Annotated in this window: 30 protein-coding genes; 14 read left to right on the top strand and 16 right to left on the bottom strand. The window is 67.6% G+C overall.

All coding sequences use genetic code 11. The annotated features are described in order from the left end of the window. Positions 1-156: 156 nt before the first annotated feature. Entirely contained in the window at positions 157-1,134 is a 978-nt protein-coding gene (locus tag DBV10_RS21220) for a tripartite tricarboxylate transporter substrate binding protein (protein ID WP_124515548.1), read from the bottom strand. Between the two features lie 442 nt (positions 1,135-1,576). Between DBV10_RS21220 and DBV10_RS21215 the strand changes: the two genes are divergently transcribed. Next, a complete protein-coding gene (locus tag DBV10_RS21215; RefSeq protein ID WP_233590009.1) occupies positions 1,577-2,614 on the top strand; it encodes a beta-propeller fold lactonase family protein in 1,038 nt (345 codons plus the stop codon). A 118-nt stretch (positions 2,615-2,732) separates the two neighbouring features. Then, positions 2,733-3,725: a tripartite tricarboxylate transporter substrate binding protein gene (locus tag DBV10_RS21210; protein ID WP_124515546.1), complete on the top strand. Its 993-nt coding sequence runs from the start codon at positions 2,733-2,735 to the stop codon at positions 3,723-3,725. A gap of 73 nt (positions 3,726-3,798) precedes the next feature. On the opposite strand, the gene DBV10_RS21205 is transcribed toward DBV10_RS21210, so the two are convergent. The 13 genes from DBV10_RS21205 to DBV10_RS21145 all read right to left on the bottom strand — a co-directional run bounded on the left by DBV10_RS21205 (position 3,799) and on the right by DBV10_RS21145 (position 17,623). Further along, a complete protein-coding gene (locus DBV10_RS21205; RefSeq protein ID WP_124515545.1) occupies positions 3,799-4,083 on the bottom strand; it encodes a helix-turn-helix transcriptional regulator in 285 nt (94 codons plus the stop codon). Positions 4,084-4,290: 207 nt separating this feature from the next. After that, positions 4,291-5,562: a hypothetical protein gene (locus tag DBV10_RS21200; RefSeq protein ID WP_124515544.1), complete on the bottom strand. Its 1,272-nt coding sequence runs from the start codon at positions 5,560-5,562 to the stop codon at positions 4,291-4,293. An 88-nt stretch (positions 5,563-5,650) separates the two neighbouring features. After that, a complete protein-coding gene (locus tag DBV10_RS21195; RefSeq protein ID WP_124515543.1) occupies positions 5,651-6,070 on the bottom strand; it encodes a hypothetical protein in 420 nt (139 codons plus the stop codon). After that, positions 6,067-6,465 carry a Fur family transcriptional regulator gene (locus DBV10_RS21190; protein WP_124515542.1) on the bottom strand — a complete coding sequence of 133 codons (399 nt, stop codon included), beginning with the start codon at positions 6,463-6,465 and terminating at the stop codon, positions 6,067-6,069. The genes DBV10_RS21195 and DBV10_RS21190 overlap by 4 nt, the downstream gene beginning before the upstream one ends. 90 nt (positions 6,466-6,555) lie before the next feature. Beyond that, positions 6,556-6,885, bottom strand: coding sequence for an EthD family reductase (locus DBV10_RS21185; protein ID WP_124515541.1), 330 nt, complete (start codon positions 6,883-6,885; stop codon positions 6,556-6,558). A 123-nt stretch (positions 6,886-7,008) separates the two neighbouring features. Then, positions 7,009-8,865, bottom strand: a complete 1,857-nt coding sequence (locus DBV10_RS21180) for an ABC transporter ATP-binding protein (RefSeq protein WP_124515540.1) — start codon at positions 8,863-8,865, stop codon at positions 7,009-7,011. 138 nt (positions 8,866-9,003) lie between these two features. After that, positions 9,004-9,471: a CopD family protein gene (locus DBV10_RS21175; protein ID WP_124515539.1), complete on the bottom strand. Its 468-nt coding sequence runs from the start codon at positions 9,469-9,471 to the stop codon at positions 9,004-9,006. A gap of 96 nt (positions 9,472-9,567) precedes the next feature. After that, a complete protein-coding gene (locus DBV10_RS21170) occupies positions 9,568-10,929 on the bottom strand; it encodes a bifunctional diguanylate cyclase/phosphodiesterase (RefSeq protein WP_124515538.1) in 1,362 nt (453 codons plus the stop codon). A gap of 144 nt (positions 10,930-11,073) precedes the next feature. Further along, positions 11,074-11,934: an oxaloacetate decarboxylase gene (locus DBV10_RS21165; RefSeq protein WP_124515537.1), complete on the bottom strand. Its 861-nt coding sequence runs from the start codon at positions 11,932-11,934 to the stop codon at positions 11,074-11,076. 244 nt (positions 11,935-12,178) lie between these two features. Further along, positions 12,179-13,363, bottom strand: coding sequence for a 2-methylaconitate cis-trans isomerase PrpF (gene prpF, locus DBV10_RS21160; protein WP_124515536.1), 1,185 nt, complete (start codon positions 13,361-13,363; stop codon positions 12,179-12,181). A gap of 36 nt (positions 13,364-13,399) precedes the next feature. Further along, positions 13,400-16,036 (bottom strand): Fe/S-dependent 2-methylisocitrate dehydratase AcnD, encoded by a 2,637-nt coding sequence (gene acnD / locus DBV10_RS21155; RefSeq protein ID WP_124515535.1) that lies wholly within the window; start codon positions 16,034-16,036, stop codon positions 13,400-13,402. Between the two features lie 34 nt (positions 16,037-16,070). Further along, the gene (gene prpC, locus DBV10_RS21150; RefSeq protein WP_124515534.1) at positions 16,071-17,231 is read right to left on the bottom strand and encodes a 2-methylcitrate synthase; all 1,161 of its coding nucleotides are present in this window, start codon (positions 17,229-17,231) and stop codon (positions 16,071-16,073) included. Continuing rightward, positions 17,228-17,623 (bottom strand): acyl-CoA thioesterase, encoded by a 396-nt coding sequence (locus tag DBV10_RS21145; RefSeq protein ID WP_124515533.1) that lies wholly within the window; start codon positions 17,621-17,623, stop codon positions 17,228-17,230. The genes prpC and DBV10_RS21145 overlap by 4 nt, the downstream gene beginning before the upstream one ends. A gap of 133 nt (positions 17,624-17,756) precedes the next feature. On the opposite strand from DBV10_RS21145, the gene DBV10_RS21140 reads away from it, so the two are divergent. The 9 genes from DBV10_RS21140 (at position 17,757) to DBV10_RS21100 (ending at position 37,337) form a co-directional block, all read left to right on the top strand. Continuing rightward, complete coding sequence (locus DBV10_RS21140; protein ID WP_124515532.1) at positions 17,757-19,244, top strand: short-chain fatty acyl-CoA regulator family protein; 1,488 nt, start codon at positions 17,757-17,759, stop codon at positions 19,242-19,244. Between the two features lie 146 nt (positions 19,245-19,390). After that, on the top strand, positions 19,391-22,591 hold the full coding sequence (locus DBV10_RS21135; protein ID WP_124515531.1) for an EAL domain-containing protein: 3,201 nt from the start codon (positions 19,391-19,393) through the stop codon (positions 22,589-22,591). A gap of 260 nt (positions 22,592-22,851) precedes the next feature. Next, entirely contained in the window at positions 22,852-26,376 is a 3,525-nt protein-coding gene (smc, locus tag DBV10_RS21130) for a chromosome segregation protein SMC (protein ID WP_124515530.1), read from the top strand. Positions 26,377-26,392: 16 nt separating this feature from the next. Then, entirely contained in the window at positions 26,393-27,508 is a 1,116-nt protein-coding gene (locus tag DBV10_RS21125) for a cell division protein FtsZ (protein ID WP_124515529.1), read from the top strand. A 14-nt stretch (positions 27,509-27,522) separates the two neighbouring features. Further along, positions 27,523-29,610, top strand: a complete 2,088-nt coding sequence (gene ligA / locus DBV10_RS21120) for an NAD-dependent DNA ligase LigA (RefSeq protein WP_124515528.1) — start codon at positions 27,523-27,525, stop codon at positions 29,608-29,610. 136 nt (positions 29,611-29,746) lie between these two features. Continuing rightward, positions 29,747-32,023 (top strand): penicillin-binding protein 1A, encoded by a 2,277-nt coding sequence (locus DBV10_RS21115; protein WP_124515527.1) that lies wholly within the window; start codon positions 29,747-29,749, stop codon positions 32,021-32,023. A 209-nt stretch (positions 32,024-32,232) separates the two neighbouring features. Continuing rightward, positions 32,233-32,997, top strand: a complete 765-nt coding sequence (locus DBV10_RS21110) for an ABC transporter substrate-binding protein (RefSeq protein WP_124515526.1) — start codon at positions 32,233-32,235, stop codon at positions 32,995-32,997. A 60-nt stretch (positions 32,998-33,057) separates the two neighbouring features. Further along, positions 33,058-36,213 (top strand): response regulator, encoded by a 3,156-nt coding sequence (locus DBV10_RS21105; protein ID WP_124515525.1) that lies wholly within the window; start codon positions 33,058-33,060, stop codon positions 36,211-36,213. Next, the gene (locus DBV10_RS21100) at positions 36,210-37,337 is read left to right on the top strand and encodes a two-component system response regulator (protein WP_124515524.1); all 1,128 of its coding nucleotides are present in this window, start codon (positions 36,210-36,212) and stop codon (positions 37,335-37,337) included. The genes DBV10_RS21105 and DBV10_RS21100 overlap by 4 nt, the downstream gene beginning before the upstream one ends. A gap of 53 nt (positions 37,338-37,390) precedes the next feature. On the opposite strand, the gene DBV10_RS21095 is transcribed toward DBV10_RS21100, so the two are convergent. Both DBV10_RS21095 and DBV10_RS21090 read right to left on the bottom strand, forming a co-directional pair. After that, positions 37,391-37,942 carry an NUDIX hydrolase gene (locus DBV10_RS21095; protein ID WP_124515523.1) on the bottom strand — a complete coding sequence of 184 codons (552 nt, stop codon included), beginning with the start codon at positions 37,940-37,942 and terminating at the stop codon, positions 37,391-37,393. Between the two features lie 114 nt (positions 37,943-38,056). Beyond that, positions 38,057-38,752, bottom strand: a complete 696-nt coding sequence (locus DBV10_RS21090) for a fumarylacetoacetate hydrolase family protein (RefSeq protein WP_124515522.1) — start codon at positions 38,750-38,752, stop codon at positions 38,057-38,059. A gap of 168 nt (positions 38,753-38,920) precedes the next feature. Between DBV10_RS21090 and DBV10_RS21085 the strand changes: the two genes are divergently transcribed. From DBV10_RS21085 to DBV10_RS21075, 3 genes are all read left to right on the top strand, one after another. Beyond that, on the top strand, positions 38,921-39,376 hold the full coding sequence (locus DBV10_RS21085) for a MarR family winged helix-turn-helix transcriptional regulator (protein WP_124515521.1): 456 nt from the start codon (positions 38,921-38,923) through the stop codon (positions 39,374-39,376). Positions 39,377-39,608: 232 nt separating this feature from the next. Continuing rightward, positions 39,609-40,277 (top strand): maleylacetoacetate isomerase, encoded by a 669-nt coding sequence (gene maiA, locus DBV10_RS21080; RefSeq protein ID WP_124515520.1) that lies wholly within the window; start codon positions 39,609-39,611, stop codon positions 40,275-40,277. Further along, the coding region (locus tag DBV10_RS21075) for a laccase domain-containing protein (protein ID WP_199740217.1) at positions 40,277-40,542 on the top strand (266 nt) is incomplete at its 3' end. The genes maiA and DBV10_RS21075, both read left to right, overlap by 1 nt.

The following is a 40,542-nucleotide window of genomic DNA, read 5'->3' as shown; positions in this document are numbered from 1 at the left end:
CGGAATTCACCCTGCTCGTCGAAGTCCGTGATGGGGAAGGACAGCAGGCCGGAGCCCATGATGGTTTTGAGGTCTTGGGGGGTCATGTCAGTGCGGGGCGGTGATAAGAAATGGGATGGCGGAAGGAGCGGGCACGGCGGGTTCGTTCACGCCGTCTTAGTCCAGCTTGATGTTGGCGGCGGATACCACGCTGGCCCAGCGTGCGCGCTCCTTGCCAAAGAACTGGTCCTGCTCGGCGGGCGTCATGGTCACCACTTCGGCGCCCTGGCCGGCCAGGCGCGAGCGGATCTCGGGTGCGCGGATGGCGGTGATGAGCGCCTTGTTGAGCTTTTGCACCACGGCCTCGGGGGTGCCGCGTGGCAGCAGCACACCTTGCCAGGTGCCGGATTCGTAGCCGGGCACGCCCTGTTCGGCGATGGTGGGCACGTTGCCCAGCAGCGGCATGCGGGTGGCCTTGGACACGCCCAGCACCTTGAGCTTGCCGTTCTGCACCTGGGGCAGGGTGGCGAGCATGCCGTTCATCAACACCTGGGTCTGGCCTGCCACGGTGTCCTGGATGGCGCTCACGCCGCCCTTGTAGGGGATGTACTGCCAGCGTGCGCCGCTGGCGCGCTCCAGCGCCACACCGGCCAGGTGGGGGGCGCTGCCAGTGGCGGTGACCGCAAAGTTGAGGTCGTTCTTCTTGGAGTAGGCGACCAGTTCTTTCAGGTTGCTCACGGGCACCGAGGGGTGGACCACCAGCAGGTGCGGCGAATAGGCCAGCATGGTCACGCCACGCAGGTCCTTGGAAGGGTCGAACGAGAGCTTGGTATAGACCGAGGGGCTGATGGCCAGCGCGCCCACGTCGCACAGCAGCAGGGTGTAGCCATCTGGCTCGGCCTTGGCCACGAAGTCTGCGCCCAGGTTGCCATTGGCGCCGGGCTTGTTCTCGACGATGACGGGCTGCTTGAGCGCCTCGGACAGCGACTGGCTGATGGAGCGCGCAATGATGTCCGAGCTGCCGCCGGGCGGGTAGGGCACCACGATGCGCAGGGTCTTGGCAGGCCAGTCCGCTGTCTGGGCGGTGGCAGATACGGATACGGCCGCCAGGGCGGCGGAGCAGGCCAACAGGATGGCGCGGCGGTTGAAGGACATGGATGTTGTCTCCGGCAAGATGTGTTGTTAGTCATCGTACAACTAGGGTGGAAAAAATACAACCCAAGAAATCGAAAACAGGGTGCGATATGCGGAAATTCAGGGTTTTTACCGAGTCGATGATTGGATAGGGCCGCGGGTTTACCAATGATTGAGGGGTGAATTGCTGCCTGGAGACCCCGGGTAATCCCTTTGTCTGTCGGTGCTGCATTGGGATCACAATGCGCATCTTGTTGTATGACGACATATAACAATAAGGACAAAACCCGAACGAATGAAGCATGGCAAGGCGCCGCGCTTCGGGGCGGGAAAGCACAGAAACCACCATGGCACGCACTTCCCATCCATACCTTGGCGGTGCAGCCACCAGCAGGGGACACCCATGACCACTGAACCTCGCAACCGCCACAGGCTCGCGCATTGGGCGCTTGCTGCGGCCACCATGCTGGCGGCACCAGGCCTGTCGGCCGCCACTTGGGTGTATGTCTCCAACGCCGACAGCCAGGACGTGTCGGTGCTGGAACTGGACCGCAGTGCCGGTGTGCTCAAGCCCGTAGACACCCTGCCCGTGGCCGGCACGGCGATGCCCATGGCCGTGAGCCCGGACAAGAAGGTGCTGTATGTGGCGCTGCGCTCACAACCCTTCCGCGTGGTGAGCCTGGCCATCGACCCGGCCAGCGGCAAGCTGCGCAAGCTGGGCGAGGCCCCGCTGGCCGACAGCATGGCCAACATCGCCACCGATGCCACGGGCCGCTGGCTGTTTGCAGCGTCTTACCCGGGCCACAAGATCACGGTCAACAGCATTGGCAAGGATGGCCTGGTGGGGGCGGTGCAGCAGCTCATCCCCACGGCGCCCAACGCGCACGCCATCCATGCCGATGCCGCCAACCGCTACGTGCTGGCCACCAGCTTGGGCGGCGACAACCTCTCGGCCTGGCGCTTTGATGCCGACACCGGGCGCCTGACCGCCCACGAGCCGGCACTGACCCCGGTCACGCCCGAAAAATCGGGCCCGCGCCACTTTGTGTGGGACCAGGCCCAGCGCATGCTGTACCTGCTCAACGAGCTGGATGCCTCGGTGCACGTGATGGCCTACGACAAGGAGCGCGGCACGCTGCGCCCGGTGCAGCGCACCACGGCGCTGCCGGCGGGTTTTGCCGGCAAGCCCTGGGCGGCCGACCTGCACCTGTCGCCCGATGGGCGCACGCTGTATGCGTCCGAGCGCACCTCCAGCACGCTGAGCAGCTTTCGGGTGGACGCGGCCACCGGCCAGCTCCAGCCCCTGGGCCAGGTGCCCACCGAGAAATCCCCGCGCGGGTTTGCGGTGGATGCGTCGGGCCGCTTCCTGATCGCGGCGGGGCAGGAGTCGCACCATGTTGCGCTGCACCCCATCGACCCGGCCACTGGCCTGCCCGGCGCGCCCACCCGCGTGCCCGTGGGCAAGAACCCCAACTGGATCGAGATCGTGGACCTGCCCTGAGCCAGCAGGGAGCAGGCATTTTTTGCGCCCGCGCCGCTCCCACCGCACAGCTCTCTGGCATCCCTCTTTGCGCCCTTTTCCATCCATTCCGATTCCCATCCTTCTGGAGACAAGCACCATGCAACGCAGAACACTCATCCACACTGCGGCCCTGGCGGCCGCAGGCAGCCTCGTGGGCCTGCCCGCCCTGGCCCAGGGCACCTGGCCCACGGGCAAAACCATCAGCTACGTCGTGCCTTTTGCGGCGGGCGGCACCACCGACACGCTGGCCCGCCTGATCGGGCAGCAACTGGGCACGGCCCTGGGCACCACCGTGGTGGTCGAGAACAAGGGCGGGGCGGCGGGCAGCATCGGGTCGGAGGCGGCGGCACGCTCGGCCCCCGATGGCTACACGCTGCTGGGCGGCACCGTCAGCTCGCATGCCATCAACATCAGCCTGTACCCCAAGCTGGGCTACGACCCCATCAAGTCGTTCAGCCCCGTCACGCTCATCGGCACCAACCCGGTGGTGCTGGTGGTGTCCGCCGCCAGCCCCTACAAGACGCTCAAGGACGTGCTGACGGCCGCCAAGGGCAAGCAGGGCGGCCTGTCGTCGGCATCGGCCGGCACGGGCAGCTCGCAGCACCTGGCCGTGGAGCTGCTGGCCTACAAGTCGGGTGTGAAGTTCACGCACATCCCCTACAAGGGCAGCGGCCCGGCCATCCAGGACGTGATCAGCGGCCAGGTGGACATGATGTTCGACACCACGGTGGTGGCAGCCCCCCACATCCAGAGCGGCAAGCTGCGCGCCATTGCCGTCACCTCGCCCAAGCGCCTGGGCTCGATGCCTGACGTGCCCACGGTGGCCGAGTCGGGCGTGGCGGAGCTCAAGGACTTTGAAGTGCAATCGTGGCAGGCCATCTTCGTGCCGGCCAACACGCCCGTGCCCATGGTCACGCGCCTGCACGACGAGATCCGCAAGATCCTGGCCCAGCCCGACATGCAAAAGCGCCTCACGGGCTTTGGCATGGAGCCCGCCGACATGACCACGGCCCAGATCGCCACCTTCCAGAAGGCCGAGGTGGACAAGTGGGCGCAGGTGATCAAGGCGGCCAACATCAAGGTGGACTGAGCCGCCGCCTTGCTTTCGCAGCAATCTCCCTTGTCAATGACTTGCGGAATGGCCTTCGGGCCATTCCGTTTTTTTAGCCTGCGTCCGGCGTGCGGGGCGTGAGGACGTAGCCGGGATGCTGCCCCGTGAGCAGCAGGAACATGGCGTACACGGGGCCTTGCATGTTGCGCTCGTCGCTCATGCTCTCCAGCGCCTGCCAGGTGCGCGACTGCACGCCGCCCCGGCTGCCGGTCTGCAGCGGGTAGCCCATCAGCTCGGCGGCCTGGGCCTGGCTGAGCCCCGCAGCCACCCGGCTGGCCTTGAGCTGGTCGCCGTTGGGGATGGGCATGTCGAGGGGGAGCGCTGGGTTGGATGTCATGGGCGGAGTGTTGATGGGGTTGCCATCAAAATAATAGCTGCTTGCGCAAGTGGTGAAAGCGTTGCGGCTCGCTTTTGTCCGAACCCCGGGTGTCCGATGCATCCACTTCATCACGGTGGCACTCCCAACGCGATCTCCCAAAAGACCTTGAACAGGTTCTGAGCGCCCGGGGGGCGGGCCCGCCCGGGCGCTGCGGGTGGCATCCGCCTACCGCGCGATCCCCAGCCAGGCCAGGGCGGTCGGGCGGAAGTCGAGGTTGGTGCGGCGTGCCACTTCGAGCGTCGCGGTGTTGATGGCCACCAGCTGGCGCGCGCCCGGGTCGGAGAGGTAGACCTCGTCCCGCGCTTCGTTGGCCACCAGGGAGGGGAACGGCGCCGCCGCAGGGGCGGCCGGAATGGCGCCCGCAATGGATTTGCGGGAGGTCCAGCCCGAGGCGCCGCGCTCCAGGGCATGCAGGGTCCCGGCATCGTCCAGCACGAAGAAGTAGCGCCCTGCACGATCAAACCCATGCGCACGGCGCAGGCGCCCTTCGGTCCAGCCGGCGATGCTGATCGCGGTGGCCGTGCCGGCTGCCGTGTCGATGTCATAGAAGCGGGTGGTGGACGGCGTGCCGGCGTTGCCCATGCCGATGAAGCGGGCCCACTGCGCATGGCCGGCGACCGTGCTCACGCCTGTTGCGGTGGCAATCTTCGTGGCCGCTGGTGCACCAGTACCCGTGGCCTGGGGGGAGATGGCGAGCACACCGTCTGCACAGCCCGCCACCGTGGTGTTGCCGCGCGTGAAGCTGCCATGCATCGCGGGGCAGGGCAGATCCAGGCGCCGAACGAAGGTGTATTGCGCCCCCTGGCGGCTGTAGACCTCGGCCTGCGTCGCACCCGTGGCGTCGGGTGCCCGGTAGGTGGCCACCAGAAAGCTGCCATTGGGTTCGGCAAAGCCATGCATGGGCTGCGCAAAGCCGATGCCCGCGCCCACCCGGCCGGCCCCCAGGTCCGCGTCATTGAAAACCACGGCAGAAGCCACCGTGGACGGTGCCCGGCCGTCCATGAAGATGCTGGCCTGGCCCGCCCGGTTGTCGTAGTGGGTGGGCTGGGGCCCGTTGATGCGGAAGTCCAGCATCTTGGGCGCTGCCTTGTAGTCGTGCAGATGGTCTCCGTGGTCTTCCTGCCAGACGCCGGCATCGGCGATCTGCACAGTGTCCTGCGGGCGCTGGAAGGCCAGCGCGTAGCGCCCGCCAGGGCTGGCGTACAGCGCGGAAGGCGGATTGGCGAGCGGAAAGTTCGACACCACGCTGGCGCTGTCCAGGTCATAGATGCGCAGCGTGGCCCCGGCGTCTTCCGCAATCGCCAGGCGGCCTGCGGTGTCGATCTTGACCGACCCATGGCGATCGTTGCTGCTGCCGCCACTGTTGCCGCCGCCGCAACCTGCCAATGCCAAGACGAGGGACAGCGCCAAGCCGCCCTGGAGGGATGAATTCTTCATGGTTGTTCTCACTGAAATGCCGATACGACCCCGCATGCGGATGCGCACTCGTGCGTGCGTGCATGCATGCGGGTTTGCCAACAAGGGGTCAGTGAAGAACGGGCGGGCCGCGTGCGTCAAACAGCGTGGCCCAGCGCGCCACGCAGGCGCCGGCCAGGCGCCGATGGAGGTGAATGCAGGGCGTTTGGGCGTAGGAGAGTGCCGGCGCGCACAGCGCAGGCCCGTGCTGGTGGCCCAGTGCGTCGAACAGGCGGCATTCGCTGCTGTCGTCGTGGCTGGCGAACAGGGCGCCCAGCCCGCCCGGCGCGGGCGCAACGCCCACGCCACGGGCATCCTCCAGGGCCACCTGGCCTGGCGGCGCGGACCGGACCGTGCCGGCATGGGAAGCATGCACGATGCCATGCACCAGGCCCAGCGCCTGCGTGCACAGCACGCACAGCAGCACGAAGGCTGTGAGCCAGCGGCGCGCCGACCCGTCGTGGCGCCGTGGCGCGAAGGGCCCTTTCACGGTCTTTTGTCCCCTGTACGGGCCTTCGGCGCGCAGTCCGCGCAGCGGCCATACAGCGTCAGCTCATGCCCTTCGACGGCAAAGCCCTGGGGCGCCAGCCCCTGCAGGTCACCCGGGCAGGCGTGCACGTCAAACACGCGCTGGCAGCGCGTGCACTGGAAGTGGTGGTGGTGCGACTGCCCGGCGGCTTCGTAGCGCGGGCTTTCGCCGGGCAACTGGACGGCCTGGACCGAGCCAGCTTCCAGCAGGGCCTTGATGTTGCGGTAGACCGTGGCCATGCCCAGGCCCTCGACCGCAGCGCGTGCGGTGTCGAGCACCTCTTGCGGCGACAGCGGGCGCTGCGCGCTGGCGATGGCCGCAAGAATTGCAGAGCGTTGCCGGGTGAGTCGTTCCATCCAGGTGCAGGGTTTTTATTGAGAATGGATTATCAAACAAATCCGCCCCCGGATCGGCAAAAGGAACACGCTTTGTTGTTGCCCGTGACGCTACGCGCTGGCCACCTCGTGCGCCAGCATCTGCGCAAAGTACGACTCGGGCTGGATGTTGGTGTAGTTGGAGATGTCCGCCATCAGCGCTGCAGCCGTCTGCTTGGCGGCGGCCTGGGCCTGCTTCAGGTCGCTGAAGAACGCATTGGTCAGCGCCACCACCTGCCCGGGGCGGGGCTCGCCGGGGTGGAGCACGCGGTCGCTCTCCAGCCGCACCAGGCCCAGGGGCTGCAGGGCTGCGCGGGCAATGCGCATGTGCTCGCGGTGGTAGTAGTCGTGGTCGAACGTGGCGCCCTCGCGCCAGCGGTATACCGCCGTGATTTTGATCATCGGGTCGTCTCCTGAAAGGCGCCGGGCCACCACGGCCCGTGCGTGGCCGCAACGGTAGGCTGTGCACGGGCCGCGCACAACCGCCTGGGCGACAGGGTGTCGCCCAGGCGGCCGCGTTCGTTCTCAATCCTCGTCCGACCCGCCCAGGAACCCGCCGCTCTGGTGCCCCCACAGCCGCGCATACACGCCGCCCTGGGCCAGCAGCTGCGCGTGGGTGCCTTCTTCCACGATGCGGCCTGCGTCCAGCACGATGAGCCGGTCCATGGCGGCGATGGTGGACAGCCGGTGCGCGATGGCGATCACGGTCTTGCCTTGCATCAGGCTGTCCAGGCTTTGCTGAATGGCGGCTTCCACCTCGGAGTCGAGCGCGCTGGTGGCTTCGTCCAGCAGCAGGATGGGCGCGTCTTTCAGCATCACGCGCGCAATGGCCACGCGCTGGCGCTGGCCGCCCGAGAGCTTCACGCCGCGCTCGCCCACCTGGGCGTCGTAGCCGGTGCGGCCGTGCAGGTCGCTCAGCGTTTCGATGAACTCGGCGGCCTCGGCGCGGCGGGCCGCAGCGCGCATGTCGTCTTCCGTCGCATCCGGGCGGCCATACAGGATGTTGTCGCGCATGGAGCGGTGCAGCAGCGAGGTGTCTTGCGTGACCATGCCGATGTTGCGGCGCAGGCTGTCTTGCGTGACATGGGCGATGTCCTGCCCGTCGATGAGCACGCGGCCCGCATGCACATCGTGAAAGCGCAGCAGCAGGTTCACCAGGGTGGATTTGCCTGCGCCCGATCTGCCGATGAGGCCGATCTTCTCGCCGGGGCGGATGGTGAGTTGCAGTGCATCGATGACCGGGCGGCCCTTGCCGGAGGCAGTCCCCTGGTTTTCGTAGGCAAAGCTCACGTTCTCGAAGCGCACCTCGCCGTGTGTTACCTGCAGGGGCTGCGCATCGGGCGCATCGACCACCAGGCGGGGTTTGGTCAGCGTATTGATGCCGTCCTGAATGGTGCCCACGCTCTCGAACAGCGTGGTCATCTCCCACATCACCCAGTGGGCGTGGCCCGACACGCGCAGCGTCATCGCGATGACGGCGGCCACGGCGCCCGCGCCCACCTCGCCCAGCGTCCAGAGCCACAGCGCCGTGCCGCAGGCGCCCAGGATCATCGCCACCACCAGCGCCTGGTTCACGATCTCGAACAGGCTCACCAGCCGCATCTGCGCGTAGCCCGTGAGCTTGAAGGCATCCATGGCCGCACGCGCAAACTCGGACTCGCGCCGTGTGTGCGAGAACAGCTTGACGGTGGCGATGTTGGTGTAGGCGTCGGTGATGCGCCCGGTCATCACCGAGCGCGCGTCGGCCTGCGCCTTGCCCACCTGGCCCAGGCGCGGCACAAAGTACCAGCAGGCCAGGCCATAGGCCACGATCCAGAGCGCAAACGGCACGATCAGCCGCGCATCGAAGCCCGCCAGCAGCACGAGGATGGTGACCAAGTAGATGCCCATGCCGATCACCACATCGGTGGTGGTGAAGATCATGTCGCGCACGGCCAGCGCCGTCTGCATGATTTTGGTGGTGATGCGGCCTGCAAACTCGTCGGCGTAAAACGCCATGCTCTGGCCCAGCATCAGGCGGTGAAAGTTCCAGCGCAGGCGCAGCGGGAAGTTGATGGCCAGCACCTGGTGCTTGAGGCTGGTCTGCCAGGACACCAGCACCAGCGTGCCCATCAGCAGCGCCACGATGCCCAGGATGGAGCCCTTGCGCTCAGCCCACAGGGTGTGCGGCGCCACGGTGGACAGCCAGTCCACCACATGGCCGAGCACGGCGAACAGCAGGGCCTCGAACACGGCAATGGCCGCAGACAGCGCCGCCATGGCCACCACATAGCCACGCAGGCCACGGGTGCAGTCCCACACAAAGGCCATGAAGTCCTTCGGGGGCAGATGGGGTTCGGCGGGGGGATAAGGGGGAAGGCGGCTTTCGAAATACTTGAACACGTAGCAGGGCTCCTCGTTACCCGATGGTAGAGGAGCCGCAGGACCAGGGTGTGTCAGCAGTGGCTTGACCGCGCCTGAAGTAGGTGCACTGTGGCCAGCGGCCAGCGGCCAGCGGCCTGCGCAATGCGCTGCCGTGGGTTACAGCAGCAGGGTGATGGCCACAATGGCCACGCCCAGGCCCAGGTTTACTGCCACCCACTGGCGGATGGCCGCCATGGCCTGGCCGCCTGCGGGCCAGTCAGACGCTGCCACCGCCCGCTGCAGGCGTCGGAAAAGCGCAAAACGGATGTGGCCGAAGATAGCCATCATCACGATGCCCAGCGTGGCCATGATGGTCCAGTCCAGCGGCATGGCGAAGCGTGCGCCCGACTGCACGGCCTGCCGGGCGATGTTGCCGATCATCCACAGCCCGCTGACCAGCACCACCCCCACCGCCACCGTGACGGCGCCCAGAAAACGCTGCAGCACGTCGTGCATCAGCCGCAGGCGCTGCGGCGGCTCCAGCGACTGCGCCGCCGGGCGCAGAAAGAAATGGGCAAACACCATGCCACCGATCCACAGGATGATGGACAGCACATGGGCGAGCTTGAGGGCGTTGTAAAGCATGGGGTGGAACCTTGTGGGGAGGGCGGGGCGGCAGGACTGGCAGCGGGCCTGGATTGTGCAGCGAACGCCCGCCGCACGGGGGCTTGGCCCTGCGTGTCAGAGGGCCTGGGCCTCTGCCTGCGGGGCCACGCGCACCTGGTTGCCGCCATTTTTCTTCGACAGGTACATGGCCGCGTCGGCATGGCCGAGCAGGTGGTGTTCTTCACCACCGTGTTCGGGGTAGATCGCCACGCCAATGCTGGGCTGGATGTTCAGGCGAATGCCTTCCAGGTCAAACGGCTGGGTAAAGGCCGACAGGATCTTGTCGGCCGCTGCCGTGGCGTGGTCGCGGGCCAGTCCGCTTTCGAGCAGCACCACGAATTCGTCTCCCCCCAGACGCGCCACGGTGTCGGAGCCGCGCACGCATTCGAGCAGGCGCTGCGCCACGCGCTGCAGCAGCAGGTCGCCCATGGCGTGGCCCAGGGTGTCGTTGACCTCCTTGAACCGGTCCAGGTCGATGAACAGCAGCGACAGCAGGCACTGGTCGCGCCGGGCGCGGGCCAGCGCCGTCTTGAGCCGGTCGAGAAACAGCTGGCGGTTGGGCAGGTGCGTGAGCGGGTCGTACTGGGCCATGTGCTCCAGGCGTTCGAGCATCTGCTTGCGCTCGATGGCCGCCGCCACCTGCGTGGAGACGAACTGCAGCAGCTCCTTGTCCTTGTCGGTGTAGCGCCCCTGCTCGGTGTAGCTTTGCAGCACCAGCGCGCCAATGGGCCCGTTTTGAGTTTGCAGGGGCACGCCCAGCCAATACAGGGGCGGGCGGTGCTGCGGAGCGGGCGGCGGGTGTGCGGTGCGGTTCTCGGGGGTCAGCAGCAGGGTGCAGCCGTTGTGGATGACCTCGGCACACAGCGCATCCTGCGCCAGCGCCATGGGCGGGGGGGCGGGCAGCGACTCGTTGACGTGGTAGGGGAAGCTCAGCGCATCGGCCTGGGCGTCGTACAGCGCCACCGCAAAGTTGGTGGCGGGAAGCAGCCGCCCGATGATCTGGTGGATGTGCTGGAACAGCGCCTGCAGGTTCTGCGTGGTGTGGGCGGCTTCGGAGATCGCGTAGATCACGGCCTGCATGGACTCGGTGAGGCGGCGCTCGGTGATGTCGTGTGCCACGGCCAGCCGCACCTGTTGCTCGGGCAGCCAGCGCGCCGTCCAGCGGATGTGGGCAATGCCGCCGTCCTTGCGCACATAGCGGTTCTCGAACTGCAGTTGCAGATGGCCGTCGGTCACGCTGCGGGCCTGGCGCTGGGTGATGGCCAGGTCTTCGGGGTGCACCATGTCAAGCATGCGCTTGCCGACCACTTCCTCGGGCCGGTAGCCAAAGATGCGCTCAAACGCCGGGCTGACAAACACGATGGAGCTGTCTGCATTGACAACGCAGACAGCGTCGAGCATCAGGTCCACCACGTTCAGGGAAGGGATGCTGTGCATGGGGCGGCGCGCGCAGAGTGCATGGAGCGGCCATTGTGCCGCGCCCGATCCCTTCGTGCTGCGTTCCGGATGCTTTCCTGCCGCTTGGGTGTGGCGCTGTGTGCACAAACAAACGCGCCGCTTGGCGGGTTCGTTCACACCGTATTAGGTGTACCTGGTTTCGAGTGCGTCCCATTCGGCCTTGCGCACCAGGCGCTGGCGCTCGGCAAACGGTGCCACCAGGGTCGGGTCTTCGTCGATGCGCCGCTGTTCACGCAGCACCGTGAGCGCCTTTTGCATGCCCGCTACCGCGCCCTGCAGCGCCGCGTTGGCATACAGCACCAGGCCATAGCCCAGCGTGGCCAGTTCTTCGGCGCTGGTGATGGGGGTCTTGCCGCCAATCACCATGTTCATGAGCTGCGGCGCGGCCAGGCGCCGGGGCAGGGCGCGGATCTCGTCCAGCGTAGTGACGGCTTCCACAAACAGGATGTCGGCACCCGCCTCTTGAAAGCGCTGGGCGCGTTCCACGGCGGCCTCGAAGCCCTGGGTGGCGCAGGCATCGGTGCGGGCCAGGATGAGGGTGCCCGCGTCGCGGCGGGCGTCCACGGCGGCCTTGATCTTGCCCAGCATTTCTTCGGTGGAGATCACGTCCTTGCCGTTGAAATGCCCGCAGCGCTTGGGGCTGACCTGGTCTTCGAGCTGGATGCAGTCGGCGCCCGCGCGCTCCAGCGTGCGCACCGCGTGGTAGGTGTTGAGCGCGTTGCCAAAGCCGGTGTCGGCATCGACGATGAGCGGCAGCTCCACCGCGTCGCGGATGCGGGCCGTGTGGTCGGCGATGTCGGTGAGGCCCATGAAGGCCTGGTCGGGCAGGCCGAACCACATGTTGGTCACGCCCGCGCCAGTGATGTAAATGGCCTCGAAGCCCTGGTCGGCCACCACGCGGGCGGAGAGGGCGTTGAAGGCGCCGGGCACGATGACGCCCCGGCGGGCCTGGGCCAGGGCTTTGAGTTGTTGTTTGGTGTTCATGGTTTGCTATTTATTTGATAGCTTTTTGCGCTTGTTGAATGGGCGCTATAGGCTATTTTTATAACTATTTGCATACTTCGGATGCCCCCGTCCGTTCGGGCTGAGCCTGTCGAAGCCTTGCACGCACGCGGCAAGCCCTGGCTTCGACAAGCTCAGCCCGAACGGGGGTTGTGGGTGCGGGGCCGAGGCACGCCATGGCGAAGGGATTCATTTCCGAGGGATGCCTCCGGTCTGGCGGTTTTGCTCAAAAATGACCGGCAGGCACGCGCACCCAGCCTTCCATGAGGATGCGGGCGCTGCGGCTCATCAGGGCCTTAGTGACCTGCCATTGGCCGTTGGCTAGCGCGGCTTCGGCCCCTACGCGCAGCGTGCCGGAAGGGTGCCCAAATCGGACGGCGTTGCGCGCGCCGCCGCCCGCCGCTCGGTGGACCAGCGTGCCGGGGATGGCCGCGGCGGTGCCGATGGCCACGGCCGCCGTGCCCATCATGGCGTGATGCAGCTGGCCCATGGAGAGCGCGCGCACCAGCAGGTCGATGTCTTGCGCCTCAATGGCTTTGCCGCTGGAGGCGGTGTAGCTGGCAGGCGGTGCCACGAACGCGATCTTGGGCGTGTGCTGGCGTGTGGCGGCTTCGTCCAGGTTCTGGATCAGGCCCATCTTCACGGCGCCGTGGGCTCGGATGGCCTCGAAGCGCGCCAGCGCCGCCGGGTCTTGGTTGATGTCGCCCTGCAGCTCGGTGCCGGTGTAGCCGATGTCCTGCGCGTTGAGAAAGACCGTGGGAATGCCCGCATTGATCAGCGTGGCGGCAAAGCGGCCGACGCCGGGGACTTCCAGGGTGTCCACCACGTTGCCGGTGGGGAACATGGCCCCCCCTTCAGCGGCAGGGGCCATGAACTCCAGCGCCACCTCGGCGGCCGCAAAGGTCACGCCGTCCAGTTCAAAGTCGCCCGTCTCCTGCACCTGCCCATGGGCCATCGGCACATGTGCCACGATGGTCTTGCCAATGTTGGCCTGCCAGATGCGCACGGCCAAGCTGCCGCTCTGCGGAATGCGTGCCGTGTCAATCAACCCCATGTGGATGGCGCAGGGCCCCACGGCCGCGGAGAGGTTGCCGCAGTTGCCGCTCCAGTCCACCAGGGGCTGGTCGATGGACACCTGGCCGAACAGGTAGTCCACATCGTGGCCCGGCCGCGTGCTGCGGCTCAGGATCACGGCCTTGCTGGTGCTCGATGACGCATTGCCCAGGCCGTCGATCTGCTTGCCATAGGGGTCTGGGCTGCCCAGCACGCGCAGCAGGATCGCATCGCGCGCGGCGCCGGGCTGCTGGGCGGGTTCGGGCAGGTCGTCCAGGCGGAAGAAAACGCCCTTGCTGGTGCCGCCGCGCAGGTAGGTGGCGGGGATCTTGATCTGTGGCGCAAAAGGGCTGGTCATGGTGGTCATATCAAATTTGATAGCTGCTTGCGCTTGTTAGATAAGCGCTGGAGCCTCTTTTTGCTTGTGGTTCTGTGCCAGGAAGTCCTGCGCAAAGCGTTGCAGAACGCCGCCAGCCTCGTACACCGAGACCTCTTCAGCGGTATCGAGGCGGCAGGCCATGGGCACTGGGGCCACCACGCCATTCTTGCGCCGGATGACCAGTGTGAGGCGTGCGCGGGGCTTCAGCGGGCCCTCCACGTCAAAGGTCTCCGTGCCGTCCAGCCCCAGCGTGTGGCGGTTGGTGCCGGGCTCAAACTCCAGCGGCAACACCCCCATGCCAATCAGGTTGGTGCGGTGGATGCGCTCGAAGCCCTCGGCCACCACCACCTCCACGCCCGCCAGGCGCACGCCCTTGGCGGCCCAGTCGCGGCTGGACCCCTGGCCGTAGTCGGCACCGGCAATGATGATGAGCGGCTGGCGGCGGTTCAGGTAGGTTTCCATGGCCTCCCACATGCGCATGACCTGGCCCTCGGGCTCCACGCGGGCGAGCGAGCCTTTTTTGACCTGGCCATCGACCACGGCCATCTCGTTGACCAGCTGCGGGTTGGCAAAGGTGGCGCGCATGGCGGTGAGGTGGTCGCCCCGGTGCGTGGCGTAGGAGTTGAAGTCCTCCTCGGGCAGTCCCATCTTTGCCAGGTACTCACCCGCTGCGCTGTCGGCCAGGATGGCGTTGGACGGCGAGAGGTGGTCGGTGGTGATGTTGTCGGGCAGGATGGCCAGCGGGCGCATGCCCTTGAGCGTGCGCGGGGTGGCGGCCAGCGCGCCGGTGCCTTCGGTGTCCCAGTAGGGCGGGCGGCGGATGTAGGTGGACTGCGCCCGCCAGCCGTACTGCGGCGACACGCGCTGGCCGTCATCGTGCCGGAGGGCGAACATGGGCTCGTACACGGCGCGGTACTGCGCGGGCTGCACGGCGGCCTTGACCACGGCGTCGATCTCTTCGTCGCTGGGCCAGAGGTCTTTGAGGCGGATGTCCTGGCCGTCCACCACCGCCAGCACGTCGCGCTCGATGTCAAAGCGCACGGTGCCCGCGATGGCGTAGGCCACGACCAGTGGCGGCGAGGCCAAAAACGCCTGCTTGGCATAGGGGTGGATGCGGCCGTCGAAGTTGCGGTTGCCCGAGAGCACGGCGGTGGCGTACAGGTCGCGGTCGATGATCTCCTGCTGGATGGCGGGGTCGAGCGCGCCCGACATGCCGTTGCAGGTGGTGCAGGCAAAGGCCACGATGCCAAAGCCCAGCGCTTCCAGGTCGGCCAGCAAACCGGCTTCCTTCAAATACAGCTCCACGGCCTTGGAGCCGGGCGCGAGGGACGACTTGACCCAGGGCTTGCGCGTGAGGCCGAGCCGGTTGGCGTTGCGCGCCAGCAGGGCTGCGGCGATCACGTTGCGCGGGTTGCTGGTGTTGGTGCAACTGGTGATGGCGGCAATGACCACGGCGCCATCGGGCATGCTGCCCTGGCCGGGTGCGGGCATGGCCCAGGGGCCGGCAATGCCCTTGGCGGCCAGGTCGCGGGTGGCCACGCGGGCGTGCGGGTTGGAGGGGCCGGCCAGGTTGCGCACGACGCTGGAGAGGTCGAACGTGAGCGTGCGCTCGTAAACGGCGTCCTGGAGCGTGTCGGACCACAGGCCGGCCTGCTTGGCATAGGTCTCGACCAGCGTGACCTGTTCGGCCGTGCGGCCCGTCAGTGCCAGGTAGGCCAGTGTCTGCTCGTCGATGCTGAACATCGCCGCCGTGGCGCCGTACTCGGGCGCCATGTTGGAGATGGTGGCGCGGTCGCCGATGGTGAGCTTGGCAGCGCCTTCGCCATGGAACTCCAGGTAGGCGCCGACCACCTTGGCCTTGCGCAGGAACTCGGTGAGCGCCAGCACCACATCGGTGGCGGTGATGCCGTCCCGGCGCTGGCCGGTGAGCTGCACGCCCACGATCTCGGGCAGCCGCATCATCGATGCGCGGCCCAGCATCACGTTCTCGGCCTCCAGGCCGCCCACGCCAATGGCGATCACGCCCAGGGCGTCCACGTGGGGCGTGTGGCTGTCGGTGCCCACGCAGGTGTCGGGGTAGGCCACGCCGTTGTCGGCATGGACCACGGGCGACATTTTTTCCAGATTGATCTGGTGCATGATGCCGTTCCCCGCCGGGATCACATCCACGTTGGCAAAGGCCTTTTTGGTCCACTCGATGAAGTGGAAGCGGTCTTCATTGCGGCGGTCTTCGATGGCGCGGTTCTTGGCAAAAGCGTCGGGGTCGAACCCGCCGCATTCCACGGCCAGCGAATGGTCCACGATGAGCTGCACCGGCACGACAGGGTTCACCTGGGCCGGGTCGCCACCCTGCTGGGCAATCGCATCGCGCAGGCCCGCCAGGTCCACCAGGGCGGTCTGGCCGAGGATGTCGTGGCACACCACACGCGCCGGGTACCAGGGGAAGTCACGGTCGCGCCGGCGCTCGATGAGCTGGCGCAGGCAGTCGCCGATGATGGCCGGGTCGGCGCGGCGCACTATGTTTTCGGCATGCACGCGGGCGGTGTAGGGCAGGGTGGACCAGGCGCCGGGTTGCAGGGCTTCGACGGCTTCGCGGGCGTCGAAGTAGTCGAGCCGGGTGCCGGGCAGCTTCTTGCGATGCAGAGTGTTCATGAACGTGGGGCAGGGGGGCTTCGGTCGTTGGGTTTTATTTGCGGTCCTGGATCGGCACGAACGCCAGGTCTTCGGGCCCGGTGTAGTTCGCGCTGGGCCGGATGATCTTGTTGTCAATGCGCTGCTCGATGATGTGCGCAGCCCAGCCGCTGGTGCGCGCGATCACAAACAAAGGCGTGAACATGGCCGTGGGCACGCCCATCATGTGGTAGCTCACGGCGCTGAACCAGTCGAGGTTGGGGAACATGTTTTTCACCTCCCACATCACCGTCTCCAGCCGCTCGGCGATGTCAAACATCTTGGTGCTGCCCGCGTCTTGCGACAGGCTGCGGGCTACGCCCTTGATGACGACGTTGCGCGGGTCGCTCACGGTGTAGACCGGGTGGCCGAAGCCAATGACCACCTCCTTGGCCTCCACACGGCGGCGGATGTCGGCCTCGGCCTCATCGGGCGAGTCATAGCGCTTCTGAATTTCAAACGCCACTTCATTTGCACCACCATGCTTGGGCCCGCGCAGCGCGCCGATGGCGCCGGTGATGGCCGAATACATGTCGCTGCCCGTGCCGGCCACCACGCGGGCGGTGAAGGTGCTGGCGTTGAACTCGTGCTCGGCATACAGGTTGAGCGAGGTGTGCATGGCGCGCTCCCAGGCGGCGCTGGGTGGGGTGCCGTGCAGCAGGTGCAGGAAGTGTGCGCCGATGGAGTCGTCATCCGTCTCCACCTTGATGCGGCGGCCCGAGCTGGCCCAGTGGTGCCAGTACAGCAGCATGGAACCGAGCGACGCCATGAGCCGGTCGGCAATGTCGCGCGCTCCGGGCAGGTTGTGGTCGTCTTTTTCGGGCAGCGCGCAGCCCAGGGCCGACACGCCGGTGCGCATCACGTCCATGGGGTGGCTGGCGGCGGGCAGTTGCTCCAGCGCCTGCTTCACACTCATCGGCAGGCCACGCAGGGCCTTGAGCTTGGCCTTGTAGGCGCGCAGCTCGGCGCGTGTCGGTAGCTTGCCGTGCACCAGCAGGTGGGCAATCTCCTCAAACTCGCAGACCTCGGCGATGTCGAGGATGTCGTAGCCCCGGTAGTGCAGGTCGTTGCCCGTGCGGCCCACGGTGCACAGGGCGGTGTTGCCGGCCGTGACGCCCGAGAGCGCAACGGATTTCTTGGGCTTGAAGCCCGGGGTGTCTGCGGTGGTGGTGGTCATGCGGTCTCCTGGTTTACATAGGCGTTGGTGATGGCAACGGGGCGGCCTTTGGCATCCACCGCCACCATGTCAAAAATCCCCTTCAGCACCTCGTCCTGGGGCGAGCCCAGCGTGGCGGCCAGGCCGGTCACGCACACGGTGAGCGAGCTGCGCCCGATGCGGCTGACCCAGGCGCGCAGCGTGAGCACATGGCCCACGGGCACGGGGGCCAGAAAGCGCACATCCGTCACGCCCGCCATCACCACGTCGCGCTGTGCGGCACCACGTGCCGCCAGAAACGCCGCCTTGGCCATGAGCTGCAGGGCGTTGCCGCCAAACAGCGTGCCGTAGTGGTTGGCCTCTGCGGGGAACACGATCTCCGTCAACTCGACGGTGCTGTTGGGGGTTGTCATGCTTCGCAATTTACGCACAATGGCTTCCCTCGATAAGGGCTGAATTGGCGAATGATTGCGAAGAGGGTGGTGGTGATTTGCAAATCTTGCGAAGATTGAGAATCGTGCGCGCCGCCCTGCAACGAAAGAAACAATGAAAAAAACCTTCATGGGCGTGCGCCTGCGCCGCCTGCGCGAAGAACGCGGCATGACCCAGGTGGCGCTGGCGCGTGCGCTGGACCTGTCGGCCAGCTACCTCAACCAGCTGGAGCAGAACCAGCGCCCGCTCACGGTGCCCGTGTTGCTCAAGATCAACGCCGTGTTCGGTGTGGACGTGCAGCGCTTTTCGGACGACGACGAGGCGCGCCTCATCACCGGCCTGCGCGAGGTGCTGGCCGATCTGCCTGCAGGGTTGGCCGGGGAGGGCGCGGGCGACGCCGTCTCGCTGGCCGAGATCCGCGAGCTGGCCGCTGGCATGCCTGCCGTGGCCCGCACGCTGCTGGCCCTGCACCAACGCCACCGCCAGGCGCTGGAGCGGCTGGAGGCCCTGGGCAGCCTCAACACGCAATGGGGCCTGGGCGATGACCGCAGTGGCCAGGCCCCGCTGCCCAGCCACCCGCCCATGGCCTACGAGGAGGTGCGTGACTTCTTCTTTGCCCGCCAGAACCACATTGCCGAGCTGGACGACGCCGCCGAGCAGTGCGCGGCCGACTGGGGCCTGCAGCCAGGCCGCGCCGACGAGGGACTGGCGCAGCGGCTGCGGCAGGCCCATGGCGTGCGCGTGGTGGACGTGGCCGACCTGCCAGGGCAGGCGCAGCGTGTGTTCCAGGCCGAGGCCGGGCTGCTGCAGCTGGCGGCGGGGCTGGAGAGGGGGCAGCGTGCGTTTCAGATGGCCACGCAGCTGGCTTTTTTGGAGCAGGGCGCCGAGCTGCAGCGCATGGCCGATGGCGCGGGGCTGGCGAGCGACCAGGCCCGGGCGCTGGCGCGCATTGGCCTGGCCAACTACTTTGCGGGCGCGCTGGTGCTGCCCTACACCGCCTTTTTGCGGGCGGCCGAAGCGGCGCACTACGACATCGACCGGCTGGGCCACCAGTTTGGCGTGGGCTTCGAAACCGTGTGCCACCGCCTGTCCACGCTGCAGCGGCCCAGTGCGCGCGGCGTGCCCTTTTTCTTCATCCGGGTGGACCGGGCGGGCAACATCAGCAAGCGGCAGTCGGCCACACACTTTCACTTCAGCAAGATCGGCGGCACCTGCCCGCTGTGGAATGTGTACGAGGCCTTTGCCCAGCCGGGCCGCACCGTGCCGCAGGTGGCGCGCATGCCCGATGGCCGGGCCTACCTGTGGGTGGCGCGCACCGTGGCGCGGGGCGGGGGCGGGTGGGGGGTGCCGGGCAAGGAGTTCTCGGTGGCGCTGGGCTGCGACATCCGGCATGCGGCGCAGCTGGTGTATTCAAGGGGGCTGGACCTGGCCAACCCCGAGGCTGCCGTGCCGATCGGCATGGGCTGCAAGGTGTGCGAGCGCGATGCCTGCCCCCAGCGCGCGTTCCCGCCCATCGGGCGGGCGCTGGACGTGAACGAGAACCACAGCCGCTTTGCCCCGTACCCGGTGGCGGCACCGCCCGCCGCGACCCGCCGGTCATGAAAGATGCTCATCATTTCATAGCTTGTGGCGCATGGCACTGTTGCGCTGGTGGCATTTTTTTCTTAAATAATGGGCGGTAACAGAATGTTGGTTCCGACGGGCCGGGATTGCCGCTATCCTGCGCTCATTCACCGTGGTCCGGCCGGATGTCTGGCCGGCGATGCAAAGGCAAAGGCGCTCTTCTGACTCCCCTCGGCTCCCCCCATCCCGCCGGCCCGGTGCCGCCGGGCCGCTACAGGCACTGGCTGTCGGGCTTGGCCGTGGCTGTGCTGGGGCTTGCGCTGAGCCTGTGGCTGGGGTGGCACCAGGCGGATTCGATGGCGCAGATCGAGCAAGCCCGCTTCACCCAGGAGACCCGGGCCTTCTCCGAGGCCCTGGGCCAGCGCCTTGCCGGCCACACCGAAGTGGTCAATGGCCTGCGAGGCTTGTTCACCGCCAACCCGCACCTGTCCCGCCTGGACTTTGAACGCGCCGCCAGCGAGATGGAGGTAGGGCAGCGCTACCCGGGTGTGCGCAACCTGGCGTTTACGCGCTGGGTGCCGGGCAGCGAGCGCGTGGCCTACGAGGCGCGCGTGCGGGCGGACAAATCGCTGTCGCCCGATGGTTTTCCTGACTTCAAGATCCACCCGCCGGGTGAGCGGGCCGAGTACTTCGTGGCCGAGTACCTGTGGCCCATGGTGGGCAACGAGAGCGTGCTGGGCCTCGACATCAGTGCACAGCCCGCCAACCTGGCCGCCATGCGCTACAGCCGCGACAGCGGCCAGACGGTGGTGTCGGCGCCGTTCGACTTGATCCAGGAGGACAAGTACCGCCAGGGCGTCGTGATCCGCGTGCCGGTGTTCGACCCCACGGCCGGCACGGCCGAGCTGCGCTTCGTCGGGGCTGTGGCGTCCACCATCCGGGTGTATGACCTGGTGCAGGGGCTGGGCGGCCAGGGTTTTCTCAATGGCATTGCGGTGTCGATGGCCGACCTGGGCACGGTGCGCGTGGATGTTGGTGACACCCTGGTGCGCCCGCTGCTGGAACAGACCTCGCCCAGCCTGCCAGGGGCCAAACCCCTGGTGCGGGATCTGGTGGTGCATGACCGGCGCTGGCAGCTCACCTTCCATCCCACCCGCTCGTTTCTGACCCCTGCCGAGTCCCGCCTGCCGCTGCTGGCAGGACTGGCCGGGGCGCTGGTCTCGCTGCTGCTGGCGTCCACGGTGGGGCTGCTGGTGCGCCAGCGCACCCTGGCCCTGGTGCGCGCCCAGGTGTCCGACGATGCGCGGCGCGAAAGTGAGGATCGGTTCCGCGCGCTGTTCAACCAGGCCACGGTGGGCGTGGCCCTGCTGGACACCCACACCGGCCAGTTCCTGCGCGTCAACCAGCGGTATGCGGACATCGTGGGCTACAGCGCCAAGGAGATGCTGGGCCTGACTTTCCAGGGCCTGACCCACCCGGAGGACCTGGCCGAAGACCTGGTTCAGCTGGAGCGCCTCAAGGCAGGCGAAATCCCGGAATACCGCCTGGAAAAGCGCTACATCCACAAGGACGGACATGTGGTGTGGGGCGACCTCACGGTATCGCCCATGTGGGTGCGTGGGGCGGCTCCTGGCCACCACATCGCGGTGGTGCAGGACATCACCTCGCGCAAGCGCATGGAGGAAACCCTGCGCGCCAACGAGCAGCGCCTGCGCAGCATCCTGGAGCGCCTGCCCATGGGCCTGTGCCTGGTGCAGGACGATGGCTTCATCAGCTTTTGCAACGAGCGTTATGTGCAGATCTGTGGCTACACCGCAGAAGAGGTGCCTGATGTGGATACCTGGTGGGTGCGCGCATACCCCGACCCCATCGAGCGCGGGGCCACGCGCAAGAATCTGGCGGATTTTCTGGGCAAGAGCGTGATTCCGGCGGCGGAGTACACCATCCTGTGCGCGGACGGAAAACTCAAGCCCGTGGAGATCTCGGGGATCTTTGTCGATGGTGGGCGCCTCATCACCATGCAGGACCTGAGCCAGCACAAGGCGGCCGAGGAAGAGATCAACACCCTGGCCTATTACGACCCGCTCACCCGCCTGCCCAACCGGCGGCTGCTGATGGACCGGCTGCAACAGGCGCTGGCCACCAGTGCGCGCCACCACCGCAGCGGCGCCTTGCTGATGCTGGACCTGGACAACTTCAAGACCCTCAACGAAACCCGGGGCCACGAACGGGGCGACACCCTGCTGTTGCAGGTGGCGCACCGGCTGCGCAGTTGCGTGCACGAGGACGACACCGTGGCCCGCCAGGGCGGTGATGAATTCGTGGTGGTGCTCGAAGACCTGGGCAGCAGCCCCGAAGAGGCTGCGGCGCGCGGTGAAGAAATGGGCCAGCGCATTCTGGCCGCGCTGCGCGAGCCCTACCTGCTCGATGGCGACACCCACCACAGCTCGCTGAGCATGGGCATCACGGTCTTCAGCGGCATGCACGAGACGGCGGACGACTTGCTCAAGCGCGCGGACCTGGCGCTCTACCAGGCCAAGGACGCCGGCCGCGACACCCTGCGCTTCTACGACCCTGGAATGCAGGCCGCCGTGAGTGCGCGGGCGGCCCTGGAGCTGGACATGCGCGCCGGGCTGGCCCAGGGGCAGTTCGAGCTGTACTACCAGCCCCAGATCGACCAGGGCCGCATCATTGGTGCCGAGGCCCTGCTGCGCTGGCGCCACCCGCGCGATGGTTTTGTCTCGCCCGCCCAGTTCATTCCGCTGGCCGAAGAGACCGGGCTCATCCTGCCGCTGGGCGAATGGGTGCTGAAGACGGCCTGCCAGTGCCTGGCCTCATGGGCCCTGCAGCCCGAGCTGGCCCCCCTGAGCCTGGCCGTCAACGTGAGCCCGCGCCAGTTCCACCAAAGCGGTTTCGTGGCCCAGGTGCTGGCAGCCCTGGCCGGGGCCGGCACCGATGGGCGCCAGCTCAAGCTGGAGATGACCGAAGGCCTGCTGCTGGAAGACGTGGAGGACACCATCGACAAGATGGGCCAGCTCAAGGGCTACGGCGTGGGCTTTTCGCTGGACGACTTCGGCACCGGCTATTCGTCGCTGTCCTACCTCAAGCGCCTGCCGCTGGACCAGCTCAAGATCGACCAGAGCTTTGTGCGCGATGTGCTCACCGACCCCAACGACGCCGCCATCGCCCGCACCGTGGTGGCCCTGGGCACCAGCCTGGGCCTGCGCGTGATTGCCGAAGGGGTGGAGACCGAGGCGCAGCGCGAGTTTCTGGAGCGCAACCACTGCCATGCCTGGCAGGGCTACCTGCTCAGCCCTCCCGTGCCGGTGGCCGAGTTTGAGGCCCTGGTGCGCAGTACCAACGGCCCCGGTGCGCCGAAGGCCTGAACCCTGTGGGGGCGCTGCCAGGCAGGGTTGTCAAAATTGATAGCTGCTTGGGCTTGTTGGTAGCACCATAGAGCCTGTTTTAACCGAATGTGTCCTCCCGGCCCCGGCGAGGGGCCCATGCCCGCCCGCCGGGGGGCGGGGGCCGGCAGGCGGCGCGGTATCATTCCGCCATTGCAGTCGCCTGCGAATTCCCCGCCCGGAACGCCCGTCCGGCGCCACTTTGCCCTCCGTCCCGCCCATTTTTGCCCGCCCTCTGACCCGTGCGTCTTACCTCGATCAAGCTTTCCGGTTTCAAGTCGTTCGCTGAACCCACCAACTTCATGCTGCCCGGGCAACTGGTCGGCGTGGTGGGCCCCAACGGCTGCGGCAAGTCCAACATCATGGACGCGGTGCGCTGGGTGCTGGGCGAGAGCAAGGCCAGCGAGCTGCGCGGCGAGAGCATGCAGGACGTGATCTTCAGCGGCACCACCACCCGCAAGCAGGCCAGCCGTGCCAGCGTGGAGCTGGTGTTCGACAACTCCGACCACCGCGCGGGCGGCCAGTGGGGCCAGTACGGCGAGGTCGCGGTGCGGCGCGTGCTTACGCGCGACGGCACCAGCAGCTACTACCTCAACAACCAGCCCGTGCGCCGCCGTGACGTGCAGGACGTGTTCCTGGGCACGGGCCTGGGCCCGCGTGCCTACGCCATCATCGGCCAGGGCACCATCAGCCGCATCATCGAAAGCCGCCCTGAGGAGCTGCGCCTGTTCCTCGAAGAGGCCGCCGGCGTCTCCAAATACAAGGAGCGCCGCCGCGAAACCGAAAACCGCCTGCACGACACGCGTGAGAACCTCACCCGGGTCGAAGATATCCTGCGCGAGCTGAACGCCAACCTCGAAAAGCTCGAAAAGCAGGCCGAGGTGGCCGCCAAATACAACACCCTGCACGCCGATGCCACGCTCAAGCAGCACCAGCTGTGGTTCCTGAAGCGTGCCGACGCCGAGGCCGACCAGGCCAAGGTGCGCCTCGATGGCCTGCAGGCCGTGAACGACCTCGAATCGCGCATGGCCGACCTGCGCGCCGTCGAGTCCGACCTCGAAACCATCCGCCAGGCCCATTACGCCGCGGGCGACCAGGTCAACCAGGCCCAGGGCAAGCTCTACGAAGCCACGGCCGAGGTCGGCAAGCTCGAAGCCGAGATCCGCTACGTGGTCGAAGGCCGCCAGCGCGTGGAGCAGCGCCTGGTGCAACTGGCCGAGCAAATCGCCCAATGGCAAGCCCGCAAGGAAGATGCCGACGTGGAGCTGGAGAACCTGGCCGGTGCGGGCGTGGACGCCGAAGAGCGTGCCGAACTGCTGGCCGCCCAGGTCGAAGAACAAGCCATGCAGCTGCCCGACCTGGAAGACGCCCTGCGCCAGGCCCAAAGCCGCACCGCCGAGCAGCGCAGCAGCGTGGTGCAGGTGCAGCAGCAGATCGGCGTGCTGGCCGCCGAGCAGCGCAGCTTTGACGAACAAAGCCGCCAACTCGATACCCGCTTTGAGCGCCTGCGCACCGACCGCAACGCGCTGGCCGCGCCCGACGAGGCCCGCCTGACCAACCTGCGCGAGCAACTGGAAGAGGCGCAAGAGATTGCCGAAACCACCGAGGCCCGCCTGCACGAGCTGCAGGAGTCCGTGCCCCAGCTGGATGATGACCGCCGCACCCGCCAGCAGGCCGTGAACACCGAAAGTGCGCGCCAGGCCGAGTTGTCCGCCCGCATGGAAGCGCTCAAGGCCCTGCAGGAAAAGGTCAAGACCGACGGCAAGCTGCGCCCCTGGCTGGCCAAGCATGGCCTGGACGGCCTGCAAGGCCTGTGGAGCCGCATCCACATCGAACCCGGCTGGGAAAACGCGCTCGAAGCCGCGCTGCGCGAGCGCCTGGCGGCGCTGGAAGTCGGGCGCCTGGACATGGTGCGGGGCTTCCTTGGCTCCGGCGGCACCGATGCACCGCCCGCGCGGCTGGCCTTCTACAGCGCCCCCGCTGCAGGCCACCCCGAAACCCCCTCGTCCCACGCCCGCCTGTCCGACCTGCTGCGCCTTCATGACGCCGGTTTGCGCGCCGTGCTCATCGACTGGTTGCAGGGCTGCTATACGGCCCCCACGCTGGACGACGCCCTGGCCCGCCGCAGCCAGCTGCAGCCCGGTGAAATGGTGTTTGTGCCCACGGGCCATGCCGTCAGCGCCCACAGCGTGAGCTTTTACGCGCAAGACTCCGAGCAGTCGGGCATGCTGGCCCGCGCACAAGAGATCGAGCACCTCGAGAAGGAACTGCGCGCCCAGGCCCTGATCGCCGAAGAATCCCGCACCGCCCTGGTCCGCGCCGAGGCGGCCTATGCCGACGCCTCGCAGCGCCTGGTGTCCGCGCGCCGCGAAGCCACCGAAACCCAGGGCCGCGCCCACGAGCTGCAGGTCGAAACCCTGCGCCTCACGCAACTGGCCGAACAGACCCGCGCGCGCAGCCAGCAGATCGACGGCGACCTGGCCGAGGTGGAGGCCCAACTGGCCGACCTGCAGGAGCGCCGCGTGGCCGCCGAGGCGCGGTTTGAAGAGCTGGACATGCAACTGGCCGACAGCCAGGAGCGCGAAGCCCAACTGGGCGACAAGGTGATCGAGGCCGAGCGCAAGCTCACCGCCTGCCGCGAACAGCAGCGCACGCTGGAGCGCCAGGCGCAGGAGGCCACCTTCTCGCAGCGCAGCCTGGAGGCGCGCCGGGGCGAACTCAACCGCTCCATCGAAACCGCCACGCAACAGGCCAAGGCCCTGGCCGACGAAGAGCAGCGCGCGCAGGGCGAGCTGGCCCGCCTGTCCGACGCCGCCGCGCAAGGTGGCCTGCAGGCCGCGCTGGATGTGAAGATGGAGCGCGAAAAGGCCTTGGGTGCCCAGCGCAGCGAATACGACGACCTCACCACCAAGCTGCGCGCCAGCGACGAGCGCCGCATGCAGCTCGAACGCGCGCTCGACCCGCTGCGCGCGCGCATCACCGAGTTCCAGCTCAAGGAGCAGGCCGCGCGCCTGGGCCTGGAGCAGTACACCACCCTGCTGGCCGACGCCCAGGCCGACCTTGAAGCCGTGGCCCAGTCCATTGCGGACGGCAACGTGCGCGTGGGGGGCCTGCAAGGCGAAATCGACCGCCTGCACCGTGAAATCGCGGCCCTGGGCGCGGTCAACCTGGCGGCGCTGGACGAACTCAAGCTCGCCAGCGAGCGCAAGGTGTTCCTCGATGCGCAAACGGCCGACCTGACCGAGGCCATGAACACGCTGGAAGACGCGATCCGCAAGATCGACGGCGAAACGCGCCAACTGCTCTCGGGCACCTTCGACACCGTCAACGCACACTTTGGCCGCATGTTCCCCGAGCTGTTCGGCGGCGGCCAGGCCAAGCTCATCATCACGGGCGACGAAATCCTCGACTCCGGCGTGCAGGTGATGGCCCAGCCCCCGGGCAAGAAGAACCAGACCATCCACCTGCTGTCGGGCGGCGAGAAGGCGCTCACGGCCATCGCGCTGGTGTTTGCGATCTTCCAGCTCAACCCCGCGCCGTTCTGCCTGCTGGACGAGGTGGACGCGCCGCTGGACGACGCCAACACCGAGCGTTATGCCAAGCTGGTGTCCAGCATGAGCAAGGGCACGCAGTTCCTGTTCATCAGCCACAACAAGATCGCGATGGAAATGGCCGAGCAACTGATCGGCGTGACCATGCAGGAGCAGGGCGTGTCGCGCATCGTGGCGGTGGACATGGAATCGGCCCTGACGATGGTGGACGCTTGAACCCATTGATTCAAACATGAGCACATTGCAATTGAGTCTGGCCATCATCGGTGGCCTGGTGCTGGCCCTGATCGTGGCCTACAACACCTGGACCTCGCGCCGCAACGCGCCCAAGCGCGCCCTGCCGCAAGAGCACCCTGACCACGCCGCCGAGCCCACCCAGCGCCTGGAGCCAGGCTTTGATGCGGGCGCTGCCGCCCTGCCGCCCGGCGAGTTCCATGGGCTGGACCGGGGCCCCGAGCCCTCGGAGCACACGGTGGACATGGGCGATGCCCTGCAACTGCCCGTGCCCCCGTTCTCGCTGGAGCGCCGCCCGGGGCTGGACCCGCTCATCGACGTGATGGCCGCCCTGCAGCCCGAGCATGTGGTCTCGGGCGACGCCGCCCTGGCGGCGCTGCCGCCCACGCGCCGCGCGGGCAGCAAGCCCTTTGCCATCGAAGGCCTGAACGAAGCCACCCAGCAGTGGGAGACCCCGGCCCCCGGCCAGCGCTACCAGAGCTTCCAGGCCGGCGTGCAGCTGGCCAACCGCATGGGTGCGCTCAACGAGATCGAGTTTTCTGAATTCGTCGTCAAGGCCCAGGCCTTTGCCGACACCATCAACGCCGCCCCCGACTTCCCCGACATGCTGCAGGAAGTGGCCCGTGCCCGCGAGCTGGACCAGTTCGCCAGCGACCACGACGCCCAGCTCATGTTCATGCTGCGCGCCCGCCAGGCCGCCTGGAGCCCTGGCTACGTGCAGCAGAACGCCGCCCGTCTGGGCTTTGTGCCTGGTGCCATGCCCGGCCGCCTGGTACTGCCTGCCAGCACCCAGGGCCTGCCGCCGTTGCTCACGCTGGGCTACGACACCCAGGCTGCTCTCGCCGAAGACCCGGACCAATCCGCTATTCGCGACATCACGCTGAGCTTGGATGTGGCCCAGGTGCACCGCACCGAGCAACCCTTTGCCCGCCTGCGCGACGTGGCCGCCGCCCTGTGCCAGGCCATGGACGGTGTGTTGTGCGACCAGAACGGCACCCCGCTGCCCGCCATGGCGATGGACCCGATCGCGGGCGACCTGGAGCTGCTGTATGACCAGCTGGATGGGCGGGATCTGTCGGCGGGGTCGGTGCTGGCGCGGCGGCTGTTCAGTTGAGCGCTGGTGCGGCAATGACCGACAATTTGGACCTTTTTTCGGCCCCGGTGCCCGCAGATATTGCGCAACCAGCTATCAAAATCAAAGCACTGCGCGACCAGCTCAACCACTGGGCCCACCAGTATTACGTGCTGGACGAGCCCACCGTGCCCGACGCCGAGTACGACCGCGTGTTCCGCGAGTTGCAGGCGCTGGAAGCCGCGCACCCTGATCTGGTTACCCCCGACTCACCCACGCAGCGCGTGATTGGCGCGGTGATGGAAGGCCTGGCCCCCGTGCGCCACACGGTGCCCATGCTCAGCATCCACACCGAAACCGACACCGAGGCCACGGGCGCGCAGGCGTTTGATGCGCGCGTGCGGCGCGAGCTGGGCCTGACCGATGCCGACCCTGCCATCGAATACGTGGCCGAGCCCAAGTTCGACGGCTTGGCCATGAGCCTGCGCTACGAAAACGGCCGCCTGGTGCAGGCCGCCACGCGCGGCGATGGCGAGGTGGGGGAGGATGTGACGCACAACATCCGCACCATCCGGCAGATTCCGCTGACCTTGCCCGACGGCGTGCCTTCTTTGCTCGAAGTGCGCGGCGAGGTCTACATGCGCCGGGCCGATTTCGACGCGCTGAACGAGCGCCAGCGGGAGCAGGGCGGAAAAACCTTTGTGAACCCGCGCAATGCGGCTGCGGGCGCGGTGCGCCAGCTCGACTCCAGCATCACCGCCCAGCGGCCCCTGAGCTTTTTTGCCTATGGCCTGGGGGCCATCACACCGCCTGCCGAGGGCGGGCCCGTGTTCCGCACGCATTTCGAGATGCTGCAGACGCTGAAAGCATGGGGTTTTCCGGTCGCAGCGCAGGTGCAGGTTGCGGTAGGTGCTACGGAATTGGTAGCGTTTCACCAGCAGGTGGGCGCCAGCCGCGATGCGCTGCCGTACGACATCGACGGCGTGGTCTACAAGGTCAACCGGCTCGATCTGCAGCGCGACCTGGGCTTCAAGACCCGCGAACCGCGCTGGGCCGTGGCGCACAAGTACCCGGCGCAGGAGATGGCCACCAGGATCGAAGGCATTGATGTGCAGGTGGGCCGCACCGGCAAGATCACGCCGGTTGCACGCTTGGCGCCGGTGTTTGTGGGTGGCGTCACCGTCACCAATGCCACGCTGCACAACCTGTTCGAGATCCGCAAGAAGGGCGTGCGCGTGGGCGACACCGTGATCGTGCGCCGTGCGGGCGATGTGATCCCCGAAGTGGTGGGCGTGATGCCAGGCAAGCGCACGGGTTACGTGCCCAACTTCCAGATGCCCAAGGCCTGCCCCGTCTGCGGCAGCGCCGTGGTGCGCGAAAAGGGCGAGGCCAACCACCGCTGCACCGGCGGCCTGTTTTGCGCAGCGCAGCGCAAGGAAGCGATCCTGCACTTTGCCGCGCGCCGCGCCATGGACATAGAGGGCCTGGGCGACAAGCTGGTGGACCAGCTGGTGGACGCCAACGTGATTCGCACGCTGCCCGATCTGTACCGGCTGGGCCTCACATCCCTCATCGCGCTGGAGCGCATGGCCGAGAAATCGGCGCAGAACGTGTTGGCTGCGCTCGAAAAATCCAAGCAGACCACCTTGCCGCGCTTTTTGTTCGGTCTGGGGCTGCGCCATGTGGGCGAGGCCACGGCCAAGGACTTGGCACGGCACTTTGGCACGCTGGACGCCATCATGGACGCCAGCGTGGAGCAGTTGCTGGAGGTGAACGACGTGGGCCCGGTGGTGGCGCAAAGCCTGCACACCTTCTTTGCCCAGCCGCACAACCGCGAGGTGGTCGAGCAACTGCGCGCCTGCGGCGTGACCTGGCCCGAAGGCCCCGTGGCCGAACGTGCGCCGCAGATCCTGGCGGGCAAGACGGTGGTGTTGACCGGCACCTTGCCCACCCTGAGCCGCGACGCGGCCAAGGACATGCTCGAAGCCGCTGGCGCCAAGGTGGCTGGCTCGGTCAGCAAGAAAACCAGCTATGTGGTGGCGGGCGAAGAGGCTGGTAGCAAGCTGGCCAAGGCCCGGGAACTGGGCGTGCCCGTGCTGGACGAGGCGGGCATGCTGGAACTGTTGTCGGGCCAGGGGATCTGAGGGGCGTTGGCGCAACGCCCGAACCCGTTTTTTCACCCATGCCTGCCTTCCGGCATGATCTGTCCCTTTTTTGACGCACCCGAAGCGGCCGGTTGAACCGGCGGCGCTTCGTTTGCAATCCCTTGGCGATCCATTGATGCACAAGCTGCTGATTTCTTTCCAGGCCCGTGTGGCGGGCCTGCTGGCCTGGATGCCCCGGCCCGTTCGGCGTGCGTTGCTGTGGGCCGCCGTGGCGGCGCCCCTGGGCCTGCTGGCCTTCACCCTGGCCCTGGTGCCCTTCACGCCGTCCATCAGCGACATCCGCAAGGCCAAGAGCGAGCTGCCGGCGCAGCTCATGTCGGCCGACAACAAGCTGCTGGCCGAATACCGCTGGGCCAACCGCGAGTGGATGGAGCTGCACCAGATCTCGCCCAACGTCGTGAATGCGCTCATTGCGACGGAAGACCACCGTTTCTATGACCACTTTGGGCTGGACTGGCGGCGCACGGCGTCGTCGGTGGTGCTGACGCTGCGCGGCGACCCGCAGGGGGGCTCCACCATCACGCAGCAGCTGGCGCGCAACCTGTTCCCTGAGGAGATCGGCCGCTCGCGCACGCTCACGCGCAAGCTCAAGGAGGCGATCACTGCGCTCAAGATTGAGGCCTCGTACACCAAGGACGAGATCCTGGAGACCTACCTCAACACCGTGCCGTTTCTGTACAACGCGGTGGGCATCGAGATGGCCGCGCGTACCTATTTCGACAAGTCGGCCGACAAGCTCAATGTGCTGGAAAGCGCCACGCTGATCGGCATGCTCAAAGGCACGGCCTATTACAACCCGGTGCTCAACCCCGAGCGTGCCCAGGCCCGGCGCAACACGGTGCTGGCGCAGATGGTCAAGCGCGGCAAGCTCGACCAGAAGCAGCTGGAGGCCCTGCAAAAGCGCCCGCTGCGCGTCAACTTCGAGCGCCAGACCGAGGTCATGGGGCCGGCACCGCATTTCGCGCTGCAGCTGCGCAAGCAGCTCATCGCCTGGGCCGACAGCAATGGCTACAACCTGTACTCCGATGGCCTGGTGATCCGCACCACCATCGACTCGCGCCTGCAGGCCATCGCCAACCAGGCTGTGGCCCGCCAGGGGCGCCAGCTGCAGGGGGTGGCCGATGCGGCCTGGTCCCAGCGCAACGGCTGGGGGCCCCAGAGCGATCTGGTGCAGGCCCTGGTGCGCGAAAGCGCCGAATACCGCGCCGCCGTGGACAAGGGCGAGACGCCCGAAGACGCTCAGACGGCGCTGCTGGCCGACACTGCCTTCATGCACAAGCTGCGTGCCGAGAAGACGCGGGTGCAGGCCGGTTTCCTGGCGCAGGACCCGGTCACGGGCCATGTGCTGGCCTGGGTGGGCAGCCGCGATTTTGCGCAGGACCCGTTCGACCATGTGCAGGCCGCGCGGCGCCAGCCCGGCTCCACGTTCAAGCCCTTTGTGTATGGCGCCGCGTTTGCCAATGGCGCATCGCCCGACGACACGCTGATGGATTCCGCGGTGGAAATCCCCCTGGGCGGCGGCCGCGTGTGGCGCCCCACCGACGGCAAGCCGCCCAGCGACGAGCCCATGACGCTGGCCGACGGCCTGGCGTTCTCCAAGAACACCATCACCGCGCAGGTCATGCAGCAGGTGGGCCCGGCCCGCGTGGCCGAGGTGGCGCGCGCGCTGGGCGTGCGGCAATCGCCGCTGGAGGCGGTGCCGTCCCTGGCGCTGGGCACCAGCCCGGTCACGCTCAAGGAGATGATCACGGCCTACAGCTCTATCGTGAACCTGGGGCGCTATGTGGAGCCGGTGATGATCACCCGCATCGAGGACCGGCACGGCAAGGTGCTGGAGACCTTCGCTGCGTCCACGCCCGAGGTGGTGTTCGACGGCCGCGCCGCCCAGACGCTGCGCAACACGATGCGGGGGGGGGTGGACCGGGGCACGGGCGCGGCCATCCGTTCTCGCTACGGCATCGAGGCCGATGTGGCGGGCAAGACCGGCACCACGCAGGACAACACCGACGGCTGGTTCATCCTGATGAGCCCACGTGTGGTGGCCGGTGCCTGGGCGGGCTTCAACGATGGCCGCATCACGCTGCGCAGCGACTACTGGGGGCAGGGCGCACGCAGTGCCTTGCCCATGGTCGGCGAGTTCATGCAGCAGGCGATCCGCACCCGGGTGGTTAACGGCCAGGAGCGGTTTGTGGACGAGTTCACGGATGCAGTGCCGCCGCCCACCGACGGATCGCTGGGGAGCATGCGGGAGTGGCTTCGCGGCCTGTTCCGCAGCGATCCGCAAACCCCCGCCGCGCCGCGCCCCGGCACCGACGGCCTGCCGCCCGTCACCCGCGACCCCGTGCCTGCCGTGGCGCCGCCCGTGCCGGCGGAAGAGCGGGTGGGGGGATAGCCCAGCCCCCTTTCTTCACCGCCACGCGTCGGTAAAAAGCCCCCCGTGGGCTTGCCCGCCACAGGCACAGCAATGCATGGTTGTTGCTACTTGTGCAACCCTCCCGGGTTACTACAATTGCAACAAATTGCAGCACAGTCGCCCCTTTTCAAAACAGTGTTGATCGCTGTCAGCGTTCCGGTGGTGCCGCTGACGCACTGGGAGTTGCCATGAGAGCTTGCGTTGAGCGCGACAGCCGGGCGTTGTGGTCCCGCCGGGCACTGATGGCGGGCATGGCGTCTTCGCTGGCCTGGCCCGTGGCGGCCGATGCCCCTGCGACCGACATCCACCTGGTTTCGGACACCTGGCACGGCCTCACGCGCAAGGACGGCACGGGCCTGTATTTCGACCTCATCCGAGCCGTGTATGCGCAGCGCAAGATCAAGCTGCGCATCACCATCTATCCCTATGCGCGCACGGTGCAGGCGGTCAGGGACAAGCGTGCCGATGCGTGGGTCGCTTCGTTCCTGCACGAGAAGGACTTTGCGCTGTATCCGCGCTGGCACTTCGATCGCAATGTGCAGCAGGCGCTGTTCCGCAAGCGCCCGGGCTACCGCTTCGGGGGCAGCGGCGACCTGCGTGACAAGCGCGTGGCCTGGCTGCGCGATTTCGGCCTGGACAAGTACCTCAACGTGCCCGTGAAGATCGTCGAGGTGGACACCATCCAGAGCGCCATGCAGATGCTGGAGGCCGGCCGCATCGACTATTTCATCGGGGCGCAGTCCGACATTGCCGACGACATCAAGGCCCGCAGCGCCGACATGCGCGACTTTGAGCTGGCCTTCGTGATGCACCTGGGGCTGTACCTGGCCTTTGCCAACACCCCCCGGGGCGAGGACTTGCGGCGCATCTGGGATGAGGAAATGGAGGGTTTCCACAAGTCCGAGGCGTTCAAGGCCATTTACAAACGTGCGGGGGCCGACTATCCCTACTGAGCCTACCGAGCCTACTGAAGCGGCCCACTTTCTCCCAAAGCAGCCTGCAGGGGCCGGTTCATGAACTCCATACAAAACCGCTTCATCGCGCTGCTGGTCATGGTGGTGTCGCTGGTGCTGGGCAGTTTCGGCGCCTACAACTACCAGGACAGCCGGGCGCAGAAGCTGCTGCAGCTGAACACCGAGCTGGATGCGGCCGTGGCCCGCTTGTCCCGCAACCTGCCCGATGCGCTCTGGCGCTTTGACAACAACCTGGTGCGCACCATCGTCGATTCCGAGCTGGGAAGCGCCGATGTGCTGGCCATCGAGGTGCTCGACGAGCAGGGGCAATCGACCTACCTGGCCTCCACCCGGCCGTCGGGCCAGCCCTGGAACCCGGCGCAGGAACCTGCCGACATCGAACGCAGCGTGCGCCTGGGCTACACCGAGAGCCAGACGCGGCACCCCCTGGGCGTTGTGCGCATCCATGCCAGCACCCAGACCATCCGCGACAACGCGCGGCGTGATCTGGTGCGCCTGGTGGCCGTCATGCTGGCCCTCAACGCGCTGGTGGCTTTGGTGCTGCTGGTGGGCCTGCGCATGGTGGTGCTGCGCCCGCTGTTTGCCGTGCGCGATGCGCTGGAGCACATCGCTTCGGCCGACGCAGACCTTTCGCTGCGGCTGCCCAGCAGCCACAGCCTCGAGTTTGACGCGGTCGCCCGCAGCTTCAACACCTTTGTGGCCCGGCTGGAGCGCATCATGGGAGGCTCGGTGGACGAGGTCCACCAGGCCATCGGCCGCATCTCCAGTGGCGATCTGGCCACGCCCATCCAGCTGGGCGAGCGCACGGAGGGCAGCAGCGTCATGGGCCGCCTGGCGGTCATGCGCGAGAACCTGCAGCGCGTGACCCTGGCCCTGCGCGACGCCACCCTGCAGGCGGAGCAGGCGGCGCAGGTCAAAAGCGAATTCATGGCCAACATGAGCCACGAGATCCGCACGCCCATGAACGCGGTCATCGGCATGAGCCACCTGGCCCTCAAGACCGACCTGACGCCGCGCCAGCGCGACTACCTCGAAAAAATCCAGCGCTCGGGCCAGCACCTGCTGGGCGTCATCAACGACATCCTGGACTTTTCCAAGATCGAGGCCGGCAAGATGACGGTGGAGCACATCGAGTTCGAACTCGATGCGCTGCTCAACAACCTGGCCGGGCTGCTGGGGCAGCGTGCCAGCGACAAGGGCCTGGAGATGGTCTACGACGTGGCCCCGGATGTGCCGCCCTGGCTGATCGGCGACCCGCTGCGGCTCGGGCAGGTGCTGATCAACTACACCAACAACGCCATCAAGTTCACCGAGCGCGGCGAGGTGTGCGTGAGCGTGCGCGTGGAGGCGCGCAGCGGCCAGCAGGTGCGCCTGCGCTTTCTGGTGCGCGACACCGGGGTGGGGCTGGCGCCCGAACAGCAGGAGCGCATGTTCCGCAGCTTCGAGCAGGCCGATTCGTCCACCACCCGCCAGTTTGGCGGCACCGGGCTGGGCCTGGCCATCACGCGCAAGCTGGTCGAGCTGATGGGGGGGCAGGTTGGGGTCGAGAGCGCGCCTGGCGCCGGCGCCACGTTCTGGGCCACGGTGGACCTGGGCGTGGCCGCGGCCCAGCGGCCCCAGCCGCCGCAGCACGCCGACCTGCTGGGGCGGCGGGTGCTGGTGGTGGATGACAACGAAAGTGCGCGCACCGTGCTGCTGCACGTGCTGGAGCAGATGGGCTTTGACGCCGAGGCCGTGCCGTCTGGCGCAGCGGCGCTGGCGGCCGCGGTGGAGGCCGACCACCGGCAGCGGGCCTTCGATGTGGCCCTGGTGGATTGGCAGATGCCGGGCCTGGACGGCCTGCAGACGCTGGAGCGCATGAAGGGCCTGGGCTTGCGCAAACTGCCGCGTGGCGTGCTGGTGACGGCGCATGGACGCGAGGAATGGCTGCAGCAGGACCACCACCTGCTGGGCCCGCTGGACGTGCTGCTCAAGCCCGTGGGTGCGTCCGCGCTGTTCGACACCTTGCTGCGCCTGCTGGCCGACCGGCCCCTGCCGGGCGACGCGCGCGAACCCGCTGCCGACGACATGCCGGCTGCGCAAGGGGCGCCGCAGGCGGTTCCGTTCGGTCTGCAGGGGCGGCGCGTGCTGCTGGTGGAAGACAATCCGCTGAACCAGCAGGTGGGGGCCGAGTTGCTGGCCGAGGCCGGTATCACCGTCGAGGTCGCTGGCAACGGCCGTGTCGGCGTGGAGATGGCCCAACGCCAGCACTATGACCTGGTGCTGATGGACATGCAGATGCCCGAAATGGACGGGCTGGAGGCGGCCCGGCGCCTGCGGGCCCAGCCGGCGCTGGCCCGCCTGCCCATTGTTGCGATGACCGCCAACGCGCTGGCAGAAGACCGCGCGCGCTGCCAGGCGGCCGGCATGGACGACTTCATTGCCAAGCCCATCGAACCTGCCAGCCTGTGGCGGGTGCTGCGGCGCTTTCTGGCTGCGGCCGAGGATGCTCCGGACGGCAAGCCGGACGGGGCCCCCGATGGCGGGGGCGCACTGCTCCCATGGGTGGTGCCGCCGCTGGATGCCGAAAGGCAGGCCCTGATGCTGCGGCTGCAGGCCATCCCCGATCTGGACACGCGCAGTGGCCTGCGCCACGCGCTGGACCGCCCCCAGCGCTACATCGCCACCCTGCGCGAGTTTGCGGCCAGCCAGGCGGGCACGGCGGCGCAGTTGGCCGAAGCCATGCACGGTGGCGACTGGCCCCTGGCCGAGCGCCTGGCCCACACCCTCAAAGGGCTGGCCGCCCACATCGGCGCCGATGCGCTGCGGTTTCATGCGAATGCCGTCGAGCAATCGGCGCGCAAGGGCGCGGCGCACTGGAGCGGCCAGGAGCGGCTGGCCCGCGAATTGCAGTCGCTGGTGGGCCAGTTGCAGGCGGCCCTGCCGGGGCCTGCGCAGGGGCTGCCGCACCGCGCCCGGGCCGCCAGCCCCTTGCGCCTGCAGCGTGCTGCGGGGCTGCTCAGGGCCTGGCTGGCGCAGGACGATCCGCGCGCCCGGCGGCTGCTGGAGCGCAGGGCCGGGGAGCTGCAGGCCCTGCTGGGTGGGCAGTTCGCGGTGTTTGAATTGCATCTGCGCGGCTTCGACTTTCCGGCTGCGCTGGAAGTGCTGAATGCGGCCGAAGGGCGCGTGCGGTCGGGATCAGGAGCATCGACATGAATGAATTTGCGCCGGCGGCCTCGCGGCCCTCCGTGCTGGTGGTGGACGACACGCCGCAGAACCTCCAGCTCATCAGCGAACTGCTGGCCCACCGCTACCGCATGCGGGTGGCGCCCAGCGGTGACCGCGCGCTGCAGATTGCCCTGGCGACACCGCCCGACCTCATCCTGCTGGACGTGGTGATGCCCGAGCCCGATGGCTACGAGGTCTGCCGCCGGCTCAAGGCCGATGCGCGCACGCGCGACATCCCGGTGATCTTTCTGACCTCGCGCCACGACATGGAGGACGAGACGCTTGGCTTTTCGCTGGGGGCGGTGGACTACATCGCCAAGCCGGTGGTGCCGCCGCTGCTGCTGGCGCGCGTGCACACGCACCTCACCCTCAAGGGGGCGTCCGACTTTCTGCGCGACAAATCCAGCTACCTGGAAGAGGAGGTGGAACGCCGCACGCAGGAGGTGCGCGACGTGCGGGACGTGACCGTGCTGGCGCTGGCGTCGTTGGCCGAGGCGCGCGACAACGACACCGGCAACCACATCCTGCGCACCCAGCGCTACGTGCGCCTGCTGGCCTCCGTGCTGCGCGATCACCCCGCTTACGCCGCGCAGCTGGATGAGCAGACCATCGAGTGGCTCTACAAGAGCGCGCCACTGCACGATATTGGCAAGGTGGGCATTCCCGACGCCATTCTGCTCAAGCCGGGCAAGCTCACGCCGCAGGAGTTCGAGGTCATGAAGACCCACACCACGCTGGGGCGGGATGCCATTGCGGCGGCCGAGCAGCGCCTGGGCAAGACCGTGCCCTTTCTGCGCATTGCCAAGGAGATCGCGTATTCGCACCAGGAAAAGTGGGACGGCAGCGGGTACCCGCTGGGGCTGTCGGGGGATGCGATCCCCCTGTCTGCCCGGCTGATGGCGGTGGCCGATGTGTACGACGCCTTGATCACCAAACGGGTCTACAAAGAGGCCATGACCCACGAGGAAGCGGTCGGTATCGTGGCTGCCGGCCGGGGCAGCCATTTCGACCCGGCCCTGATTGATGCCTTCCTGGCCAATGCGTCCGAGTTTCAGGCCATTGCCCGGGCGTATGCCGACGAGCCTGCCGGCGTGTCGCCGCAAGCGGGCTAGGGTTTTGAACAGGATCTCACGGTGCCGGCGCTGAGGGCGCGCGGTGCCAGGGGCTACTCGATGTCGATGCAGTGCAGCCCGAAGCGGCCTGCCCGGCGGTCGGCAAAGTAGGCCAACAGCGTCTCTTTCACGGTGCGAAAGGCAATCTCGTCCCAGGGCACCTCGTCTTCGGTGAACAGCCGCGCCTCGATGGTTTCAAACCCTGGGTTGAACTGGTCGCTGAGCAGCGTGGCGCGGTAGAACAGATGCACCTGGCCCACGCGGCGCACGTTGAGCAGGCTGAACAGCGGGCCCATCTCGATCTGGGCGCCGGCTTCTTCATCGGTCTCGCGCGCGGCGCCCTGGGACGTGGTTTCGTCCAGTTCCATGAAGCCTGCTGGCAGCGTCCATTTGCCCCAGCGCGGCTCGATGTTGCGCTTGCACAGCAGGATGCGGCCATCGGCCAGCGCGGGCACCGTGCCCACCACGTTGAGCGGGTTTTCGTAGTGCACCGTGTTGCAGGCCGGGCACACGGCGCGCTGTTTGGTGTCGCCGTCGTCGGGCAGGCGGTACACCACGGCGTTGCCACAGGCGCGGCAGTGTTGGATGGGGCTGCGGTAGGTCATGCAGAAGGGCTCTTAATCAAATCAGCCGATAGCGCACGCGTGGCAAGCGCAAGCAGCTATGAATAGCATAGCGAAAGTTCCACCGGGCGGTGCGGGGCGCCCGGTGGTCTGCGCTCACGCCACGGTCAGGCGCAGCGGGGTGAGGCCGGCCACGCCGCCCTCCAGCGTGTCGCCACGCACCACGGCGCCCACGCCTTCGGGCGTGCCGGTGTAGATCAGGTCGCCGGGCTGCAGCTCCCAGGCGGCCGACAGGTGCTCGATGGTTTCGGCAATGTTCCAGATCAGCTGGGCCACGGTGCTGCGCTGCTTGTCGGCACCATTGACCTGCAGCCAGATGGCGGCGTTGGCCACGTCGCCCGCCTGGGCGGCGGGGGTGATGGGGCCGATGGGCGCGCTGGCGTCAAAGCCCTTGCCGATGCACCAGGGGCGGCCTTGCTTCTTCATGTCGTTCTGCAGGTCGCGGCGCGTCATGTCCAGGCCCACGGCGTAGCCGTAGATGTGGCCCAGTGCATCGGCCGCCTGGATGTTCTTGCCGCCCTTGCCGATGGCGACCACCAGTTCGATCTCGTGGTGCAGGTTGGCCGTGAGGCTGGGGTAGGGCAGCTGGCCCGTTTCGCCCGCATCGACCACCACGATGGCATCGGCGGGCTTCATGAAGAAGAAGGGCGGCTCGCGGCCGGTGAAGCCCATTTCCTTGGCGTGTTCTTCGTAGTTGCGGCCCACGCAGTAGATGCGGTGCACGGGGAAGCGGTCTGCGCTGCCCACCACGGGCACGCTGGCCACGGGGGCGGGAGAAAACACGTAGCTCATGTCTTTCGGTCTTTCATGGGTAGGGCTTGCGCCAACCGGTGGCGGGGCGGGTTGCCCCCAGCGGGTGCGCGCAAGCCGCGTTGGGTGGTGGTCTGGTGGTGTGGTGTGCACCCCGTGGCAGTGTGCCATGGCTGGGGGCCGCCTGCTGTGGGCGCTACACTGGCATCCATGGCAAAGAGCTTCGATTTCCACAACACGCCGGGCCACCTGGTGCGCCGCGCCCACCAGCGGACCGTGGCGCTTTTCATGGAAGAAACCGCCGGGTTCGACGTGACGCCTGTGCAGTTCGCCATCCTGCACGAACTGCTGGCCCAGCCGGGCGAAGACCAGGTCACCCTCGCTGCGCGCGTGGCGTTTGATGCCGCCACCTCGGGCTCGGTCATCGGGCGGCTGGAAAAGCGTGGCTGGATCCGCCGCGAGCCCGACACCCGCGACCGCCGCCGCAAGCTCCTGTGGATCACGCCCGAAGGCGAGGTGGCCGCCCTGCAGATGCGCGATGCCGCGCAGCGGGTGCAAGAGCGGCTGATGGCCCCGCTCAATGCGCAAGAGCGCGTCGATCTGATGTCCATCCTGTCCAAGGTCGTCTACAAACACCAGGATCCCGCAGGCACCTCGGGGGCCTGATGTGAAACACCCCCTGAGTCGCTTCGCGCCTTCCCCCTCTCTCGCTTCGCGGGAGGGGGACGCCCCCAGCGCGGCGGGGCGGCCCTTGCGCGGGGGCGCTGGCGTGGGCCGCGCCGGTTTCATCGGTTGCGGGTGGCGCGAAGGCGGAATGAAAAACTGATACGGATTTGCATTTGATCGGGTGCATTCCAGCCCCTCCACCGGTTCATCGATTCACTGACAGGTTCAATCCATGCAGCTCTACAACTACTTCCGTTCCTCCGCCTCGTTCCGTGTGCGCATCGCGCTGCAGATCAAGGGCCTGGCCTACGACTATCTGCCGGTGCACCTTGTCAAGGGCGAGCACAAGGCGCCGGAATACGCCAGCCGCATCGGCGATGCCCTGGTGCCCACGCTGGTGACGGATGGGGGCACAGCGCTGTCGCAGTCGATGGCCATCATCGAATACCTGGACGAAACCCACCCCATGCCCGCCTTGCTGCCCGCCACGCCGCTGGCCCGTGCCCGTGTGCGGGCGCTGGCGCAGATGGTGGCCTGCGAGATCCACCCGCTGAACAACCTGCGCGTGCTCAAGTACCTGGTGCGCGACCTGAAGGTGGACGAGGACGCCAAGAACGCCTGGTACCACCACTGGGTGCACAGCGGGCTGGAGGCTTTCGAGCGGCAACTCGCGCTGCTGGCGCAAGAGCGCGCGGCCCAGGGCCTGGCGCCGTCGGTGCTGTGCTGGGGCGACACCCCCACGTTGGCCGACTGCTGCCTGGTGCCGCAGATCTTCAACGCGCAGCGCTTCAACGTGAACCTGGACGGCTTGCCGCTCACCATGGGGGCGTTTGAGGCCTGCATGGCGCTGCCCGCGTTTCAGCAGGCGCAGCCCTCGGCCTGCCCGGACTGCGACGCCTGATGGCCGCCCCCGTGCCCGCGGGTGCTGACTGGCTGGTGCCCGACTGGCCCGCACCGCCTGGCGTGCGGGCGCTGTGCACCACGCGCACGGGCGGGTTCAGCCTGCCGCCATATGACAGCCTGAACCTGGGCACCCATGTGGGCGACGACCCGGCCGCCGTGGCGGCCAACCGGCGGGCCTTGCAAGCGGCCCTGCAGGCCCACACGCCGCAGGCCCGGGCCGTGTTCCTGACCCAGGTGCATGGCGATGGCGTGGTGCTGCTCGA

The sequence above is a fragment of the Acidovorax sp. FJL06 genome (assembly GCF_003852545.1).
Lineage (GTDB): Bacteria > Pseudomonadota > Gammaproteobacteria > Burkholderiales > Burkholderiaceae_C > Acidovorax.
This window is presented reverse-complemented; position numbering and strand designations above follow the sequence as displayed.

Excerpts from the sequence above, each read along its gene's own strand:
- DBV10_RS21220 (WP_124515548.1), bottom strand. The coding sequence starts at position 1,134 with ATGTCCTTCAACCGCCGCGCCATCCTGTTGGCCTGCTCCGCCGCCCTG.
- DBV10_RS21215 (WP_233590009.1), top strand. The coding sequence starts at position 1,577 with ATGCTGGCGGCACCAGGCCTGTCGGCCGCCACTTGGGTGTATGTCTCC.
- DBV10_RS21210 (WP_124515546.1), top strand. The coding sequence starts at position 2,733 with ATGCAACGCAGAACACTCATCCACACTGCGGCCCTGGCGGCCGCAGGC.
- DBV10_RS21205 (WP_124515545.1), bottom strand. The coding sequence starts at position 4,083 with ATGACATCCAACCCAGCGCTCCCCCTCGACATGCCCATCCCCAACGGC.
- DBV10_RS21200 (WP_124515544.1), bottom strand. The coding sequence starts at position 5,562 with ATGAAGAATTCATCCCTCCAGGGCGGCTTGGCGCTGTCCCTCGTCTTG.
- DBV10_RS21190 (WP_124515542.1), bottom strand. The coding sequence starts at position 6,465 with ATGGAACGACTCACCCGGCAACGCTCTGCAATTCTTGCGGCCATCGCC.
- DBV10_RS21185 (WP_124515541.1), bottom strand. The coding sequence starts at position 6,885 with ATGATCAAAATCACGGCGGTATACCGCTGGCGCGAGGGCGCCACGTTC.
- DBV10_RS21175 (WP_124515539.1), bottom strand. The coding sequence starts at position 9,471 with ATGCTTTACAACGCCCTCAAGCTCGCCCATGTGCTGTCCATCATCCTG.
- DBV10_RS21170 (WP_124515538.1), bottom strand. The coding sequence starts at position 10,929 with ATGCACAGCATCCCTTCCCTGAACGTGGTGGACCTGATGCTCGACGCT.
- DBV10_RS21165 (WP_124515537.1), bottom strand. The coding sequence starts at position 11,934 with ATGAACACCAAACAACAACTCAAAGCCCTGGCCCAGGCCCGCCGGGGC.
- prpF (WP_124515536.1), bottom strand. The coding sequence starts at position 13,363 with ATGACCAGCCCTTTTGCGCCACAGATCAAGATCCCCGCCACCTACCTG.
- acnD (WP_124515535.1), bottom strand. The coding sequence starts at position 16,036 with ATGAACACTCTGCATCGCAAGAAGCTGCCCGGCACCCGGCTCGACTAC.
- prpC (WP_124515534.1), bottom strand. The coding sequence starts at position 17,231 with ATGACCACCACCACCGCAGACACCCCGGGCTTCAAGCCCAAGAAATCC.
- DBV10_RS21145 (WP_124515533.1), bottom strand. The coding sequence starts at position 17,623 with ATGACAACCCCCAACAGCACCGTCGAGTTGACGGAGATCGTGTTCCCC.
- DBV10_RS21140 (WP_124515532.1), top strand. The coding sequence starts at position 17,757 with ATGAAAAAAACCTTCATGGGCGTGCGCCTGCGCCGCCTGCGCGAAGAA.
- DBV10_RS21135 (WP_124515531.1), top strand. The coding sequence starts at position 19,391 with ATGTCTGGCCGGCGATGCAAAGGCAAAGGCGCTCTTCTGACTCCCCTC.
- DBV10_RS21125 (WP_124515529.1), top strand. The coding sequence starts at position 26,393 with ATGAGCACATTGCAATTGAGTCTGGCCATCATCGGTGGCCTGGTGCTG.
- ligA (WP_124515528.1), top strand. The coding sequence starts at position 27,523 with ATGACCGACAATTTGGACCTTTTTTCGGCCCCGGTGCCCGCAGATATT.
- DBV10_RS21115 (WP_124515527.1), top strand. The coding sequence starts at position 29,747 with ATGCACAAGCTGCTGATTTCTTTCCAGGCCCGTGTGGCGGGCCTGCTG.
- DBV10_RS21110 (WP_124515526.1), top strand. The coding sequence starts at position 32,233 with ATGAGAGCTTGCGTTGAGCGCGACAGCCGGGCGTTGTGGTCCCGCCGG.
- DBV10_RS21105 (WP_124515525.1), top strand. The coding sequence starts at position 33,058 with ATGAACTCCATACAAAACCGCTTCATCGCGCTGCTGGTCATGGTGGTG.
- DBV10_RS21100 (WP_124515524.1), top strand. The coding sequence starts at position 36,210 with ATGAATGAATTTGCGCCGGCGGCCTCGCGGCCCTCCGTGCTGGTGGTG.
- DBV10_RS21095 (WP_124515523.1), bottom strand. The coding sequence starts at position 37,942 with ATGACCTACCGCAGCCCCATCCAACACTGCCGCGCCTGTGGCAACGCC.
- DBV10_RS21090 (WP_124515522.1), bottom strand. The coding sequence starts at position 38,752 with ATGAGCTACGTGTTTTCTCCCGCCCCCGTGGCCAGCGTGCCCGTGGTG.
- DBV10_RS21085 (WP_124515521.1), top strand. The coding sequence starts at position 38,921 with ATGGCAAAGAGCTTCGATTTCCACAACACGCCGGGCCACCTGGTGCGC.
- maiA (WP_124515520.1), top strand. The coding sequence starts at position 39,609 with ATGCAGCTCTACAACTACTTCCGTTCCTCCGCCTCGTTCCGTGTGCGC.